We start from the raw sequence: 57,671 nt of genomic DNA on the forward strand, positions 1-57,671 counted from the left end.
GGCGGAAGCTGGGAACGGACGTCACCGAGTTCAAGGTGGCGGGCGGCAAGGCCTACTGGGCCCCGACGCTGGACTTCTGCACCAAGGAGATCGTGGCGAGCGACATATCGACCACGCCCGACATGGCCCAGCAGGTCAGGATGCTCGACGAGCTGCTGTCCAAGATCCCCGAGGGCGCCGCCCCGACCATGCACTCGGACCGGGGCTGGCAGTACCAGCACGCCTCGTACACATCCAGGCTCGAGGCCGCCGGCATCGTCCAGAGCATGTCCAGGAAGGCGAACTGCATCGACAACGCCGCCACCGAGCAGCTCTTCGGCCACGTCAAGGACGAGTTCTACCGGGGCCGCGAGTGGGAGACGTTCGAGGATTTCAAACGCGACCTGGAGGAATACATAGTCCACTGGAACACGAGCCGGAGGCAGGTAAGATTGAAGGGCCTGACCCCGGAGGAGTTCCGGAATCAGGCCCTCGCGGCCTAGTCGCTATTTAGGGCGTCCAAGATTTGGGACGCAGTTCACTTACGGTGGCGGGCCTTTTTGCTTCGGTCAAATGAAAATACTTTAGTTAGTTAAAGAAAAACGTTTTATCCGATGCGTGTGCGGAGTACAATCTCGTGCATGCGAATCGACGTGCCATCGGCTTTGATGCTGTCCGCGTGTCCCGTCCGGCTCTACGCTCCGGGCGTGCGATGTTGCGACGCGGTCGGCCCCGGTCCTTGCGTGCGGGTTCGCGAGTATGCAACTGTGTATGTAAGGAGCGACATATGACTGTCGAGAAGAAGGATATCGATTGGGGTAGCCTCGGCTTTGGCTACATGAAGACCGATTACAGCTACGAGGCTCATTGGAAGGATGGCGAGTGGGACGAGGGCGGCCTGACTACCGACCACACCCTGCATGTCTCCGAGTGCGGCGGCATCTTCCATTACTGCCAGGAGGTCTTTGAGGGCCTGAAGGCCTACACCGCCGAGGACGGTAGCATCGTCTGCTTCCGTCCCGACATGAACGCCGAGCGTATGTACAACTCTGCGCAGCGCCTCGAGATGCCCCCGTTCCCCAAGGACAAGTTCGTCGAGGCCGTCAAGCAGGTCGTTTCTGCCAACGCCGCCTGGGTTCCGCCCTTCGGTTCCGGCGCGACCCTGTACGTGCGTCCGTTTATGATCGGCTCCGGTGACGTGATCGGCGTGGCTCCCGCTCCTGAGTACACGTTCCGCATTCTCGTGACCCCGGTCGGTCCGTACTTTAAGGGTGGCCTTAAGCCCGTCAAGCTGCGCGTTTCCGAGTATGACCGTGCGGCACCGCACGGCACCGGCAACATCAAGGCCGGCCTCAACTACGCCATGTCCCTCAAGCCCACGATGGAGGCCCATCGCGAGGGCTATGCCGAGAACCTGTATCTCGACTCCGAGTCCCGCACCTATGTCGAGGAGACCGGTGGCGCTAACGTCCTGTTCGTGAAGGAGGACGGCACGCTCGTCGTTCCGCAGTCGCACACCGACTCCATCTTGCCCTCCATCACCCGTCGTTCGCTCGTTCAGGTTGCTCAGGACCTGGGCATAACCGTCGACCAGCGCCCCGTCGAGTGGGCCGAGGTCAAGGCCGGCACCTTTGTGGAGTGCGGCCTGTGCGGCACCGCTGCCGTCATTTCCCCGGTGGGCGAGATCGACAACAAGGTCTATGGTGCCGATGAGACCGTGACCTTCCCGGCTGGCTACACCGAGATTGGCCCCGTGATGAAGAAGCTCCGCGAGACCCTGACCGGCATCCAATCTGGTGCTGTCGAGGATAAGCACGACTGGGTTTACACCGTCGCGTAAGCTGCCATAGCTGTTCGGCCCGAGGGCAACCTTCCTTTCCGGCGCGTCCTCGGACATGCAAGAACCTCCGCAGCGCACTTCGTGCGGCGGAGGTTCTTTCGTCCTGCGGAGTGCGCCGGAAAGGAAGGTTGCCCTCGGGCCTGCGTTACCTCGGCGCTGCCGTTACGGGCAATATAGATCTGAATGAAAGATGGCGCGCGGCCTTTTAGGCCGCGCTTTTGTTTTGGTTCGCGCCATGTGGGGGTGATGGCGACGTGCATTTTTGCGAGTATTCTGCAATCGAAGGCCCCTGCATACCGACCTCGGGCAAAAAATCGGGATTTCTCGATGTTTTCTACGAATGATGGGCGGGGTTATGGGCTGACAGCGTTTGATTTGCAGGGATATTTGCGCTCTTTGGCATTTATCGCGGCGCCCGAAGCCCTTGGTTATGTTGAATACTCCTAAAAATGCACGGCGCTTAGAGGGGGAGCTTCGCGAAAAAGGAAACCGCCCCGTCGAAGTATGCATTCGACGGGGCGGTTTATGCATTTGGCCGATTAAGGATGCGCTGCCAAACTACTAGAACTTGACGGTCGGGGCCTGGCGGGCTGCTTCGGCGGCCTCGAAGCCCTGGCGCTCCTTAAACTGGAAGATGCCGGCAAAGATGACAGCCGGGAACGTCTGAATGGCGTTGTTGTAGCTGAGCACGCAGTCGTTGTAGCTCTGGCGTGCATAGCTAATCTTGTTCTCGGTATCCTCGAGCGACGCCTGCAGCTGCGTAAAGTTGGTGTTTGCCTTAAGGTCGGGATAGGCCTCGGCTACGGCGAAGAGCTGGCGTAGCGCACCGGTCAGCACGTTGTCGGCCTCCATCTTGGCCTCGGGCGTGGTGGCCTTGACGGCGGTGTTACGCGCGCTGATCACGGCGGAGAGCGTCTCTTGCTCGTGCTTGGCGTAGCCCTTGACGGTCTCGACCAGGTTGGGGATCAGGTCGTTGCGGCGCTGCAGCTGCGTATCGATGTTCTGCCAGGCGTTATCGATGCGGTTACGCTTGGTGACCATGTTGTTGTAAATGCCGGCGATGGCGCAGACAATCACAATGACAACAACGATGCCGATGATGACGGTAATCATGATGTCTCCGTTTCGAATGGCCGCGGCGGCATGCGCCAGCTGCCGTTGGTATAACGCTACTAGTATACCCGCAACGTTTTGCCGTGCCGAACTTTCCGGTAAGCGTTATGTTTTCGGCGGGGTCGGCACCGGGGTAAAACGCGCGAGGTACAGGTGTAAGATATGCGACAGATTGACGAGTACTGTCTTTGCCCTGAGGATGGCGATACGGATGGACCTTCGCATCAAGAAAACCTATCGTGCCCTGTTCGATGCTTTCACCGAGCTTCTCGAGGAGCATCGTTTTGAGGACCTGACGGTTGCCATGCTGTGCGACCGCGCCATGATTCGCCGCACGACGTTCTACAAGCACTTTCGCGACAAGAACGATTACTTTGCCTTTTATATCGATGAGCTCATGTCCGGCTTGCCGCAAAAACAGCCCGATGAGGCCGGCACAGTGACTGCCGAGGACGTGCGCGCGCTTCGGCACGCGATTTTGGACGATGCCATGGATTTGATTCTGGCGCACGAGCAGCTCATGGATAACATTTTGGCAAGCAGCATGTCGGGCATGTTGACCAACGTTATTTGCGACCGCATTGCCCGCTCTATCCGCGAGCGTGTGATGAACGTGCTTGCCGAGGATGCCCTGGCCCCCGTGTCGCTCGAGACGACGTCTGAGTTTGTCGCCGGCGGTATTATTCGACTTTTCACGATATGGTGGGAATCGGGCCACGATCTTGAGCGTCGACCCGAGATGGCCGACGTGGTCGATGCGCTGTTTGAGCGGACCATGACGCCGGTGCATCACTAGAAGTGGCGGAGAGAGGGGGATTCGAACCCCCGGAACGCTCTCGCGCTCAACGGTTTTCAAGACCGCCGCATTCAACCGCTCTGCCATCTCTCCATGAGTCGTAATGATAGCATCGTTTTGAATTTGCAACAGGGAAGGCGAACGATGACGATCACCGAAATCGACGAGAAGTTCATGCGCGAGGCGTTGGCGGAGGCGCGAGCCGCCGCGGCGGTGGGCGAGGTGCCCATCGGAGCCGTAGTGGTGCGCGACGGCGAGATCGTCGCGAGGGCGCACAATCGGCGCGAGCTCGACCAGAACCCTTCGGCGCATGCAGAGTTCGCGGCCCTGTGCGCCGCCGCCCAGGCGCTTGGCCGCTGGCGCCTTTCCGATTGCACGGTCTACGTGACGCTCGAGCCCTGCTGCATGTGCGCGGGGCTTATGGTCAATGCGCGCGTGGGGCGCTGCGTGTATGGCGCGAGCGACGCCAAGGCGGGCGCATTGGGATCCCTATACGATTTGAATGCCGACTCGCGCCTGAATCATCGGTTTAACGTGACGGCTGGCGTGCTGGCAGACGAGTGTCGTGAGGTGTTGAGCGGCTATTTTAGTGGGTTGCGTGGCACCGATGGTGCTGGCTGCGGTTGTGGGGCCGATCTCGAGGCGCATGCCGCTCATGCCGAGGCACTCGCGTGTGCCGAAGATATTGCCGTTGAGGCGGTCGATTTTGGTGTCGTGTGCCGCCGGCCCCGCCGTGTGCTGCTGGCGATTGACTCCTTTAAGGGCAGCGTTTCGAGTGCACAGGCGGAGGAGGCGGTTGCCGAAGGCGTGCGCCGTGTGTGGTCCGATGCCGAGGTGCGCGCATTGCCGCTGGCAGATGGTGGTGAGGGAACGCTCGACGCCGTTGCCGCCTGCGGTGGCGAGCTTGTGACCTGCGAGGTTGCGGGTCCCTTGGGCGACCGCGTGTCTGCCCGGATGCTGGTGGACGGCGAGCACGAGTCGGCTGTTATTGAGATGGCCGAGGCGGCGGGTATTGGGTATTCGCCTTGCACGGAGTCGTCGGCGCTGGCTGCTACAACCTATGGCGTGGGCGAGCTGATGCTCCGTGCGGTTCGTGCCGGGGCAAAGACTATCTATATTGGCTTGGGCGGCAGCGCCACCAACGATGGTGGCGCCGGTATGCTGCAGGCGCTGGGCGCGCGTGTGGTCGATGATCAGGGCTGCAATATCGCCCCCGGTCTCGCGGGTCTCGAACACGTGGTGAGTATCGATTTGGCGCCAGCGCTTCGGGCGCTGAGCGGCGCGCGTGTCGTGGTGCTTTCCGATGTCGAGAATCCGCTTGTGGGGCGCCGAGGCGCCCTAGCGGTGTTCGGTGGGCAGAAGGGCCTGCCGGCGGATGATGCCGAGGTGCTGCGCAGGTGTGACAGCTGGATGGTCGGCTACGGCCGCCTGCTCGATACGGCGATTGCTAGGGCGCGGGCTCAGGGGTTGCTGCGCACGCCCAAGGGCGCACGGACATTTGGCTCGGTGCTCGGCGTGCCCGGCGCGGGCGCCGCCGGTGGCTTGGGCGCGGCGTTGCTGGCGCTCGGCGCGGAGCTGCGTTCGGGCGTGGAGACGGTGCTCGATCTGATTGGGTTTGACGAGCGCGTGCGCGATGTCGACCTGGTCATAACGGGCGAGGGCAATATGGATGAGCAATCCGCTGCCGGCAAGGCGCCGGTGGGTGTGGCTCGTCGTGCGAAGCGATATGGCAAGCCGGTGGTCGCCGTCGTGGGCGGTCGCGCCGACAACCTGGATGCGGTGTACGAGCAGGGTATCGACTTGGTTTTGCCGATTTGCCGCAAGCCCATGGATCTGGAACAGGCACTCGATCCGCAAGAAGCCCCAACCAACCTCATCTGCGCCGGCGAGGCAGCTGCCCAAGCCTATGACCTCGCTCGCCTCTAAAACCCATCCCCCCAATAACTTGCGGTGAAATACGGAGTGTTTTTGCCTTTAAGGTGCCAATTCAGTCCGTATTCCACCGCAACTTCGTGAATTGCCATCCGAGGCTGGTCGACATGGGTCTCGAGTCGGACCGTTTGCCACGAAATGCGGCCATCTACTACGTTTGACCGAGCTACCTCGACCATCCCGGATTTTGTGAAATTAAAACCGCAGGTAGAGAGCTTGCCGATTTCCGAAAAAGTCGGCTATGGTCGACCCCTGCGGTCTAAACGTAGTAGATAGACCCTTTTCGTGGCGCAGCGTCAGACCAGTCTATTTGGGACGGCTATTCTGACTACATGCCGATCTGATTGCCCAAGTAGTCAAAAAAGCCCCGTCCCAAATTAGCTACCTTGTGGGGCTGTGGGGATAAAGATTGCCGACGGTTTTATCCCGCCGAACCCCTTTGATGGCGCGAATGGTTCGATTTGACGACCGAGTGGCAACCTGACGCGGAATAGTGGGTCGTTTAAATTGCTACAATTTTAAGTATATTGCGATGTCCTGCCTTGCGTTTCTGCGCGGGGGGGGGCGTATATTTGCATCGATGGGGACGACACACATATATAGCGAGCCGCTGCTTGCCGTCCTCATGGATTGGGGAGGCCTTCATGTATCGCGCGTGTGCGAGAGCTCGAGAAATGCTAAAGCCTTTTGGCAAGAAAACCAATACCGCCAAGCGTGCCCTGAGGGTTTTGGCCGTCCCGCTGGCGGCGTGTGCGCTCATGTTTGGTGCGACGAGTGCGTCGGCCGATCAAGCGGTTCCTTTTGGCAACCATACCGTGCAGACGGTGAATCCCACCGGCACTACGGTCAATTTGTTCGACTATTGGGTCGTCGATGGCGACAACGATAGCTCGGCAAACATCAATAACGACAACGGCAATAACAACACTGGCATCAATAAGGGTCATCAGCTCAAGTTCAATGGTGGTGCCGGCACGGGCATTAACAAGTGGACGGGAAAAGTGATATTGGCGGCTTTGGACGTCTTTCGTTTGTGAAGAACACGCTGGTAAATGGCTATCCGTCGATCAATGCCGGCACCTACACCTCCTATAACACGAGTGGTGCGTACACCGACGAGTCGCTGGCCTATCTCTTTAATAGCGACAGCCAGGCAAATGGCAAGCAGAATGGTAAGGCCGTCTACAACAACGTGAAGGGTCTCTTCCAGCTTAAGGGCGGCTATTACGTTTACGACTCGTATGGTTCTAACGGCAACTATGCCGTATATAACCACACGACCAACTCTTTTGACGTCTACGATAAGGCTGGCGTATATAAGGACAGCGTGTCAGATGCGAATCGGGGTCAGTTCTTCCCCTTTGACTCGGCCGGCAAGATTTTTAAAGAGAATGACGGTCAGCTCTCTCCTATAGGAATAACGGACGGAACGAACGATAAGCTCAACCACCACTTTGGCATGTCCATGACCACGGAGTTCGTCCAGCCTACGGGCGGCAAGACCACCGATAACAATGACATGGTCTTTAAGTTCTCGGGTGACGATGACGTCTGGGTCTATATCGACGGCGTGCTCGTGGGCGATCTGGGTGGTATCCACGAGAAGGCGACGCTTGATATTAACTTCGCTACTGGTGTGGTGCGCGTTGGACATATTGATGGCGCGAATGGTTCACCAAAGTATTTTCCGGATACTACCATCAAAGCAATGTTCAAAGCCGCCGGCGCAGATACCACCAACTTCCGCGACAACACCTTCCGCGACAGCACTAAGCACACGCTGAGCTTCTTTTATCTGGAGCGCGGCGCGGGCGCATCGAACATGTCGCTCAAGTTCAACCTCACCACCCTGCCGTCCTCTGAGCTCGAAAAGGTCGACCAGAACGGCGAGGCAGTTCAGGGTGCCACGTTTGCCCTGTATCGGTCAGATCCCAACTGGAACGCGCAGGGTGAGGCCATCGCCCGGGGCACGACGGACGCCAATGGCCAGCTGGTGCTTCTGAACTCAGATGGTTCGGTCCTTTCGTTCGACAACCAGCATTCCGAGGGACATGATTACTTTGTGCTCAAAGAGGTTGGCCTGCCCCCGGGATACCGCTCGAGCCTGACCTCGTCGACCACCGCAAAGCGAGGCGAGCTGCATCTGCAGTACAAGCCGGCTGCTGCAAGCGGTACGGGTGGCGTGGTGGTTGCGCCGCAAACAACGGTCACAACAGCCGATGACAACCAATGGACGGGCAGCCGCATGTGGCTGAACGGTGGCTATCTGGCCGCCAAGGAGACCATCTCCCTCCCTGAAGATACACAGGATAACAAGGGTAAAGCCATCCGCTCGGGCACGACCTTTGCCGTCGTGCTCAAGCGCACCGATAAAAGCATGGGTGACACGGACGAAAGCGCGTGGACGGCAGTTACGGGCAACCCGCTTAGCGGATATACCCTGTGCTCCACGCACGGCATCGCCGGCGCTGTCGAAGCTGCCAAATCAGCGGACACCAATGTCTTTGCCGTCAACACCAAGGGTGACTACGAGGTGTCGGTCAGCTCTCTGCCTGGCGATATCGAGACATACGCCGCCATGCTGCAAGACAAGAGTCAAGCCGACTATACCGTAGCGGTCTACCACACCACGGCATCGTCTCTGGCGGAGGCAACCATCGACAACACCTCTATGGTCCAATATCAAACGATAAACAGGCAGTTTTCTACGGTGATCCACCTCACCAACGTTCAGAACCGTCTGTTTGTGCAGAAGGTTGACGACCTGGGCAAGCCCGTGAACGGCGCGACGTTTGAGCTGTACCAGGCCAAGGACGTTACCGGCGATAGTCCCAGCGCGTATGCCATCAAGTCCGGTGCCACGCCGTATGACACCGTGCAGGCAAACGGCATGACCTATCCGTATGACATTGAGGGCGCTGCATGCTTCCCACTCGATTCGGCAAATAATGCACCCCTTGTCAAGGGTACGTACTACCTGCGTGAGTCTAAAAGCCCGGATGGCTATGAGATTAACAGCACGATTACCAAGGTGATTGTGGATGATTCGGGCGTGTATGTGGATGCCGGCGATGTGGACGACGGTGTGCGTAGTATGAGTGGCCCGGGTTCGCTGATTGCTTCCCTGGCGCAGTTTGGCTCTCCCGACTCCATCGACAACACGCTTACGCACATTAAGGGCAAATTACAGAGCGCGACCGATGACGCCAGCGGCAATCTGACGTGGGGTCAAGCGAGCACCGCCGAGGGCGTGACGCCCTCTCTGACAGACAACTTGATGCACATGCGCTACGACAAGACGACGCAGGGAACCAGGTCGGTCTTGCGCTATGTCGAGGACGGTGGCGCGCGCGACGGTCAGCTGGCGACCATCTTTGCCGACACGGGCATCAACCGCATGGCCCTGTACCAGGAAGATGACCCAGCATATATAGACGATGCCTCCAAGACCCGTACTGAACTGGGCACGCTTCAGCTCAACCATTTGTTTACCACGGGTACGGCCGTGCAGTATGCCGACCGTCGCGTGGCGCGCCTGCAGGTGACTAAGACCGTGACGGCAGATGACGGGCTTACTGCACCCACTAAGGATGCGGACGGCAAAGATCTGACGTTTACGTTTAAGTTCGCCCTGCCTGAGTCCCAGAAGGGCTATGAGGCGCATGTATTTGATGCGAACGGCAACGCTGTGGGCAAATCTTTTACGCTCAAGAACGGCGGCACCCATTCCATCAAGGCTGGCGAGACCATCTGCGTATACGACCTTCAGAAGGACGACAACTATAGCGTGAGCGAGCTCACCACTAAGGGCGAAGAGTCCAGCGGCAACGTGCTGGCGAGCATCGTTAACACTGTTACCGGCTCTGCTGACGAGTCGGTGCTTCCGGCCGGCTTTAGCCTCGTGAAACGTAAGGTCGGTGGCGAGGAGCAGTCGGGAACTGGCAACACCATCGAGGGCAAGATTGTCGCGCTTGCGGGCGGACAGATTCCCGCTGAAAACACGCTTGAGTTCACCAACAACTACAGCGCCAACCGCGTAACACTTGAGGCCAAAAACGGTCTGAGCGCCAAGAAGGTGCTCGAAGGTCGCGATTGGGCCGATGGCGATTCCTTTACCGCGCAGCTTACAGCCGACGACGGCGTTCCTATGCCCAGCGGTGCCAAGAGCAAGGTGGCGACGGTCGAGCTCACCAACGACCAGCCGGCGACGTTTGGCGATATTACCTATACCAAGCCAGGCACGTACACCTATACCATCAAGGAGGTTATCCCCGGCTCCGATGCCGGTGCGGACGGCATAAGCTATTCTGCTGCCGTCTATACCGCGACAGTCGTGGTGGAGGATAACCATGCCGGTGCTCTGGCCGTTGCGAGCGTGAAGGTGGTGCAGGAGTGCGACGACGCGGGTGCCGACACCAAGACGGATGTTGCCGGTAAGGTTGCAACCTTCACCAACCACTACGATACACACGAAGCGAAGATCACCATCCATGCTCAAAAGATCCTGACCGACAACGCCGGGAGTTTCCCGCTTTCCCAGAACGCCTTTAGCTTTACGCTCGAGGGCGTTGGCGGCTATGCGGACGTCAACGCTGTGTTCAGTCCCAATACGGTCGATGCGAGCGTGACGGCTCCCATGCCCGAGGGTGCCGAGGACAATACCGTAACCGTGGGCAACAACGCTGACGGTACGGTGGCATGGCCGGCGATCTCCTATACCGCCAAGGCGGATGCGGGACGCGCCTACGTGTACAAGTTCGCTGAGAATCTCGGTAGCATTACGGGCATGACCTACGACGGGTCGGTCTATTATGCCTTGGTGCGCAACGCCAAGAAGGGTGCCGGCATCCAGACTTCGATCGAGTACTACAAGGTTGCAGAGGACGGCTCGGTAAAGCAGCTGGACAAGGATGCCACACCTTCCTTTACCAATATATATAGCGTGGAGCCCACGAGCGTGACCCTGCAGGGCCAAAAGACTGTGAGCGGTCGCGACTGGAACCAGGGCGAACGCTATACCTTTAACCTCACCGCTGCTGCGGACGATGCCAACGCAACTGGTTTGAGCAAAACCACTGCACAGGCGGTGAAGGATGGGGTTGTTGCCGTTAACGCCAACCAGGCAGTCGCCAGCACGCCCGAGTCGGGACGCGTGGCCTCGTTCTCCTTTGTTGGCACCGAAGCTGCTCCGACCGTGACGTTCAATCGCGCGGGCACCTTTAGCTTCAACATCACCGAGAATGCTGCGCAGGATGGCCAGGCGGGCATGTCCATGGACAAGCACGCCGCACGCGCGACCGTCGTGGTGACCGATCTGGACGAGTCGGGCAACCACACGGGCAAGCTGCGCGTGTCGAGCGTGACCTACGCCAACACCGGCGCCTCCGATGCGGACAAGGCCGTAACCGACAAGGCCGCCTTTACCAACGCATACCATGCGTCGGGCACCTTTGATGGCGTGACGGTCAGCAAGACCCTTGAGGGTCGCGCTTCTGCCGCGGGCCAGTTTACCTTTGCCGTGACGGGCCTTTGGTACAACGGCGTTCAGACATCGGTCGACGGCGCCGAGGCTAGCCTATCCAATACGGCTGCGGGGGCCGGCGTGTCCGGTGCCGTGGTGGGCGCAAGCGGGCAAGAGAAGCTTTTTGCCCGTGAGCTCACGGAACAGGACCTGGGGCGTACGTTTGCCTATCGCATCCAAGAGAACCAGCCTGCGGCTGCCGGCTACGCCTATGACACCAGCTACACGGGTGATGCCATCGTGCTCGTTAAGGTCCTTGCGCGCAAGAACGACCCTGCCAAGCTCTACACCGTGACGACCGTGCTCAAGGGTGCGGGTGTGACGGAGCTGCTGGGCGCCGGCGCCGACGCGAGCGCGCTGACGGACGAAAAGATTGTCCAGCTCAAGCAAGATTCGCATACTTACGTGCAGCAGTACGATGCAAGTGAGGCCGGCGCCACGACGCCTACTGTCTCGTTTGTGAACCGTTACACGGCAAGTCTCGACTATGGCGCCGCTGGCGGCCTGTGGATCGAGAAGACGTTGACGTATCCCAAGGACGCGACCATTTTTGGCTCGCCTAAGAGCTCGTTCCGTTATATCGTCAAGCCTGCTGACGAGACATCTGCCAGCAAGGTTGGCATTTCCACGAATGGCAAGGTCTTTGAGACCGCAAATGTCGAGGCCGATGCTCTCAAGACCGTAAGTTTGGCACCTGCGGGTGGGCTGATCTTCAATCAGAATGATGCCGGCAAGACGTTCACCTATACGGTGAGCGAGATTGACGACAAGGCGACGGGCTATACGTACGACAAGACGGTCCATACGGTTAAGGCTGTCGTGGCGGATAACGGCGACGGTACGCTTAGAGTCACGACAGCGGTAAGCAAGCAGGTCGATGGCAAGGACGAGCTCGAGGGCCAGTGGATCTATCCGTCGGGTGCAACGTCCACCGGTGTCGCGACGGTCAAATTCAAGAACACCTATACGGTCACCGAGGCGGCAACCTACACCCCGTCCGTGACGAAGGTGGTTGCCGGTGCCGATGCTCCGGGCAAGTTCACCTTTGCTATGACCGCGGCTGACGATGCTACCAAGACTGCCATCGATGGCAAGCTCATCACCGGATCTTCGATGAGCGTGGACAACGGCTATGCTGAGGAGAAGCAAACGACGGCGGCCCTCAAGGACGGGGAGCACGAAAAGATTGACTTTTCGAAGCTCACCTTCAACAAGCCGGGCACGTATATGTTTGCTATTAACGAGCTGGCCCCGAATGGCGGCCTCGGCGAGTGGACGTATGACGCGCACACCTATAACCTGACCATCACTGTAACCGATGAGGGCGGCAAGCTTGTGGCCCGCGCCGATGGCGCGACCGGCTCGGAAGACTTCATCTTCACCAATAGTTACCAAACTTCAACGAGCTACGAGCTCCAGGGCGGTCTGGAGATCGTCAAGACGCTCAATGGGCACGACCTGCATGCCGGCATGTTTGGCTTTACGGTAACGGGCGAAGACAACGCCTCGACCGTTAAGCTCAACAAGCTGCTGCGCGCAGATGAGGGCAAGCTCACCGTGACAAACGATGAGCCGCAGGCCGATGGCACGTCCCATACCGACATTTTGGGCGGCCTGACCTTCGCGACGGAAGATGCAGACAAGACGTTCACCTACAAGGTTGTCGAGAATGGCGGCGGCAAGCACGGCTATCAGTACGACTCCACCTATTGGAAGGTAGAGATTACGGTTAAGAAGCGCGATAACGGTTCGCTCTATACCGTGACCACGGCCAAGCACTATGACGCCAAGAACGTCGAGCTTTCCGCTGATGCGAAGTTTAGCTCCGAGAGCGGTACCGCCAAGGCCCAGGTGTCCTTCACCAACAGCTACATCGCGACCGGAACCTTTGAGGGCCTTGCTGCCGAGAAGGTAATGGACTCCCGCGACAAGATCGAGGCGGGTCAGTATACGTTTGACCTGTATGCCGAGAAGGCCAACGGCTCGCTCGAAAAGATGGATGAGGGCACGACCCAGGCGGGCGAGAACGGTACCGCAACGGTCGACTTCGGCAAGGTTTACTTTAAGCTCGGCGATGCCACCAGCGGAACTGATGAGCAGACGATTGACCTTGCCGACGCCGTCAGCGATGGCGTTGCCACCAAGCGACACAATGCCGACCACACTACCACCTATAGCTTTAACCTAGTGGCAAAGGAGTGCTTGGCCAACCTGCCCGATGGTGTGCGTCCCGTGGATACGTCCGCGACGTGCCGCGTGCTGCTCGAGGTGACCGACAACAACGACGGCACGCTGACGTCCAAGGTGACCTATCGCGATGGTACCGAGAACGGCAAGATCGTTTTCCACAACACGCACGATAAGGTCAAGACGATCGGCACGGTCGCGGAGCCTAATGTGGACATCGACGGGCAGCTGCTCTCTGTGGGCGACTCCTACGTCTACACCATCAACTGGGCCAATACTGCGGTCGATGCCGACGGTAACCTGGTTCCGGCCAACGTGACCGTAACCGACGAGCTGCCCACTGGCGTCGTGTTCGAGGCCTTTGAGGGCAAGTATGCCGATAAGGGCGCCGCGAGCGGCCAGTCGCTTTCCTGGAACCTGGGCGAACAGCCTGCGGGCGGCTATGGCTTGGTGCGCGTGCGCGTAAAGATTACCGAGGACGCCGTGAAGGACGCCCAGGGTGCGGTCGGCGCCGTCAACAATGCTGCCACCATTAAGGTCGGCAACAAGAGTTATACCGGCACCACGACCAACTACGTGCCCAAGAAGTCCGAGAGCGATGCCCAGGATTCGAATGAGTCGGGCGTGGCGCTGGGCGACGAACTCACCTACACCATCGGCTACAAGAACACCGAGGGCGCGTCTGCCACGGTGACGATCACCGATGCCGTTCCCGCGGGAACCGAGTTCGTGGAGTTCGCCGGCGACCATAAGGATGTCGGCTCCAAGGACAATGACGGCAACCTCACCTGGACGCTGGCGGACGTTCCCGCCGGCAAGGAGGGCACGGTTCAGTTTAAGGTCCGCGTGACCGAGGACGCGTTTAAGAACGGTGGCGCTTCGGGCAATATTTCCAACCAGGCGTCGGTGGCGGTCGGCAACAACCCTGCCGTCAAGACCAACACCACTACCGATGAGGTCACTGACGGGCGCCTGACGTTGAGCAAGACGGTCACGGCCGCCGAAGGCATCACCGCGCCCAACAAGGCATTTACCTTTAAGGTGCTGCTCTACCAGGCCGATGGCACAACGCCTCTGGTCGGCACCTTTGCGTTCGCCGGTCGCCCCGGCGGCACCAATGGCACTTATATAAGCGGACAGATCAAGAGCGGTGACACCATCGCGCTCAAGGCTGGCGGCTCCGTCACGGTTACCTTGCCCACGGGTGCGCACTACGAGGTGCAGGAGCTCGACTCCAAGGGTGAGCTCATGACGAGCGAGGATGGCTTTGCGGTTGTCGATAAGGCGAACCCCCAGAAAGGTACCGTCGGACAGGCGACGCAGGTGGGCTTCACCAACGTCTACAGCGTGGAGTCCACAAAGGTGGAAAACGCCTTCAAGGTCCAAAAGAAGATTTCCGGACGCAACTGGATGACATCGGATGCCTTTACCATGACGCTGACTGCCCAGGGCGAGGCACCTATGCCCAAGGGCGTCAAAGACGGCGTGTCGACGATTGAGCTGCACAAGGATGCCCAGGTCGGCAACTTCGGTACCATCGAGTACACCAAGCCCGGTACCTATACCTATGTGATTACCGAGCAGTCGGGTGACGAGGCGACACTCACGTTCTCGAAGGCCACCTATCGTGCCACCGTCACGGTGACCGACGGCGGCGCCGGTAAGCTGTCTGCCAAGACCAAGATTGCACAGCTGACCGACGATGCGGGCGACGCTGCTGAGCGCACGGTCGAGGCGGCGGTCTTTACCAACATCGCCAAGACTGGCAGCCTCACCGTCAAGAAGACGGTCGTCGGCGGCGACAGCCAGCGCGAGTTCGGCTTTACGGTCGCGCTGACCGACGGGGACGGCGAGCCCGTCTCCGGCACCTTCGGAAAGGGCGAGCACGCCGTGACGTTCGCGGACGGCAAGGTGGCCTTCAAGCTTAAGGACGGCGAGGAGAAGACCGTCGCCGGCCTGCCTGTGGGCGCGCGCTACACCGTGGCCGAGGACGCCGCCGAGGGCTACACGACCGCGGTCAACGGGGCTGACGGCTCCAAGGCCGAGGGCGCCGTGACCGAGGACGGCGCGACCGTCGCGTTCACCAACACGTACGGAACGGCCGCCGAGGGCAGGGACGTCTCCACCGCGGGGCTCTTCACCAAGACGCTCAAGGGTCGCGACTGGGCGGAGGGCGACAGCTTCCAGTTCGCGCTCGCGGGCGAGGACGGCGCGCCCATGCCCGAGGGATCTGCCGACGGCTCCAAGACCGTCAGCGTGACGGCCGCCGGCACCAAGGCGGGCGATAGGGTCGCCTTCGACTTCGGCCCCATCCGCTACACGCTCGATGATATCAAAGATGCCGAGTTCGCCGAGGTCGGCGGCAAGCGCGTGCGCGCCAAGACCTTCACCTACACGGCGCGCGAGGTCAGGCCCGATGACGGCTCTGCCATCGCCGGCGTGGCCTACGACGGCCACGTCGCCACGATGACGGTGACCGTGACCGATGACGGCTCCGGCAACCTCGCGGCCACGACGCCCGCGATCGCGGAGGTGAGCGGCGGCGACTTCGTCAATACCTACACGACCGAGCTCGACTACTCGGCCCGCGCGGGCGTGCGCCTGTCCAAGACGCTCTCCGGCCGCGCCATGGAGGTGGGGCAGTTCGCCTTCACCGTGACCGCGGACGCCGAGACGGCCGCCAAGCTCGGCCTCAAGACCGGCAAGGACGCCTACGCCGTGGCCGCGGCTGATGACGGTGCGGCCGACCTGGTCGACCTCATCGGCGGGATCGCGGAGAGCGACGTGAAGTTCACCGACGCCGATGCGGGCAAGGTCTACCGCTTCACCGTCACCGAGACCAAGCTCGGCGGCGAGGGCTACGCCAACGACACCGCGCCGCGCACGGTGACCATCGCGCCCGCCTACGACGCCGCGATGGGCAGACTCACGGTCACGACCGCGGTTGCCAAGGACGGTGTCGAGGTCGCACGCAGCGAGGTCTCCACGGCAGATGACGCCACGTCGGCGCCCGCGCCCGTGACGGTCGCGTTCCAGAACTCCTACGAGGCCACCGGAACGCTTGGCGGCGAGGGCAACGTGGCAATTAACGCCACCAAGACGCTGACGGGCCGAGCCGCGGCGGCGGGCGAGTTCTCGTTCTCCGTCCGCGATGCCCAAGGTAACGTGGTCGCGACCGCGACCAACCAGGCCTCCGGCGACGGCGAGGCCGCGGGACTTGCGTTCTCGCCCATTGCCTACACTACCGACGCTCTCGAGCGGATGGTGGCGAACGGCATCGCCACCAGGGCCGCCGACGGCTCCTGGGTCATTCCCTATACCGTATCCGAGGACGGCACGGACCGGCTGTCCGCGGGCGTGACGGCGACCGCCTCGAGCTTCGATATCACGGTCAAGGTGACCGATAACGGCAAGGGCGGGCTGGATGTGGCCGTGGTCTACCCCGAGGGCTCCGACGGCACGCTGTCGTTTGTGAACGGCTACGGCACCAACGAGGCGACGGTCGACCTTGCGGGCACCAAGACGCTGGCGCTCGGCCAGGCCGGACTCGGCCTCACGCAGGCCGACATTGCGGGCAAGTACACCTTTAAGATCACGCCGTTGGACGGCGCGCCCGCGCCGGTCGGCGCCTCCGGTAAGACGGTGACCGAGGCGACCAACGACGCCGCCGGCAACGTCGAGCTGGGCCATGTCACGTTCAGGCAGCCGAGCGATCTCGATGACGTCGAGATCGACGGCGACGGCCTGCGTACCAAGACGTTTGCCTACCGGGTGAGCGAGTCCGGTTCGGTCGACGGTGTGGTCAACGACGCGACGGCAACCAGGACCTTCACGGTCAAGGTGGTCGAGGACACCAACGCGGGCACGCTCGCCGCGGAGGTCCTGCCCGCAGAGGGCACGCCCGAGGGTAAGGGCGCGTTCGAGTTCACCAATACCTACGGCGTGAACCCGACGCCGAGCTCCGTTACCGACCAGATCGAGGTGAACAAGAAGCTCAAGGGCCGTGACCTGGCCGAGGGCGAGTTCGAGTTCCAGTTGGTCGAGCTTGCCGCCGACGGCAGCGAGAGCGTCGCGGCGACGGGCAAGAACGCCGCCGACGGCACGGTCGCGCTCAGCCCCGTCACCTACACCGCGCCCGGCATGCACAGCTACGAGTTGCGCGAGGTCGCCGGCACGGCGGGCGGCGTGACATACGACAAGGCGACGTACCGCGTGCGCACGACGGTCACCGATGCCGGTAACGGCACGCTCGCCGTCAAGCACGAGCTGGCGGATGCCGAGGGCAATCCCACGGGCGACGACTCGGTGACCTTTACCAACGGCTACGAGGCCGCACCCGTCACCCTCAAGCTGGGCGCCGCCAAGGTGCTCAAGGGCGCCGAGCTCAAGGCGGGCCAGTTTAGCTTTGAGCTCAAGAGCCGGGACGGCAAGGTCATGTCGACCGCCAAGAATGCCGCCGATGGCAGCGTCACGTTCGATGCGCTGACCTTCAAGCAGGCCGGCACCTACACCTTCACGGTGAGCGAGGTCGACGACGGCCAGGCGCACGTGACCTACGACAAGGCGGTGCACAAGATCGTCGTCACGGTGAGCGACGAGGCGGCAGACGGCACCAGGACGGGCTATTTGTCGGCGAAGGTTTCCTACGAGGGCGACGCCAACCTGCCGCCGGTCTTCACCAACAGCTACGCCGAGGAGCCCGGCACCCCCGGCACCCCCGAGAACCCCGGCACGCCGGGCGGCGGCTCGGGCGGCGGTTCAGATAACGGCTCCGGCAGCGGCGCTAGCGGTGACGGCTCCAAGGGCGGTATGCCCGACACCGGCGACCGCAGCCTGCCGCTTGAGGCGCTCGGCGCCATGGCCGGCATCGGCGCGCTGACCGCAGCGGGCGGCGCGGTCCTGTACCGCAGGCGCCGCTAGCGATATGGACGAGTGGGGCGAATCCATCCGATGGGTTCGCCCCACTTGCCGTGGCGGGCGGGAGCAGGTAAGATATACCGAGCGCCTAGCGCGTTCGATGGGTTCGGATGACGATATGTTCCGAATCTGGTCAGGTCCGGAAGGAAGCAGCCATAAGGAGCCTCTGTCGGGCATCCGAATCCATCGAGTGCGCAGGCGTTTTTTGGTGCCGCGGCTACCCGCGAGTGCCGGCAGGGCGCTTGGTGTCTCGCTGGTCCTCGGCTTTGCCTGCGGGATCGCTCGACTACCAAGCGCCCTGCCGGCACTCGCGGGTAGCCGACCAAAACCGCCTGAAGGGTCACATTTATCTGAATAATTTAATCCCGTGCCTTTTGCTGCTCGCTGGCGTTGTCTGGGCATTGATGGCTACGTAGTTTAAGAGGCGGCGGTGCTGTTGTTTGATTTTTTGCAGTTAAAGAGGTCCGTTTCCCTAGGTGGGGAAACGGACCTCTTTTTGTCTCTGGGCTTGTGGATTGGCGAAGACAATAACCGCTGGCAGCTATTTTGAGTTCTTGATGCGGCGTGTGGCAGTGGCGGTTATTCCGAGGCCTGCGGCGGCGATTGCTGCGAGTGCGATTGCGCTCGGTGCTGTGTCGCCCGTGTTTGCGAGCTTGCCGGCGGTCGTATCTGCTTGCTTGCCGCTGCTTGTGTTCGCTTGCTTGGTGGAGCTTGGTAGGGCGTCTTTGCCGGTTGCAGGTGAGCCAACGGGCGGTGTCGCCTCGGCGGGTTGCGCTGAGCCGGAGGGAGGCACTGTCTCGGTCGGTTTCGCTATCTCGGGCGAGGTGGCCTTGTCTGCCGCGGCCTTTGCCTCTTCGTATGCTTTGCAGGCGTCGTCATAGGCCGCTTGCGCCTTTTCCAAATCGCCGAGGAGCGCATTTCGCTTGGCTATGTCCTCGTCGATGTGGGCTTTGGCTTCCTCTGCCTCACTTTCGAAATACTGAACCTGTCTTTCCTGGCTTTCGAGCCGGCGTTGGCAGTGGTGAAGATCATCTTCACAAGATTTTTCTCGCCTTTCTGCCGACATGATCTCACTTCGCAACTGCTTAATAGTTTCGTTAGAAGCTCCGTCGTCGATTGCCTTATTTAATTCTGCCTCAAGGCCGCTTGTCCGGTTGCGGGCCTCATCGTATTTGGCTTGGGCTGCATTGACGTTCGCTTGCATGGTAGGAAGGGATTCCTTATATGTGGCGGCTTGCGCCAAATAAGTGTCGTAGTGCTCTTGAAAAACGGCAATTTTACCATTGATTTCCGCAATTTTCTCGGGACTTGCGGCGTCTTTTGCGGCTTCGAGGTTTTTGAGCGCTTCCTGCATGGCTGCATACGCTTTTTCTTTTGCGGCGGCCGCATCTTCCGTCTGCAAGGCAACTGCACCGGTGGGGGAACTGGTTTCTGCCGCGATCGCCGTTGCGGGGGCGATTCCCGCGACAAGTGCCGCGGAAAGGGCGATGCCCACAGTTGCTCGTCTTGCTCTTCTTGCGAGAATGTCGTTCATCTCGGCACCTCATTTCAAGGGTCGGCGACTCACTTGGTAGCACTAATGTAAGTATATCAGGCGGTTTGCCCGCCATTGATCGGGCGTGCGCGTATACCCCTTGATTAACAGCCATTAAATCTATCCCTTAAGGAATGCGGCTTGCTAGTGTTGTCTGGGCATTGATGGCTACGTGGTTCAAGAGACGGCGGCGTTGGCATCTGTTTTTCAAGTAAAGAGGTCCGTTTCCCTGGGTTGGGGAAACGGACCTCTTTTTGTCTCTGGGTTTGTGGATTGGCGAAGGTAGTATGCTCTGGCGGCTATTTTGAGTTCCTGATGCGGCGTGTGGCCGTGGCGGTTATTCCGAGGCCTGCGGCGGCGATTGCTGCGAGTGCGATTGCGCTCGGCGCTGTGTCGCCCGTGTTCGCAAGCTTGCCGACGGTCGTATCTGCTTGCTTGCCGCTGCTCGAGTTCGCCTGCTTGGTGGAGCTTGGCGGGGTATTTTTGCCGGTCGCGGACGAGCCGGTGGGCTGTGTCGCCTCGGCCGGTTGCGCCGAGTTGGAGGGAGGCGTCGTCTCGGTCGGTTGCGTTATCTCGGGCGAGGTGGCCTTGTCTGCCGCGGCCTTTGCCTCTTCGTATGCCTTGCAGGCGTCGTCATAGGCCGTTTGCGCTTTTTTCAAATTGTCGAGGAGCGCATCTCGCCAGGCTATGAACTGGTCGGTATTGGCTTTATACTTCTCTGCAGCACGTTCACAGTCATTAACTTGTCTTTCCTGCCTTTTGAGGCCGTCGTGGCGCTCGCGGAGCCCTGTTTTGCAAGAGTCTTCTTGCGCTTTTGCCGTTACGATTTCACTGCGCAACTGCTTTATTTGCTGTTTAGTAGTTTCGACAAGCTCCTCGTCGCCGAGTGCTTCGAGTGCCTTAAGCGCCTCAAGTTTCTTGTCTAATTTTGCCTGGAGCTCGCTTACCCGGTTGATGGCCTCGTCGTATTTGGCTTGGGCTGCATCGACGTCCGCTTGCATGGCGGGAAGGGATTCCCTCAATTCGGCGGCTTGCGCCACCATCTTGTCGCGGAGCTCTTGAAAACGGGCAATGTCATCATTGAATCTCGCAATTTTCTCGGGACTTGCGGCGTCTTTTGCGGCCTCGAGGTTTTTGAGCGCTTCCTGCATGGCTGCATACGCTTTTTCTTTTGCGGCGGTCGCATCTTCCGTCTGCAAGGCAACTGCACCGGTGGGGGCGCTGGTTTCTGCCGCGATCGCCGTTGCGGGGGCGATTCCCGCGACAAGTGCCGCGGAAAGGGCGATGCCCACGGTTGCTCGTCTTGCTCTTCTTGCGAGAATGTCGTTCATCTCGGCACCTCATTTCAAGGGTTGGCGACTCAGCTGGTAGCACTACTGTAAGTATACCAATCGATTGGCGCGCCGCTGACCGGGCGTGCGCACCTCTCCGCTTCTCTGGAAACCGAATCCCATTAGAAATGACGAGTTGTTTACGCTTCTTTTGGGCTCACCGTACTATCATGATTCGAATTGAGTGTGAATGATGATAGGGAGCGCCCTTTTATGATTGAGCTGCTCAGGCGTTTTGGTGGCAAGTTTCGACGGTATATGGTGATTGGCCCTGCGTGCAAGCTGATCGAAGTGATCTTTGACCTGCTGACGCCGCTCGTGATTGCCCAGATGATCGATAAGGGCATTGGCTCGCACGACGTGAACGCCGTCGTCCACTACGGTATGGTACTTGCCGCCATGGCCGTGATCGGCATCTCGTTTACGCTCGTCTGCCAAAAGATGGCGGCGCTCACCTCGCAGGGCATGGGTACCGACATCCGCGGCGCGCTCTACGGGCACATCAATAAGCTGAGCTATGCTGAGCTCGATCGCTTTGGCACGCCGTCGCTCATCACGCGTATCACCAACGATGTCAACCAGGTGCAGCTAGCTGTGGCGCTGGGCGTGCGCATGCTCATCCGCTGGCCCTTCCTGGCGGTGGGCTCCATGGTCGCGGCCCTTGCCATCGACCTTAAGCTCGGCATCATCTTTTTGATTTGCACGCCCGCCATCGGCCTGGTGTTTTGGTTTGTCATGGCGCGCTGCATTCCGTACTACAAGCAGCTGCAGGCAAAGCTTGACCGCATCGCGCTCATTTGCCGCGAGGGGCTTTCGGGCGCCCGCGTGGTTCGCGCCTTTGTGCGCGAGGACCATGAGCGCGAGCGCTTTGCCCAAGCGGCCGATGACCAGGCACATACCGCCATCGCGGTGGGCAAGCTTTCGTCAATCCTTAATCCCGTCACGTTTTTGGTGATGAACCTGGGCGTGTGCGCCATCCTGTGGGTGGGCGGCATCCAGGTCAACGTGGGCGAGCTCACGCAGGGCCAGGTCATGGCGTTCGTCAACTACATGACGCAGACCCTGACCTCCATCGTGTATGTCGCCAACCTGGTCGTGGTCTTTACCAAGGCGAGCGCCAGTGCGTCGCGTATCAACGAGGTGCTCAATTGCGAGCCGAGCATCACCGACGAGGACAACCAGCCGGTTGCGCTGCCCGAGCCGAGCGACCTGGCGGGTGACGCTGTTCCGGTCTCCGCGCTGAGCTTTGACCATGCGAGTTTTTCGTTTGGCACGGGCGCCGCCAACGCCGTCAATGACGTGACCCTGGAGCTGCCGCTGGGCAAAACGCTCGGCATTATCGGCGGCACGGGCAGCGGCAAGTCCACGCTCGTTTCGCTTATCCCGCGCCTGTACGATGCGAGCGCTGGCAGCGTGAGCGTGATGGGCGCCGACGTGCGCACTTGGCCGCTCGACCAGCTGCGCCATGTGGTCGCGACCGTCCCGCAGCGCGCGTCGCTGGTGAGCGGCACCATCCGCAGCAACCTGACCTGGCGTGACGAGTCAGCGACCGACGATGAGCTCTGGGCGGCGCTCGATATGGCGCAGGCCAGCGAATTCGTGCGCAACAAGCCGCAGGGGCTCGATGCCCCGGTCGAGGCGGGCGGTAAGAACTTCAGCGGTGGCCAACGCCAGCGCCTGACCATCGCGCGCGCCTTAGTGGGCTCGCCGCAGGTCCTGATCATGGACGACTCCGCCTCGGCACTCGACTTTAAGACCGACGCGGCGCTTCGCCATGCCATCCGCGAGCGCAGCGTGCGCGGTGCCGCCGAGGGCGGGCTGCCGCTCACGACGGTCATCGTGAGCCAGCGCGTCTCGACCGTGCGCGATGCCGACATGATCTGCGTGCTCGACCACGGATCGGTTGCGGGCCTGGGCACGCATGACGAGCTGTATGCAAGCTGCCAGCTCTATCGCGAGATTTGCCAGTCGCAGCTGCGCCGCGAGGAGCTCGAGGGCCAGCAGGGGAGCACGGTGCCCGCGTCCGCCCCGACTGCCCCTGCGCCTACTTGCTCAAAGGAGGGTTGCTAGATGAACCCGTATACTTCTTCCGGTTCGGTCGCCACGATGACCGCTAATGTGTCCGGCAACGATAACCTCAACGACCTGGGCGACGGCCCGCGCCAACCCGGTGATCCCGAGCGCTATCCCGTGGGCGCGGTGACGCGCCGCCTGCTGGGCTATGTTCGCCCGCACCGTATTTCGTTTACGGCGTCGTTTGTGAGCGCCGCCATCTCGGTGATCTTGCAACTCTATACGCCCATCCTCATCGGCGAGGGCATCGACCTTATCGTTGCCGCCGGTCAGGTGGACTTCGACGCGCTGCTGCCGCTCGTTACCAAACTCGCGCTCGTCGTGGTGGGAGCAGCGGCCTTCCAGTGGCTGCAGGGCTACTGCGTCAACCGCCTGTCCTACGAAACGGTGCGCGACATGCGCGTGGAGGCGAGCGATAAGCTCAGCCGCATGCCGCTCAGTTTTATCGACGGCCATGCCCACGGCGACCTTATGAGTCGCGTGGTCAACGACGTCGACCAGGTCGGCGACGGTCTGCTGCAGGGCTTTACCCAGCTCTTTACCGGCGTTATCACCATCGTTGGCACGCTCGCGTTTATGCTCTCCATCAACCTGATCATGACGCTCGTGGTGGTGCTCGTCACGCCGCTTTCCATTTTTGCAGCCGGCGCCATCGCCAAGCTTTCCAACAAGAGCTTTACAGCACAGCAGCGCATCCAAGGGCAGCTCGGTGGTCATATCGAGGAGTATGTGGGCGAGCAGAAACTTGTCGACGCCTTTGCCTACGGTCCGCACGCTCAGCAGCGCTTCGATGCCCTCAACGCTGAGCTCTACACCGCGGGTGAGCGCGCGCAGTTTATGGGTTCGCTCTCCAACCCCGGCACGCGCTTTATCAACAACATCATCTATGCCGTGGTCGCTGTGATCGGCTGCGTGGGCGTGATCACGGGCGTGCCCGCGGCGCTCACGGTGGGCGGCGTGCAGATTTTCCTGTCCTATGCCAACCAGTACACCAAGCCGTTCAACGAGGTCACCAACGTCATTACGCAAATTCAGACCGCGTACGCCTCGGCGCGCCGCATGTTTGCGCTGCTCGATGCGCGCGAGCAGGAGCCCGACGCGTCGGACGCCGTAGAGCTCGCCGCCCCGAAGGGCGAGGTCGCCTTTGAGCATGTGGACTTTAGCTACGTGCCCGACCGCAAACTGCTGCAGGATATCTGCATCGATGCCAAGCCCGGCATGCGCTTTGCCCTGGTCGGTCCTACGGGCTGTGGCAAGACGACGCTCATCAACCTGCTGCTGCGTTTTTACGATATCGATGCTGGGCGCATTGTGGTGGACGGGCGCTCGTCGCGTGACTACACGCGCTCGAGCCTGCGCCGTGCCTTTGGCATGGTGCTGCAGGACACCTGGCTGTTCGAGGGCACGGTGGCGGAGAATATCGCTTACGGTTGCCCCGATGCCACGCGTGAGCAGATTATCGAGGCCGCCAAGCGCGCGCACGCGCACAAGTTTATCGTGCAGCTGCCAGGCGGCTACGATACGGTCATCGGCGAGGACGGCGGCACGTTTAGCCAAGGTCAAAAACAGCTGCTGTGCATCGCGCGCGTCATGCTCACCGATCCGGCGATTCTGCTGCTGGACGAGGCGACGTCGAGCATCGATACGCGTACCGAGCTGCAGGTACAGGCGGCATTCGACGAGCTCATGGCCGGTCGCACAAGCTTTGTCGTGGCGCACCGCCTGTCGACGATCCGCAACGCCGACTGCATTCTGGTCATGCGCGACGGCCAGATTATCGAGCGCGGCACGCACGACGAGCTGCTGGCGGCAGACGGCTTCTATGCCGAGCTCTACCGCAGCCAGTTTGCCCAGTAAGCACGGTCGTGGGGCAAATTAATCAATCGACAGAAGGTGGTTTACATCTGTCACGTTAGTACTAAGATATTCATCTAATAAATTGCATTAGTGGCTTTAGTTTTGGGGAAACGAGGCAACGTGACTATGACGTGCTCTTTGGTGGTCAACAGCAAGAGCGGTAATACCAGGATGGTTTCGGGCGCGATCAAGCGCGCTCTGCAGGCTGCGGGTGTTGAGTTTGTCCATGCCGCGGCATTGAGCGACGATGCGGATGCAGATCAGGTTGCGCTCGAGGCGCAGCGCGCCTGCGCGGCCGACACGGTGCTCGTCGGTTTTTGGTGCGACAAGGGCGCGTGCACGCCTTCGGTCGCGGCGTTGCTCTCCGCCTTGCACGGCAAGCGCGTGTTCCTATTTGGCACCTGCGGCTTTGGGGCCGACCAGAGCTATTATCAGCAGATTATCGACCGTGTATCGTCCAATTTGGCCGAGGATGCCGAGCTTGCGGGCTGGGCGATGTGCCAGGGCAAGATGGGCCCCGCGGTCAAGCAGCGCTACGAGGCCATGCTCGAGCAAGATCCCGACAACGCTCACTTCAAGATGCTGCTCGACAACTGGGTTGCCGCAAAGGACCACCCCACCAAGGAGGACCTGGACAACATGGCCGCAGCTGCCAAGAAGGCCGTGCTGGGCGAGTAGCTTCGCCGTTCGCGGTCCTTCGTGCAAAACAATACAAATGTGAAAGCCTCGAAATTCTCGAGGCTTTTTTCTTAACACGGGGGTGCGGAAGCTGTGCCCCGGAATTTGCCTTTGGAATGGGATGTGGTTTCCGGTTGAGAGGCTCTGTGGAAATTGCATCTCAGTATTCGGTCGAGAAACGGGATGCGGTTTCCCAACGGGGCCGCAAGCGGAAACCGCATTCCACTCCGGACGCGAATTCTGGGGCACGGCTTGCTGAGGGTTATGGGCTGCGAGCGATATGTGGCAGCATAAAACTCCAATAGGAGGGGTTAAAAATAAATGGTACATCCAGCAGTTAATTTTAATGTGGGGGGGGGTATGATTCTTTTGGTTGCGCATAATATCAAACCCTCTATTAATGAATTGCGTAGGGATTAGTCACAGATATTGGATAAAACAGACTAATTTGGGGATAAATGACCGCTTACGTCAAAATAAGTAGCATTTAGCGACAAAACATTGAAAAATATGTAGCACATCGCTATGTTTTTATTACGAAAAGCTTCCAAATTGGCTTATTTCGGACTCACTTTTCAATCGCCTTGCGGTTCCTGTTGAAACTTGCTGACCTTTGGATGGGTCGAATAAGGCCTCGATGGGGATGAATTAATCATTATGGCGGCGCGCGGACTCAAACGATTTATTGCACTTCTTAGCAGCATGGCGCTCGCGCTTGTCATAGCCCTTGCCGTTGTTTCTTTTGCTCCCCGCGCATTTGGATACACGCCTTTTGCAGTGCTTTCGGGCTCTATGGAGCCCGAGCTTCCCGTCGGCTCCATGGTGTTTGTTCGCCAGGTTGATCCAACGGATATTGCCGTGGGCGACAATGCAACTTTTTACCGATCCGACGGCGCCGTAGTGACGCACCAGGTGTACGAGGTCGACCCTGTGGCGCAGACGATCAGCACGCAGGGAATCGCAAACAAAAATGCAGATGGAACCATCATGCACGACGCCGAGCAGACTCCTTTTTCGCGCGTGATCGGTGTCGTTTCTTTTTGTGTCCCTTACCTGGGCTTCGTTAACGCATATTGCACGACGATGCCCGGTTTGCTTGTTGTGGTGGCCGTTCTGGCGCTGCTGGCCGCGGCGTCGATTGTGCTCGATCGGATGGTTCCCGACGAGCCTGCGGACAAGCATGCCCGCGCGCATGCGAGGGGGCGGCGTCCATAGCGGCAGGGGAGAGGTGTCGGCAACGGCAATGGCCGTTGCCGGGGAAAACGATTCTCGAAAGGAAGAGAACGATGGAGAACAAGAGGAAAAAGCGCTACGGCATAGTTGCCGCCTTGCTGTTGCTGGTACTGGCTGCCGGCGTGGGCACCTACGCCTGGCTGACGGCGCAGTCGAGCCTGACCAACAACTTCACCACTGCGGGCATCAACAAGCCCACTACCGATCCCGACCATCCGAATCAGCCGCTTCCGGATGATAACACTAAGGTCAACGGCAACCTGACCGAGACCAAATGGGTTAAGGGCTCTAAGCTCGCCCCTGGCGTGTCTGTACCCAAGAATCCTAATGTCGGTATCGGCAAGGGATCCGAGGATGCATATGTGTACGTTTTCGTGAACAACAAGACGGCGTCTGCCGGGACCGCTGATTTCAAGACGACTTACTTCACCATTAACTCTGGCTGGAAGGCCGTTGATGCGACCGCCGTTGAGGGCGAGCCGACTCATTATCTCGGTGGCCTTTTCGTTTATGTTGGCGAAGGAACCGAGGCTACCCCGCTTATTGCCAGCAAGACTGATGATAAGTGGACTGGCGAGCTGTTCAGCCAGGTGACTACTCCCAAGGACACCGAGCAAAAGGATTTCGCCAATCCTGCCACGATGGATGTCAACTGCTTCATTTACGCAGCAGACAATACCGCTGAGGGTTCGTCTGCGTCTGCCTTGACTGCTGCCACGGATTGGGCTAACGGCCTGAAGTAATCCCACCCCCTCCACCGAGATCCCGGCCCGCTCCCCATCCCCATTTTCGGGTCGGGATCTCGGTCTCCCTTTGATCGACGATTGGCGAACGTAATGCTCAACAATCTTTCCGACAATCAGAAACGCACCTTGGCGCTTGCCGCGATGGCGCTGTTGGCCCTGACGTGCCTGTGTGGCACGCTGGCTTTTACCGTTGATATGGTTCCGGCGAACAACGTCCTATCGTTTGGCAGCGTGAAGGTACGAGTCTGCGAATACACCCTAAACGAGCAGGGCGAGGAGATTCCGTTTGAGGCCGACGAGCGCGGCGACTATCCCGACACCGAGGCCGGGGGCTCTGACATCAGCCGCATTGTGCGCGTGGAGAACGCCGGCGCGCAGCCTGAGTACGTTCGCGCTCGTCTGCGCATGACGTCGGTGGCGCCCGACGGTTCGAGTGCGGACGCCTCGGGCAACGTCGCCTTTCACGTGAACGCGGGCGAGGGGTCCCCGTGGATCGATGGCGGCGATGGGTGGTACTACTACCGCGGATTGGCCGGATGCGGGGGCGTGCTCGATTCCGGTGCCATGACGGAGAGCCTCATGGACTCGCTGCGATTTGTGGGCGACTACCACGATGCCGCGCGCGGCGGCTCATACAGGCTCGATATCGACGTCCAGGCCGTGCAGGCCAAAAACCAGCAGGCAAACGATACCGTCCTCGACGTGCTCGACGTCGTGGGCTGGCCGGAGGCGAACTAGCCCATGGAGATTAAGAACAGAAACCGAGGCGTGCTCGGCAGGCTGATCGCTGTGGTGGCAATCGCCCTTTGCTGCGTTGTAGCGCTGCCGGCGGCAGCGCATGCCGAGGATCAGACCGAATTCCATATCACAAACAGGAACGACTTCCTGGCGTGTGTCGCGCTGTCGCGACAGCGCGACACGTCGCAGTGGATCGTCTATCTCGATAACGATATCGTTCTTAACGATGATGATATGAACGCCATTGTTGAGGATACGGTCAAGCACCTCTCCTTTGGCAACAAAGAACATCCCTTTAAGGGCGTCTTTGACGGTCAAAACCATACCGTGAAGGGCCTGAACTACGAGAATAAGGTCTTGGATCCCGAGCGCGATACGGGCTTTTTTGCCGAGACCGATGGCGCCACCATCAAGAACTTCCTGGTCAAGGATGCCAACATCTGGGCTGACTTCCGCGGCGGCATTATCGTGGGCAGGGCGATCAAAACCCACTTCGAAAACGTTATGGTCATGGAGAGCACCCTGCACGTTACGTGTGCCAACAACATGCTCAATGTGATTACCAATGCGGGTTTTGAGGGGGGCCTGATTGCCGGCGAGCTCGACGGTTGCACCCTCTACAACTGCGAGGTCCGTGGTGGCCGCGCCGTTAACAACACGACTTCGGGCGTACAGGCAATCGGTGGCGAGGGCCTGTATATGGCGGCGTTTGCCGGCTACGTTAAGAACTCGACCATCGAGTATTGCCGCGTGACGCCTACGCGCAAAGAGAATGGCTCGATTGCCGAGAAGGGCATGACCGACGTCACCAATAAATACGATGTGGCCATTGGCGCCCTGGGCGGCAACAACGTGTACGCCTCGGGTTTTGTGGGCTGCATGGCAGAAGGCGCTAAAGTCATTGACTGCTTTTCAACGGCGAAATGCTATAGCTATGCTGCTTCTTACGTGGGCGTTGTCTCCGTAACGCGCGCTTGGACGGGCGGTCTTGCAGGCCGCATCTTGTCTAAGAGCGGTAATGAAATCACTCGCAGCCATTTCGCCGGCGATTTGAGCTCGCGCCAGTACAACCCCATCGCCGTGATCCCCATTATTCAAAACGACGTGAACCTGGGCGGTATTGCTGCACGCGCTAATGCGGGTGATGCGACTATCACTGATTGCTACTTCAAGCCCAGTGTCAGCCTATCCGGGTTTAGTCAGGGTACGGCAGCCAAGAAGAAGATTTACGCCCTTGCGGGTGATGGCACGGTATCCGGTGCCGGATTCGGTCCTTGGGACGACGAACGCTACGTCACACGTGAGCTGTGGGAGCAGCATGATTACGACTTCTGTGCCGGCACCATGCGCTCGACTGCTAACGATGCGTATCTGAATGACTCACACCCCAATGAGTGGGCGATGGACTACAAACTGAATATTCCCGTGCATGGCCAGAGCGTTAAGGCGACGATTGATTTTCCCGGTGCAGGCATCGCGACCATCGAGGCAACCAAACTCGGTATTGATCAGGCGACCTCGGATCCGTATACCTTTGCCGTGAGTGCCGTGCTGGCGGGAACGGCCCAGGGCTTGGCCCAGGGCGATACGTCGGTAACGTTTAAGCAGGATACCTCCGCAAAGCCTGAGGGGCTGAGCGAGGAGAACGGCGGCTACCGTTTTATGGGCTGGTTCCGCGAGCCCGATGTGCAAGTGAATCGAATTGGACAAGACAACAGCTGGTTTGACGGCAAGACCGATGCCGATGCTGTGGCTGCTGGCAAGCAGGTCCAGAAGAGCGAGTTGCACGACGAAACGTCAACCTATACTGCCGATAACGCGAAAGGGGCCAAGGCTTTTGAGGGCAATGACCTGTTTATCGCTTCGTACGAGGCACAGGTGCTGTTCTATAACGTTAAGGGCGAGACGCTTGATTGGAAAACCGGTGCTGCGCACGGCAAGTCAACTGATTGGTACCGCTATGGCGTGGGTTTGACGCCCGCTGCCCCCGCGGATCGCGGCAACTTGAAGCCTACCGCGACATTTATCGGCTGGACCACGCAGCCTAGCAGCGAGGCGGGGATGAATGGTGGCTATGCCGCCATCACCTCGACTCAGTTAGCCGAGCTTAAAAATCAGGGAGCTTTTTATCCTGCGGGTAGCGAGATCACGGTTGTCCGTCCTACCGACTTCTACCCGGTGTACAGCGACTACGTGTCGAACATCATAACGGTGTTCGAGGGCAATGAGCAGGACACAACCGACGATAAGACTCTGCGCGACGGTGTGGGCAAAACCAATGTCGACGTCCAGACTACCGAGGACGGCACCAGCGTCTACACGGTACAGGTGTGCAACACGGAAGGTACGCCCCTGTCCAATGGCGGCAAGCTGCCCGATGGCTATCGCTTCTTGGGTTGGTATGAAAACAAGGGGACCGAGGATGCTCCGCTCGAGGTGCGCGTAAGCCGCGACCCCAGCTACACACTCCCTGCCGATGTCGATCTAACTGTGCCACATACCTACATCGCCCGCTTTGAGTACCGAGTGGATTATTACGTTCGGGCTTATACCAACCATGAGTTTACGGACAGCAAGCTACTTTGTTCCGTTTGGAATCGCTATCAAACGCCCTTTGAGGAAAACGTCGGTAGTACCTTCGTGCGTGAAAACGTCGTCCACTGGGGTCCGGAGCATGTTGACCACGGCATAAAGGATAGTTATGACGGAACGTGTGAGACGCGCTACACGACGAAAACCCTTGTCGTGAGTCCCCTTAACGCGTACTCGCACAACGTTAAAAACGATACGGGAGCCGATACTCTAAAAAACCTCTATGCCGATACTGATTTTCCAGGCGCTGCAACGCTAAGCGATACTTGGACTTCGGCTTCGCTGAACGTAACGGCCAAACTGGTGAATGATCGCTATCGCCTGAATTTCTGGACGCTTGAGCGCGATGGTGAATATTGGACATATGTGAAAAATCCCATCGAGAGCATAGTGCGTACAGATAAGAAGTACTACGTTCGCGCGATGATTACCACGGACGTTAATTTCTACAACAAGGGCGATAATGTCGTGAGGACTGCCACGCGGCGCTATGAGAGTAACTTGCTGCAGACCAAGGTGAACGGGGCGGATCCGACGTTCACGTATTACTACCCGCATGTTAATAAGTCGGTTAAAGTGGCCGAAAAACCAGAAGATGGTGAGAAGGGATCGTATGAGAGCCCCCTGACCCTCGAAGCTTCCCCGACCGATGCCGACATGGCCGTGCCGGGCTATAAGTTCCTGGGCTGGATTTCGACCGCCGAGGTCAAGAAGGATTCTGCCGTCTGGAAATATATCTATGATGTCGCCAACGACCCCTATGTGACGAGCGATCCGGAAAAGGCGGCGCCATACTTGGCGACGGATGACTCCAAGGTCACCCAGTGTCAGGATGCCTATCCCGTCTACGCAAAGTTCGACGTCAACTACACCACCAACCTGCACCGCGCCGGTTTTAATGGCACTTCCGAGGTGAATGTTCCTAGGTATGACATCGCCCCTAATCTCAATGCGGACACCGATCCTGCCACGGCAACGGTGATTCCTGATATCGAAACGACGGTATACAAGTCCGGCGGCGAGTTATACAAGCTGAATAAGGTCGAAATCGAACTCCCGAACGGTGAGGTTAAGGAGCTCGAATCTGACGGCAATAACTCGTATACCTATCCCGTGGAGCCCGGCAAGCCCTATACGTTTGTGGCCTACTACACGCCCATCGCGGTGGTGTATCACCTGAACGATACCGATATCGATGGCAAACTCGCGCAGGAGGACGATACGCTCGGCAGTCTTAAGGGCGGCATGCCACTGCCTACGTATAACGTCGGCGATATCGATGCTGCAACGGGTGCATACAATACCTTCGTGGGCTGGACGGAAGTTAAGCCGGTAACTGGCAGCGGTTATATCGTTTGGTCGGACGGCGTTTCCATGGTGAATAAAAACACGGTGGTCAACGCCCCCATGGAGCTGTACCCGGTCTACCGTGCGAGCGCGGTAAAGGTCCAATCGAATATCGATAACAATCTGGATAACCCCGATTCCGTGCGTTTTCTTTCGCGCACCGACTCGGGCGATCAAATATCGCTGGAAGTAAGAGCTACAGCTGAGGTTGTCGGCAAGGATGGCACCAAGTACGACTTTGTCGGCTGGTCGCGTGACTATACATCCGATGGCAACTACACCCTGATGACCGATGAGGAGAAGTATCCCCTTGAGGGTAATGAGCCCTTTAAGAACGTGACCTACACTGCGGTGTACAAGATTGCGCCGTATAAGGTGCACTATCACGGTATCGACGGGTCGGTCATCTTTACGGCGACCGTCGACTCGGGCGATGAGCGCGCACAAGACGGCAAGTCCGGTTTTATCCACACGGTCGATGTCCCTAAAATGGACGAGAGCGGCAACCCCGTGATGGAGCAAAAATCCGTGGCATATGACCCGGATGCCCACTCCAAGATCGTTGCGCTGCTCGATGAGCAGGCGGCCGCCAATGGCGATAAGCGTGAACTCTTCTTGGAATGGCGATATGTGGGTGCCGAAGGTGCTGCGGAGGCTTGGGATACGTTTAAGGACGAGCCGGTCAAGGGAGATATGGACCTGTATCCCGTGACGTATCGCGTGGTTGCCAACGATACGTCTGATGGAAAGCCCGAAAACATGACCGCGCAGCTTAAGTGGCTGCTCGATCCTTCCGCCGCCAACACCGTCGACGACGCCGCCGATAAGGCGCCGTTTAAGGTCTGCTTTGCCGAGCCGTTTATGGGGACGCAACTGACTGTTACGGTGAAGCAGGCAAGCTACGGCCCTGATACGGAGGGCGTTACTGCGGCGGAAGTGCCCGTAAACGACAAGTTTGTCTCGCTCTACAGTCTGGGTTCGGGTGGCGGTTCGTTCGATCTGGCCAACCGCTTGGAGTCCAAGAAGACGGGCGAGGGTGATCAGGGTGACGGCAATGCCGTGTTCAACTTTGCACAGACTCATGCGCTGACGATCGTTAAAAAGACTACCGACGCCAGCGCAATGGGGCAAACGTTCCGCTTTAAGGTAACGCGAAAGGCGTCGGAGGGTTCTCCTGTCGAGACGCGCATGGTCGAGGTAAAAGTTAGCGAGAAGCGCTCCGAAAACGGTGAGGTCTGGTATGTCGGCAGTGTGCAGTTTGCCGTGCCGGCTGGCATCTATACCGTCGAGGAGGACACGGCTTGGGCGTGGCGTTACGAGGACGAACTGAGTACGCCGGGAAAGGCGCCCGGTAAATCTGCCGAGTTGACCATCTCGTCTGCATCGAGCGTGGGCGACACGGTGGTGACGTGCGTCAACACACGTGCGAAAGACAAATGGGTCGATGGTGGCTCGCGTGCCAAGAATGTTTGGGAAAACGGCACACTGAGGAGGGAGGACTAGGATGACTAAGCGTAAGCGGATTGTCGCCCTCCTTGTCGGCGCTCTTCTTTTGGCTGGCGCCGCCGGCACCTTTGCGTGGCTTTCGGTTACGGGTGTGCTGGTCAACGAGTTTGGCTTTGGTACGGTGACGCCCACGGTAGACGAGAAGCTCAATAACAACGTGAAGAGCGACGTTGCGATTGCAAACACGGGCACGGCTCCGGCATATCTGCGGGTCGCGGTGGATATTTACTGGCAGGATCAGAATGGCGCCCGCCTGTGGGATGAGCCGGTTGCCGGCACCGACTACGACATTGTGTGGGGCAGCGTGCGCGATGCATCCGCTTCCAACAACGCCTCGTCTTGGGTCGTCGCGTCCGACGGGTACTACTACTGGACGTCTCCTGTTGCGCCGATGACCAAAACTGACGTGCTCATCAAAAGCGTGACTGAGCAGAAGCTGGATGGCAAGAACCTGGTCGTGGACATCTCGACCCAGGCGATTCAGTCCACGCCCGAAGACGCAGCTACAGAGGCATGGGGCTGTACGGTCAAGGATGGCGTGCTGGTGCCGCCGCATGGAGGTGCGTAAGTATGGCTTCTCCGATTCGTAAAGACGTTGTGTGTTCCCTGCGCTGCGTGATGGCGGCAATCGTCTGCCTTATCGCGCTCACCGTTCCTGCCCGTGCGTTTGCTGACATTCCCACGATTGCCTATGACGGAAATGCACGCCAGCTAACGGTATCGGGAGCGACGGACTCCTCGGGGGAGCCCGATCTGTTTCCAGCCTTTAAAGATTTAATGCCCGGCGATGTACGCGAGCAACAGATTGGGGTTCGTGCCACGGGTGTAAAGTCCCAGGTACGTGTGTTTGTGCGGGCTGTTGTCGATCACGAGACGGCACATCTGCTGTCGCCCATTACCCTAACGGCGTCGGCGGCCGATGCGTCTGCCGGTTGGCTCCAGACGGGAACGCCGGGCAGCGTGTTTGCCTATCCCACGCAGGTCGCAACGTTTACGAGCGATGGCAGCACGGTACTCAATTTGCAACTAAGTGTCCCGACGTCGGTGGGCAACGAGCTTGCCGACGCAAACAAGGCAATTCGCTGGGAAATCACCGCCGAAGACGATGGCGAGAAGATCCCCGTACAACCTGCTGGCAGCAAGAAGCCCGGCTTGCTTGGTCTGGCGGCAACGGGCGACAACACGCTCGCTTTGCTTTTGGTGTTGCTGGCGCTTGCCATCATCGCTTTTATAGCCGCGCTTCTTTTGTCCCGGAGGAACAAGCGCTAGGTCCATCTTCTAAACGCAACGCCCTCCTGGGCGGCGGGCACGAAGTTCCCTGCTCTACAGTCCTGCGCAAGACGAAGGCCACATTAAGTGGCCTTCTTTGCGTGCGGAACTCGCGATGAACTTCGTGCCCGCCGCCCGGGAGGGTGTCTCTTTATTGATAGAAGGCCTAATAAGCTGATGATTTCATGCCTGGATGTATACGGAGTGGGACGGGCTTTCCGGATGGGCGGGGTTTCGGAAAGTGTGTCCCAGAATCGGCGCTCAGAGTGGTCCCCACTTTCCGGGTGACGTCTTGTCCGGAGACTATGTCCCGGAATTAAGGCTTGGAATGGGATGCACTTTCCGGTTGAGAGCCTTAGCGGAAAGTGCGACCCGGAATTTACTCTTGAAGTGGGATGCGCTTTCCCAACAGACTCTCAAGCGGAAACTGCGTCCCATTCCGAAGGCAGATTCCGGGACACACTTTCCGAATACAAAGAAGGCCACTTAATGTGGCCTTCAACTTATATATGTTCAGCGGATACTCCTATGACAAGCTGCGCTCCAACAACAGGGCGTCTGTCCGGGCGGAGGCATATAAGGTTCATCGCGAGTTCCGCACGCAAAGGAGGCCACTTAATGTGGCCCCCGTCTTGCGCAGGACTGTTTGAGCAGCAGACCTTTCCCGCGCCTCCGTCTGCCGCCGATTCGGGTCCCCGACCCCGTTACTTGATCTTGGTTGTGCCCGGCGCCAGGTTGGGGTCGGTCTCGTTGGCCTCGGTCTGGAAGTGCTCCGTATAGACGTTCTTGCCGTCGCGGAACATCTCGTAGTACTGCATCTTGGCGTAATCCTCGCGCGCCTTGGTGGCGGCAGCGGCAGCGGCGTCGTCACCGGTGACGTTGGAGGAGAGCGCCCAACGCAGACTGGCGTCCTCGTAGCCCACGGAGTTGATAGCGGGCAGCGACTCGCGCAGCGTCATGTGCGCTTTCTGGTAGTCGGTCAGCGGGGCGCCAATCAGCTGCATAAGCTGCGTGGACAGGTAGTTGGTTGACAAGTCGTCGACCTCGCTCGTCTGGTCGCAACCGGCAACGTCGTAGTTAGCCCAGATGATGTAGTCGGTCTGCCACAAGCGTTCCTGGTGGGTGGCGTCGTCCTCGCCGGTAAACCACTTATCGTTGAACTTGGACGGGAAGAACGGCTGATGGTCGCCCCAGAACACCACGACCACCTTACGGTCGAGCTTGCTCAGGGCGTTGAGGAAGTAGCGCAGCGCCTGATCGGACTGCTCGATGCACGAGACATACTCGTCGACATCGGAGAGCGTGCCGTCCTCGACGGTCTTGGCGTCCAGGTCGGTCGTGTCGATGTTCAGGTGCATCTGCTTGTCGACCGGCAGCAGGCCCGTGTCGTAGCCCGAGTGGTTCTGCATGGTCACGTCGAAGATGAACTGCGGGTCGGCGTTCTGGTCGAGCAGCTCAAGAATCTTGTCGTAGGTTGCCTGGTCGGTCACCATGCCGCGCAGGGTATCGGCGCCCTGGAAATCGTTGATGGACAGGAACTGGTCAAAGCCAAAGTCCTTATAGACGTTCTCGCGGTTCCAGTTGGTCGCGTGGTTGGGGTGCATGGCCGTGGTGGAATAGCCGAGCGATTTGAACTGCTCTGCCAGGTTCCCGGTCGTTTCCATGTTGTAGATGGTGTAGGGGTACACGCCCGAGCCCAGGTTGGCCATGGAGTTGCCGGTCATAAACTCAAACTCGGTATTGGCCGTGCCGCCGCCGTAGGCGCTCACGTAGAGCTTTCCGCGGCTGAGGCAGTTGGACAGGTTCTTAAAGTACTGCGGACCTTCGTAGCCGGCGCGCATGTTCTGGTAGATCGACAGATCCGAGAACGTCTCGTTCATGATGGCGATGACCGTGGGCTTCTCGCTGTCGAACTGCTCCTTTGCGGCGGCGCGCTCGTCGCTCTTGGCCGCGTCGGACTTGTCGTAGGCCTTGGCGTACTTTTTGAGCGTGGCCTTGGCATCGTCGACGGAGTAGTCGGCGGGTTTGGGCGGCTTGATGGACTGTGCCGCACTAATAAAGGCAGGCAGGTAGCCCTCGCGCCAGTAGCTCTCGAGCGGGCGCCAGGTGTAGACAGTGATGCCGAGGGTGTTGTAGTAGTCGATGAGCGTGACATGCGCGGTCACGCCGCCCAGGCACAGCACCGCCACGAGCAGGTTGGTGAGCAGCATGCGCTTGGCGTTAGCGGCGCCCTTCTGACGGTGCGGCGCGACCAGGCCGGCGTACTCGCACAGCAGCATGGCGATGGCGGTAAAGCCCATGGACAGCACGCAGAACAGCGAGATCGAGAAGGTGTAGCCGTTGCCGGCGACCGCGGCGGCGGTGGAGATGGCCGAAAGGTCGCCCGGCTGGATGGGCATGGATTTAAACGTGATGACGAAGAACTCGGCAATGCCCAGGGCAAAGAGGGCAAAGGCCAGGACCGCGGGAGCTGCGCCGTGGCGCTGGAATAGGAAGAACAAGCCGACCATGAGCACGGTGATGATGGCCCATTCGAGCAGAATGCACAGGGGGTAGACCCAGGTAAAGTCGTGGTTGGACGAGACCTCCATGCCCAGCAGCGCAAAGACGCCGGCGAGCAGCAGGCACAAGACGGCGGCGACGAGCGGTTTGCCCACAAAGGCTCCGCGCAGGCGGGCGAGCTTGCCGGTGGGGACGGGGGCATCGGACCCGGCGAACGCAAAGACGCGCGGGGCGATGCGGTCGCGGGCAATGCTGGCCCAGGCGCATCCGGTAAGGATGGCGTTGGTCAGGATGAGCATCACAAAGGCGAGCGGCTCGTTTTGGGCGACGAGGCCAATGGCGCCCCAAATGGTCAAAAAGAGCTGGAACAGGCCGAAGGCGACACTCCAGGCGATGGCGCCTTTGGCGACGGTGCCCGACTGTGCGCGAATGGCCTTGGCCTCGCGCAAGACAAGGTAGACGGTCGCCGCAAGACCGACGAGCGAGATGGCGGCAGCGAACATGCTGAGACTCCTCACAAACTTAAAACCTACGAAAGCGGGGGTTTACCCGATTGTTACCAAGATATGCGCTGCAATTGGTGGCTGCGCACAACAACCAGCCATATTAACGCGCACGTGTGGCGGTGTGGCGCAATGTAGTGGCGACCTGCGCGATAATGGACGGGAATTACACGGAAACGTAAAGGCTTCTTAAAGAAATGGCAGGGATAGGGCTATGAGCGAGCAGATGAGCGAGCAGGTTTGTGCGACGGCTGTGGATGTGTGCGGCTATCCGGTCGAGACTACGGGCAACGCGGTGCTGGACATTTTGGAGCACCGTTCGTCTACGCGCGCCTTCGCGCGCGATGACAGTGACCGTCCCGTAGCGGTGACCGACGAGCAGCGGGCGGCGATTTTGCATGCGGCGAGTCGCGCGCCATCGGCGGGCGCCATGATGATGTATTCCATCGTGAGCATTCGCGAGCAGGCTACGCTGGACCGTCTGGCCGACCTGTGCGATCACCAGCCCATGATCGCTAAGGCGCCCTGGGCACTTATATTTGTGGTCGATTATGCCAAGTGGATCGATCTGTTTGAGCACGTGGGCTGCTTTGAGCCCGAGTTTGTCGAGCGCACGGGCAAGGCGCCCCGCCGCGCGCCGGGTTTGGGCGACTTTGCCATCGCGGCCCAGGACGCCGTGATCGCTGCACAAAACGCCGTGGTTGCCGCCGAGGCCCTGGGGCTGGGGAGCTGCTACATCGGTGATATCGTCGAGAATGCCGAGGAAGTTGCCGAGCTGCTCGATCTGCCGCCCTATACCATGCCGCTGTCGATGCTCATCATCGGCACGCCCCGTAAGGAGCGCCCGGCAATCGCGCACCCCGTGGTGAACCTGGTGCACGAGGAGCGCTACTGCCGCGCGGATGCCGCGACCATGGACGCGCAGGTGGCCGAGATGGACGCGATGTTTCGCCCGCATGCCCGCGAGGTGGGGGAGCGCGTGGTGGATATCTACACCCGCAAACACACCAGCCCCTTTATGGCCGAGATGAGTCGCTCCATGGAGTGGTGGTTCAAAAACTGGCTCGGAAAATGACGAATGTGGCAAAGGGACAGTCCCTTTGCCACATTCCATATCGCGCGATGGCATAAAGGCCGTATAAATGTTTATCTAGCTGGGAAAACAGTGCATTAAAACATGGGCCGATTGCCTATAATCCCTTCGAACATTAAAGTTGGGAGGAAACCGGCTTATGGAACAAAAGGCCAAGGAGGCAGCCTCGCACGCTGCGATTCCTGTGAGCATCTCGGCGATGCTCGTCACGCTGGGCGTGGTGTACGGCGACATCGGCACCAGCCCTATGTATGTAACCAAGGCGCTCGTTGCCGGCAACGGCGGCATCGGAAGCGTTACGCAGGAGTTCGTGCTCGGCGCGCTCTCTCTTGTCGTGTGGACGGTCACGCTGCTGACGACCGTCAAGTACGTGCTGATCTCGCTGCGCGCCGACAACCACGGCGAGGGCGGTATCTTTGCCCTGTACAGCCTGGTCAAGCGTTGCGGCAAGTGGCTTATCATCCCCGCCATGCTGGGTGGCGCCGCGCTGCTCGCCGACGGCATCCTGACGCCGGCTGTTACCGTTACCACGGCCATCGAGGGCCTGCGCACCATCCCTGCGGTTCACGCCGTGCTCGGGGATGACCAGGGCCGCGTTGTCGCCATCACGCTCGCCATCATCATCGCGCTCTTCTTGGTGCAGCGCATCGGCACGGCCAAGATCGGTCACGCCTTCGGCCCCATCATGACGCTGTGGTTTTTGTTCCTGGGCGGCACGGGCCTGTTCTTTGTCTGCCAGTATCCCGCGGTGCTGCTGTGCCTCAACCCGTTGCGTGGCATCGCTTTTCTGCTGAGCCCCAACAACCATGCGGGCATCATGATTCTGGGCAGCTGCTTCCTGGCCACCACCGGTGCCGAGGCGCTCTATTCCGACATGGGCCATGTGGGCCGCGGCAACATCTATGCCACCTGGCCGTTCGTTAAGTGCTGCCTGCTGCTGTCCTACATGGGCCAGGGCGCGTGGCTTATCAACAACGCCGGCAACCCGGAGCTCATGGGTATCGCCGACCTCAACCCCTTCTACCAGATGCTCGCCCCGGGTCTGCGCCCCTTTGCCGTCGGCCTTTCCACCGTCGCGGCCATCATCGCCTCGCAGGCGCTCATCACCGGCGCATTCTCGCTGGTGTCCGAGGCCAGCCGCCTTGATCTCATGCCGCATATGCAGGTCTTCTATCCTGCCGAGACCAAGGGTCAGCTCTACATCCCCATGGTCAACAACGTCATGCTCGTGGGCTGCGTCGTCGTGGTGCTGCTGTTCCAGAACTCGGCGCACATGGAGGCCGCGTACGGCCTGGCCATTACCCTGACCATGATGTGCACGACAATGCTGCTCTTCTTCTATCTGCACGTGGAGCGCAATCTCAAGGTTGCTCCGTGGATCTTCGCGGCCTTCTTCCTTTTGCTCGAAGGCTTCTTCTTTGTGAGCTCGCTCACCAAGTTCTTCCACGGCGGCTATTTCACCATCCTTATGGCCGCGCTCATCATGGGCATCATGGTGTGCTGGTACAACGGCACGGCGGTCGAGCAACGTCAGTTTACGCTGCTGCCGCTGCGCAGCTATCTGCCGCAGCTCAAACGCCTGCGCGACGACGATCGCTACGAGCTCGTGAGCGACAACATCGTGTACCTGACCAAGGACACCAACACCGACTATATCGACCGCGATATCGTCTACTCCATCTTGGATAAGCACCCCAAGCGCGCTCGCGCCTGGTGGTTCGTGAATGTCGAGACCATGGACGAGCCGCATACCTTTGCCTATTCGGTCGAGACGTTCGGCACCGACTACGTGTTCCGCGTGCATCTGTACCTGGGCTACAAGATTAACCAGCGCGTCAATGCCTACCTGCGTCAGGTCGTTCAGGACCTGGCTGCTACCGGCGAGCTGCCGGCGCAGACGCATGACTACTCGGTCTATAAGGATCCGGGCAACATTGGCACGTTCAAGTTCGTCATGATCCGCAAGCTGCTGGCGCCCGAAAGCGACGTGGAGCCGAGCGAGCGCACGGCCATCACGCTCAAGTACATCATCCGCCGCGCCGCCGGCACGCCCGCGCGCTGGTACGGCCTGGAGAACTCCAACGTGAGCTTTGAGTACGTGCCGCTGTTCACCAAGTTCAAGGCCGTGAACAAGATGCAACGCCTGGCTCCCAACGAGCGCCCGTAGGCGCCGACAGGTTGCACGGAGTTGGTTTTCGATGGACAAGATTGGGGCCGGGGAGGCAAACATGGATGCAAAGATGCTTGATGGCCGCGAGGTGGTTGCCGAAGTGGTGCGCGAGGCACGCGCCGATGCCGCCGAAGATCGGTTCTTTACGAATCGGGCCAACATGGACATGGCCGATCGCGTGATTTCGGTCGTGGCGCTGGTGTTTGTCGCGGCGTGCGTGTGCGCACTGCTCGCGCACGCGCTGTTTGTCTAACGACCGCAGGCTGCAAAGGCTATACACTTGGAACCACCACAAGGGGAAACCACCACAAAGGTGCCTGTCCCCTTTGTGGTGGTTTTTGCTTTTGAGAGAGGGGCGGGGCGCTGATGGACGTCCATGCGGACGGCGATATTGCCGAGAACTTTTGGTGGCGGCGCACGACGCTGACGCGTCGCAGCCCTCTGTATGACGCCTGCGTATCGGCGGGGCTGCTGGTCGCGGCGACGATTGTGGGCGCGCTGCTCGACCATCCGGGTCTCGCGCCGAGCATCATGATCGTCTATGTGTTCGCCGTGCAGCTGTGCGCGTTCTTTACCTGGAGCCGCCTGTATTGCTTGCTGAGTTCGGCTGCCGCCGTGGCGCTCTACAACTTCCTGTTTGTCGACCCGCGCTACTCGCTGTCGTTTATCGACCGCGTCTATCCTGGCATGTTCTTCATCATGTTTTCGGTCTCGCTCGTGTCGAGCTCGATTTCGCTTGCCCTGCGTCGTGCCTTGGCGCAGGCCGCCGCCAGCGACCGGCGCACGCAGATGGTGCTCGAGACCAACCGCATGCTGCAGCGGTGCGGCGATCAGCAACAGATTGTGCATGCTATGGCAACGCAACTGGCGCGTCTTTCGGACTGTCCGGTCGTGTGGTATAGCGCCGATGCCGACGACGATGACCTGCTGCCGCGCACGATGTACACGGCCGTGGGCGATGCCGCGCCGGTGCACGAGCTGGCGCCGCAGATGCCGCCACGGCTCTCAGCATCCGCCTATGTGGGAACGCCGCTCGATGCCACCTATGGCGGCTCGGCGTTCTTTGGCATATACCTGACCGTGCACTCGGGCGACACCATGGTGCGCGCGGGTGATCCCGACTCGGTGGTGGGGGTGCTCGCCATTGTCGCCGAGCCCGATGCGCTGACGTCCGAGGAGCGGACGCTTGCCGATGCCATCGTGAGCGAAGGCGAGCTGGCGCTCGATCGCGCCCGCGCCATGGAGGCCCGCGAGGAAGCGGCGGTGCTCGCTAAAAACGAGCAGCTGCGCGCCAACTTGTTGCGCTCCATCTCGCACGATTTGCGCACGCCGCTTACCAGCATTTCGGGTAATGCCGACGTGCTGCTCGACCAGGGCTCGACCGGCACGGCCGTGCTCGACGACCAGACGCGCCGCGGCATGCTCCTATCCATTCGCTCGGATGCGCAATGGCTCAACGCCACCGTCGAGAATCTGCTCGCCATCACCAAGCTCGAGGGCGGCGGTATGCATCTGTCGACCACGCTCGAGCTTATGGACGATATCGTCGAGGAGGCGCTGCGCCACGTGAACCCGGCCGTGCACGAGCACGACCTCAAGGTGGTGGCGTGCGACGAGCCGGCGCTCGTCAACGTCGACGCGCGCCTGATGGTGCAGCTGGTGGTAAACCTGGTGAACAACGCCATCACCTATACGCCCTCGGATTCGCATATCGTGATCTCGATTGGCGTCGACGACGGATGCGTGGCGTGCTCGGTGGCCGATGACGGCCCGGGCATTGCGCCCGAGGACCGCGAGCGCATCTTTGAGTCGTTCTACACCGCCAACCATGGTCTGGCCGATAGCCAGCGCAGCGTGGGTCTGGGGCTTTCGCTTTGCCGCTCCATTGCGCTGGCACATGGCGGTAGCATAGGGGTTGCCGCGGCGGCCCCGCACGGCTCGGTCTTTACGATTGAGCTTCCCGCCGCCGACGTTTCGTTTGATAAGGAGTAGCGCCGTGCCGAACTCTGCCGCAAAACCGCTCATCTTGGTCGTTGAGGACGATCCCGCCGTCCGCAACCTCATCGTTGCCGCGCTCGAGGCGCACGGCTTGCGCCATATGGCGGTGGAGACCGCCCATGCCGCCATCGCCGCCGCCTCGTCGCAGGCGCCGAGCATTGTGCTGCTCGATCTGGGCCTGCCCGATATGGACGGCGTCAAGGTAGTGGAGTCGGTGCGCGCGTGGTCGGGCATGCCGATCATCGTGGTCTCGGCGCGCAGTGAGGACGCGGACAAGATCCGCGCGCTCGACGCCGGTGCCGACGACTACCTGACCAAGCCGTTTTCGGTCGAGGAGCTGCTCGCGCGCATTCGCACGACGCTCAGGCGCCTTTCGTATGCGCAAACGGGCGGCGTTGCCTCCGAGGGCTCGTTCGATACCGGTGAGCTGCATATCGATTTTGATGCCGGCATCGCCACGATGGATGGCGAGGAGCTGCATCTGACGCCGATCGAGTACAAGCTTTTGTGCCTGCTAGCGCATAACGCCGACAAGGTGCTGACGCACCAGTTTATCCTGCACGAGATTTGGGGCACGGCAACCAAGAGCGACCTGGCGAGCCTGCGTGTCTTTATGGGCACGTTGCGCAAGAAGATCGAGTCCGACCCCGCGCACCCGCGCTATATCCAAACGCACGTAGGCATTGGCTACCGCCTAGTCATCCAAGGCTAGATCGCCAACCACCATCCCAATATGAGTTGCGGTGAAATACGGTCTAAATTTGCCTAATTCCAGGCAAAACAGTCCGTATTCCACCGCAACTTTGTTATTTGCCCTTGGGCTTGCTGGCGTAGAACTTCTTCTTTTTGGGCTTGCCGGCGGGGGAGGGTTTGCCGGCAAAGTTGGACTTGCCGTTGCCGGCCTGCGCGTGCGCTGGCGCTGCCGCACGAGGCTTGCGGGCCTCGGGGTTGCGCAGTTCCTCGACGCGCTCGGCAATTTCCTCGGCGCTAAAGCCGACCTCGGCCATGGCGTCCTCGATGGGCAGGCGGCGCACGATATAGCAATGGTGCACCTTCTGGTTGCGTGCGAAGTCCTCGGGGATGGTCTGTGCCGTAATGTCCTCTAGCACGACGCCCGCGCGGGCGAGCTTGCGTGTCTCGGGGCGGAAGCCGCGCAGGTTGCAGCTAAAGATGGCATGTCCGCCCTGTGCGAGCAGGCGAGATACGCCGGCCAAAAGCTCAACATGGTCGCGCTGGACATCCCAGGTACGGCGGCCCATCTTGGACGAGTTCGAGAACGTGGGCGGGTCGACAAAGATCAGGTCCCAGCGGTTGCGCGTCTGGCGCTGGTCGCGAATCCAGGCAAGCACGTCGTCGCGCACAAAATGATGCTGCGGACCAACAAAGCCGTTCTGGCGCATATTGCGCTCGGCCCAGTCCAGGTAGGTGTTGGAAAGGTCGACTGTCACGGTTTCCTCGACGCCGCCGTCGGCCGCATAGCAGGTGGCGGTGCCGGTGTAGGCGAACAGGTTGAGGAAGCGGCGTGCCTGTTTGGCGTGCTCGCGCACCAGGTTGCGGGTGACGCGGTGGTCCAAGAAGATGCCGACGTCCAGGTAGTCGTCAAAGTTGACGGCAAAGGTGAGGCCGCCCTCTTCGATGAGCGGCAGGCGACGGCGCGCGATGTTGGCGCGTTCGCCCGATCCGCCCTTGCCGGCGCCCTGCTTGCCGTACTGCGAGCCGCCGCGCGAACGCATGCGGGCCTTGGCGTGCACATGCTCGGCGGGAACATCTAGGATGCGCGGCGCGATGGCCAAGATATCGAGCATGCGGGCCTGGGCCAGCGCCGGGTCGATGGTCTTGGGTGCGGCGTATTCGGCGATGACGAGCCAACGGCCCGGTGTCTGCGGGCAGCCCTCGTACAGGTCGATGGCGGCGGAGTAATCGGGCAGGTCGGCATCGTAGACGCGGTAGCAGCTCACGCCCTCGCGCTTGGCCCACTTGCGGCGCAGGCGTGCGTTCTTGCGCAGGCGGTTGGCGAACTGCTCGGACTCGGGGATGAGCACGGGCAGCGGCTTGCCGTCGCCCAGGTCGAGCGTGGCGGCAGGTTCGGACATGGCGGAAGCGGCAGCTTTGTCGTTGACTTCGTTGGCATCCGCAACCTCGGCCTCGGTATCCGCACTGGTCGCAGCCTCAAACGCTGCGGCGGCGTGGTCGAGCGAAGGCCAGACTTCGACGGTCGCCTCTTCGTTGTTGGGCATGACGGCGATGGAGCGCGCGGGCTCGGCGTGGAGCGCGCGGGCCAGCAAGCCGTCGCGGGTGAGTGCGGCGACCGGCGCCGCGGCAAACTCGGGCGCGCGGCGCAGCTCGCCGACCAGCGTCATGGCGTCATGCATGAGCGAAAGCGGCGTCTCGGTCGTATCCGCGACCACGGCAGCACCGGCGACGGCGCCCGCGTGGTCCAGTACGGTGGCGGACTTGGCGGCGCAAAAATCGACAAAACGCTTGTAGCCGGCGCACTTGACCATGCGCTCTGCGGTCTTGCGGGCGGCGGGGTCGATGTCTACGGCCACGATGCGCGCCTGTCGCTCGCGTGCTGCCGTCTCGCGCTCGCGCGCCTCGGCAAGCAGTTGCTTCCACAGGGCGGCGTCGTGCAGCTGCCAGCCCTCAAAGCCCCAGTGCTCGCGTGCGGTACCCGGGGCGCGGTCGGTCAGAATGTTCACGGCCTCCAACAGCAGACCGCCGCCGGCGCATGAGGCGTCGATCAGCGTGGGTAGGGCTTCGTTTTCGTAATCGTCGGCCGTCAGATCGCGCTTGCACAGTGCGGTCCAGCCGACCTGCGCCAGCACCAGGGCGGCGTAGTCGGGGCGCAGCACGTGCGCGCCCTCGCCGGCGCGGGCCGCTGCGGGCGGCAGGCGTTTGAACAGTGGGTCGCCCGAAAGGTCCAGGCTTATGCTCGCGCGGCGCTGGCGCAGTGAAAGCAACAGGTGAACGTCGGGGTCGGCGGCGTCGACATCGGCGCGACGGCCCGTGGTCTCGGCCAGACGGTCGCACAGCGCGTCCTTGGCGCGCAGGGCCGAGAAGCGCGTGTTGCGCAGCTGCTCGGTCACGCCGCGGGCGGTGATGGCGATGGTGGCGCCGGGGCGGATGATGGTCTCCCAGGCGATGTCGTAAACGCTGTCGTACAACTCATCGGCATCCTGTGCCCCAAAGCGCCCGAGCACCACAAACACGCGGCTGGCCAGGCGCGACCACAGGCAGGCGCGGTAGCCTTCTTCGAGCTCGCCCTCAAATGTAGCGCGGCCCTTCAGGCGGCGGACATGCGAAAGCCCGAGGCGTTTAAGCTCATCGGCGAGTGCGGACTCAAAGCCCTCGGGGCAGCTTGCGTAAAATTCCATGGGTGACCTCTCTGGTTGCGTCGCTCCATTATATGATGGATGCTTCGTTTGCCCTTATCCTCGAAAGGAACCCATATGATTGATGCGTGTCCCGAACCCGCTGTGCTCTTTTTTGACGTGGACGGCACGCTGACGTCGTTCGATCCCGACGATATGACCGATAAGGACTTTTCGGCGGTTCGTCCCTCGCAGACGGTGGTTGAGGCGTTCCGTGCACTGCGCGATGCGGGGCACAAGGCATTTATCTGCACGGGCCGCCCCCTGTGGCTTATCGCCGATAGCCTGCGCGCGCTCGACCCGGCGGGTATCGTTGCCATGGCGGGCGCCACACTCGAGGTCGAGGGCCGCGTGGTGCATGAGGAGTGCTTTGACGAGGGCATTGTCGAGGAGCTTGCGCGCCGCATTGCCGCGGCAGGGTTCGAGGCCTTTTTCGAGGCCAACGAGGCGACCTTTGCGCTGGAGCCTGCGGGCGTTGAGCAGTCGTCTTTGATCGGCACCGCTGTGGTGCACAGTGCCGAGGAAATGCGCATCGACGGTCATCTGCGCGTGGGCAAGGTGTGCCTTAACGCAGCCGACTTGGCTCGCGTGGCCAACGACGACGGCTTTATCGATCGCAACTTTGAGCTGTGCAATACCGGCGGTTCGAACCGCGAGCTGAGTCCCAAGGGTATTGACAAGGGCGTGGGCGTGGCGCGGGCGCTGGAGTATCTGGGTCGCGTGGGCAACGAGCGCACCTTTGGCTTTGGCGATTCGGGCAACGATCTGGGCATGCTTGCCGCCGTCGAGACGGCTGTGGCCATGGGCAATGCCATGCCCGAGGTCAAGGCGGTCGCCGACTACGTGACCGACGATGTCGCACACGATGGCACCGTCACAGCGATGCAACATTTCGGCCTCATCTAATGAATCTCGCCTTCTGACGTTTGCTCAAACTGCGACTCTTTGCTTTTGCATGCTCAATCGATTTATCAATCCAAATACTGAGGTGTTTATACCGTTCGCCGAGAAGATGAAAACCCGCAGCTCACGCCTTGATAAACGTAGGTAAAGTGTTTAGCAGTTTATCGCCCATGTGCAAGCGAAAGGAATCAGGCAGATGGCAATCAAGGTGTTCGCTGACGGTGCAAATCTCGAGGGCATGCTCGACATGTACGAGAACGGCAACGTTCAGGGTTTCACGACCAACCCGTCCCTTATGAAGAAGGGCGGCGTGACGGATTACCGCGCGTTTGCCAAAGAGGTCTTGACCCACATCACCGATGTATCCGTGTCGTTTGAGGTCTTTGCCGACGACGTCGAGACCATGGAGGGCGAGGCGCGCGAGATCGCTACCTGGGCCGAGAACGTCTATGTCAAGATTCCGTGCGTGACTACCAAGGGCGAGTCCACCGCCGAGCTGGTCCGCAAGCTTTCGGCCGACGGCATCAAGGTCAACGTCACCACCATCTTTACGCCTGCGCAGGTCGACGAGATGGTCGAGGCCGTTGACGCCGAGACGCCGTCAATCATCTCGCTCTTTGCCGGCCGCATCGCCGACACCGGCGTCGACCCCATTCCGTTTATGACGGAGTCGGTCAAGAAGGCCGCCGCCAAGCCCAACTGCGAGGTCCTGTGGGCATCCACGCGTGAGCTTATCAATATTTACCAGGCGGAAGGATGCGGTTGCCAGATCATCACGGTGCCCAACAGCATCCTGGCCAAGCGTAAGAACATCGGCCGTGACCCGTACGAGGTCTCGCTCGATACCGTGCGCGGTTTTGCCAAGGATATCGCCTCGCTCGGTTTCCATATCCTGCCGTAACGCGAACGCTGGCTACATCGCGGGTTGTTCGCCCCGGCCTTTCCTTTCCCTATCGCTCACGCGCTTCGCGAGGGTCGCGCTAGGCAAAGGAAAGGCCGGGGCTGCCGACACGAACTTGCCGGTAGGTTGGTGATAGGCTTCCATATCCTGCCGTGGACAAAGGTACCCCCGCCTGCGCCGTGCAAAATTGAGAGTATTCAGCAAGGTAAAGGCTTTTACCAGCTGGGTGAAGCATGGAACAGCCCCCGTTTTGGCTCTGATGACGCTAAAACGGGGGCTGTTTCTTGCTTTTTCGTCTCTGAGGGGCATCCGGAACGGTGGAATTTGCAGAATACTCGCGATTTTGCACGTCGCGAGAGGGGGGACCCTTGCTTTGGCGGTTTACTTCCCCTGCACCATGGTGAGGGAGATCTTCTTGCGGTCGCGATCGACCTTTTCAACCCACACCTTGACCGTGTCACCGACGCGCACCACGTCGCTGGGGTGCTTGACGAAGCGGTTGGCCAGCTTGGAGATGTGCACGAGGCCGTCCTGGTGCACGCCCACGTCGACGAAGGCGCCAAAGTCCACAACGTTGCGCACCGTGCCCTTGAGTTCCATGCCGGGCTCCAGGTCGTCGATCGAAAGCGCCGAGCGGCTAAAGACCACCTCGGGCGCGTCGTCGCGCGGGTCGCGGCCGGGCTTCTTGAGCTCGTTGACGATGTCGATGAGCGTTAAGGTGCCGCAGTCCAGGTCGCTTGCCAGCGCCGAGATGCTGCCCAGGCGGCGCTCGATATCGGGCACGCCGCCGCGGCTGAGCTCGCTTGCCGCAACGCCGGCGCGCTCCAGGACGGCCGTGGCCACCTCGTAGCTTTCGGGGTGGACGCTTGTCGCGTCGAGCGGGTTCTTGCCGCCGCTGATGCGCAGGAAACCTGCGGCGTTGAGGTACGCCTTGGGTCCCAGCTTGGGGACCTTCTTGAGCTGGCGGCGATCGGTAAAGGCGCCGTTTTCCTCGCGGTAGGCCACGATGTTTTTGGCTACGCTCGGCGTAATGCCCGACACGTAGCCCAGCAGGCTTGCGCTCGCGGTGTTGACGTCGACGCCCACACGGTTGACGACGTCTTCCACCACGTGGCCCAAGGTGCGCGAAAGCTCGGCCTGGTCAAGGTCGTGTTGGTACTGGCCCACGCCGATGGACTGGGGCGGAATCTTGACGAGCTCTGCCAGCGGGTCTTGCAGACGGCGGCCCAGGCTCATGGCGCCACGTACGGTGACATCCAGATCGGGATACTCCTGGCTCGCGAGCTCGGAGGCGGAGTACACCGACGCGCCCGCCTCGTTGACGATGGTGTAGCGAAGGCTGGGCGCCTGCTCGGCAATAAACTCCGAGACGACTTCCTCGGTCTCGCGGCTGGCGGTGCCGTTGCCGATGACGATGGTGTTGACGCTGTCCTTCTTGACGAGGCGGGCGAGCTCGCGCTTGGTGCCGGCGACGTCGTGGCGCGGCTTGGTGGGGTAGACCACGCCGTTGTCGAGCAGCTTGCCGGTCTCGTCCATGACGGCGACCTTGCAGCCGGTGCGGTAGCCCGGATCGAGCGCGAGCACGCGGGCGCCGCGCACGGGGCGTGCCGAGAGCAGGCCTTCGAGATTCTTGGCAAAGACGTTGATGGCCTCGGTCTGGGCGCGGACGGTGAGTTTGGCGCGTGCCTCGCGCTCCAGCGAGGGGGCCATGAGGCGCTTGTAACCGTCAGCGATAGCGGCGTCAAAGACGGGCGCAAAGACGCCCTGGCGACGGGGCCAGCGGCTGCCGAGGCGCGCCGTGGCGGCGGCACCGTCGACGTTCACGCGTACGCGGAGCTTGCCCTCGCGCTCGCCGCGGTCGATAGCCAGCACGCGGTGGTTGGGGATGCGGCGCAGCGGTTCGTCATAGCTGTAGTACGGCTCGTAGGGGGTCTTCTCGGCGGGGTCGGTGGCCTCAACGACGATGTCGGCGGTGTTTTGCGTAAAGGCGCGCAGATCGGCGACGTTCTCGGGGTCCTCGGCCACCGTCTCGGCCACGATGTCGGCGGCGCCGGCGAGCGCCTTTTCGGGCGTGTCGAAGCCGGCCTCCTCGTTGACGTATGCCGCGGCGGCGTCGAGCGCGCTGCCCTTGGCCGAGGCCTGCATGATGATCATATTGGCGAGCGGCTCGAGTCCCGCCTCGCGGGCCTTCTGTGCTCGGGTCATGCGCTTTTTGCGGTAGGGTTTGTAGAGGTCCTCGACGCGCTGGAGCTGCGTGGCCTCGCGAATCTGCTGCTCAAGCTCGGGCGTGAGCTTGCCCTGCGCGTCGATGAGCAGGATGACGTCCTCTTTGCGCTGCTCAAGATTGCGCAGGTAGGACAGGCGCTCGTCGAGCGCGCGCAGGGCGACGTCATCCATGCCGCCGGTGGCCTCTTTACGGTAGCGCGAGATAAAGGGGATGGTGTTGCCCTCGTCGATGAGCTTGACGGCTGCCTCGACGTTGGCGGCCTTAAGGTTGAGCTCGCGCGCGAGCTGGGCGATAAGATCCATGGGACTCCTTGCGTTTAAGGTGCGTTTGCAGCACAGAGCTACCAAGGATACCACCCGTCCCAAAAGACTGTTTTGGGGCCGCGCCATGAAAGCGGCCTATCTACTACGTTTGAACCGTGTGGGTCGACCATCCCCCGGTTTTCCGAAAAGTGGCAAGCCGTTTACCTGCGGTTTTTATTCCGCGAAATTTGGCATGGTTGAGGGCGATCGGTTAAACGTAGTAGATAGGCCGCTTTCGTGGCGAACGAATCAAGCTGAGGTGCAAAAAGGCCCCCATCTCAGAAAAATCGTCAGCGAAGTAGCAAAAAGCCCCGCGGGCAGGAGGCTGCTCGCGGGGCAAAGAAGAGGGGCTTATTTGTGGCGGACCGAGGGACTCGGCATGGGGTTTCTGCCGCGGCCGCTCTTAAGGCATTACAGCTCGACGAGCTGGCCGGTCTCGGCGGCCTCCTTGATGGCGTTAAGCAGCGTGAGCGTCTTAACGTTGTCGGCGGGGGTCACGACGGGCTCGACCTCGCGGCGGACGACCTTCACAAAGTGCTTGAGCTGCATCTTGTGCGGCAGCGCCGGGTCCACGGCCGGGATCTCCATCTGCAGCGGCTTGTGCCAGTTGGAGGCACCGTTGTAGGAGAACTGGTGCAGGCGGGGCAGCGAAAGGGCGCCCAAGGTTCCGCCGATAAAGTAGGCGTCAGCGTCGAAGGGGCGGTACTGCGGATCCTCGCGAGCGGTTGCCTCCCAGTTCCAGGGGCTGGCGGTGGCGTCGGAGATGGTCATGCTCGCAAGCGCGCCATCGGCAAAACGGACGTTGACCACGGCGGAGTCCTCGGTCTCAAAACCGCGGGCGGCACTGGACTGCATACCCTGGACGGCAACGGGCTCACCCAGCAGATAGCGGAGCAGGTCGACGTCGTGCACCAGGTTGACCAGGATCGGGCCGGCACCCTTTTTGCGGCGCCACTCGACATCAAAGTACTCGTCATTCTTATAGATCATGTAGTGGAAGCTCGACACGGTGAGCTTGCCCAGCTCACCGGACTCGATGATCTCCTTGGCCTTGTTGACGAAGGGGTTGTGGCGACGGTGCTGGCCCACGAGCACGGGCACGCCGGCGGTCTCGGCCTCGGCGGCGAAAGCCTGGGCATCCTCGAGGTCGTTGGAGATCGGCTTTTCGACCAGCGGCACGATGTTGCGCTTGATGGCCTCGCGGGCAACGCCCAGGTGCAGGTCGTTGGGGGTGGCGATGATGACGGCCTCGGGCTTGACCTCGTCCATCATCTGGGCGGGATCGGTAAAGAACGGCACGCTGGCAGCCTCGGCCGTGGCGCGGGCGCCCTCAAAGGCGTCGGCGATGGCGACGAGCTCGGCCTCGGGCTCCTCGGTGACAAAGCGGATGTGGTTGCGGCCCATGGCGCCGGCGCCGATGACGGCAATGCGGACGGGGTTGAGCTCAGACATTTCGACTCCTTAATGCTGGTGGCTGGTGGAATGTGACAAAGGGACAGTCCCTTTGTCACATCGGTAAAACTAGGCGGACTTCTTCTTGCTGTCGGAGACCATCATGTAGAGGGTGAGCACGACGGCGATGGCGGCGATCACGATGGCGCCGTAGAAGGACTGCTGGTAGGCGGCGCTGCCGGCCTCGGCGTGATACAGCACGGCAGTGATGGGCTGGCTGATCCAGGTAGAGGCGGCGTAGCCCAAAAACATGATGCCGTAGTTGACGCCGATGTTGCTGGTGCCAAAGGCGCCACCGGTGAGCGGCGGGTAGATGACGAGCAGGGCGCCAAAGCTAAAGCCGAGCAGGGCGAGCGCCACAAAGAACATGCTCTGCGTAAAGCTCATCGACATGATGACGAGGGCGACGATGGTCACGACAAGGCTGATGAGCAGCGACTTGTAGGCACCGATCTTGTCGATGATCTGGCCAAAGGACAGACGGCCGACCAGGTTGGCGCAGGTGTTGACGGAGACGACCACGCCGCCGAGGGCGACGGCCGCGGCGCTCGTGGGGTCGGCGAAGAGCTGGACAGCGGCGATGGAGGCAACCTTGCCCACGAGCAGGGTGCCCGCGGTGGCGGCGAAGGCGAAGGTGGCGATGAGGACCCAGAAGCGCGGGGTTTTGACCATCTCGCCCGGGGTGAGGTCGCCGAAGGTGCCGGCGTGCGCGCCGCCCTTGGGGGCCTCGAAGCCCTCGGGCAGCCAACCGGCCTCGGGGGCCTTCAGGAACAGGGCGGAGGCGGCGATCGTCACAAAGAAGATGACGCCGAGTGCCTTAAGGGCGCCAAAGATGCCAAGGCTCGGGATGAGCAGCGAGGCGAGCACCGGGGACAGCACGGCGGGGCCGGCGGTCGAAGCGGCCAGGGTGATGCCGGAGGCGAGGCCCTTTTTGTCGATGAACCACTTTTGGCCGGTGGTGAGCGCGGGGTTGTAGCCCAGGCCGTTGCCGATGGCGGCGACGAGCGAGAACCACAGGTAGAACTGCCACGGCTCGGTGACGGTGCCGGACATGAACCAGCCCACGCCGTAGCACACGGCGGCGGCGATCACGACGTTGCGCGGGCCGATCTTATCGGAGATGCGGCCGGCGAAGATGCCCGTCACGGCCATGATGGTCTGGAAGACCGGGAAAGCCCAGGTAAGAGCGCTGGACCACTCGGGATAGACGGCGAGCAGGTTCTTGCTCACAACGGAATACAGCGCGATGGAGCTGATGAAGAACATGGTGACGCACGCGGCGGAAAGCACGACGGCGCGACCCTTGTTGGAGTTGGTGGAAGCCATTGGACTCTTTCTAATCGATGCGGGGAGGAGCGGGCGTCACCGCGAGCCTCCCTGTCAGGCTGGTTTACTGGTCAGTCGGCTTTGCGACGCCGGACTCATCGGACCAAAGCTCGACACCCTTGTTCTTGAGGTAGTTGTCGGCAAAGGCGCGACGGCCGCCGGGCTTGGCGGTGAGGTCGCCCATCATGTTGGAGAAGCCGCCATCGACCTTGATAGCGTCGCCGGTGGTAAAGTCCGAGCGCTTGGACGCCAGGAACATGACGGCGTTGGCGATATCGCTGACCTCACCGATGCGGCGCGTGGCGATCAGGCGGCTGCGGCTCTTCTCGACCTCGGGGTCGGCGTAAAAGCTCGCCGACATCGGGGTCTTGACAAAGCAGGGCTCGACGCAGTTGGAGCGCACGCCGTAGGGGCCCCACTCGGCAGCCAGCATCTTGGACATCATGTTGACGCCCGCCTTGGTGGAGCTGTACACGCCCGAGAACGTCTCGGGGGAGTGGCTGGCAACGGTCGAGATGTGGACCAGGCGACCCTGGCCGGCCTTGATCATCTCGCGACCAAAGCGCTGCGAGGTGATGAAATAGCCGGTGAGGTTGACGTTGATGACCTCGTTCCAGTCACTCAGCGGCAGGTCCTCCATGGCGGCGAAGCGCAGGATGCCGGCGGTGTTGACGAGAACGTCGACGCGGCCGAACTCGGCGATGGTGGCGTCGACGGCGGCCTGAACCTCGGCCTCGTCGCAGGCATTCATCTTGTAGCCCTCGGCGTGGATGCCAAACTCGGCGGCGAGGTCGGCGGCTGCGGCCTTGACCTTCTCCTCGTCCAGGTCGAGCAGGACGACATTGGCGCCGTTGCGGGCGAACTCGCGGCAAATCTCGACGCCCATACCGCCGAGCGCGCCAGTCACGGCGCAGACATCGCCCTCGAGCTTAAGCCAATTGCTCATAGGAACTTCCCTTCTTGTGCCTCCCTGTGGGCCGCTCTCATTAATCGACCCACGTGGTTTTCGCTGGTTATCGTATGCTTTGCATTTACGCAGGTGAATTGCATATTTGTTAGAATGGTGTTAACCGTAGGTTTACACCGTGCGATGCAGTTTATTCTCAATTGAGCGCATGACCTGCGAAAACAACCTCCTGTGGCACCATGTGGCCACGGGCGCGAAAACGGGAGATTGACGTGTACGATCGACGACTTGAGGCCATATCGGCCGCCGCGGAGCTGGGAAGCTTCTCGCGTGCGGCGGCACAATTGCGCGTGTCGACTCCGGCGCTCGTCAAGCAGGTGTCGGGCTTCGAGGCCGAGTTCGGCATCACGCTGTTCGAACGCTCGCACTCGGGCGTCAAAGTGACGCCGGCCGGCGCACTACTGGTGGACGACGCGCGCTCGATCATGCGGCAGTCCGAGGACGCGCTGCGCCGTGCCCGACGCGCGGCGGGCGATGGCGGTGCCGTGCGCCTGGGCGTGTCGATGATGTGCCCGGGGCGCCAAACGCTGTCGATGTGGTCGGGCATCCACGATCTGGAACCGTCGCTGCGATTTGAAATCGTGCCGGTAAGCGATCTCTACGACGAGCGCGAGACCGTCATGCGTAGCTTGGGCCGCGAGGTCGATGTGGTGCAATCGAGTTTTTCTACCCCACGCTGGGGTGATGCCTGCCAAAAGCTCCGCATTGTCAACGTGCCGTTTTATATCGATCTGCCGCGCACGAGCCCGCTGGCGCGCAAGAATCGCATTACGGTTGCCGACTTGGAGGGTATGCGTCTGCGCGTACTGCGCCACGGCAACGACGCCATGGACAGCCTGCGCATCGATCTTTTGGCCGACGGCGGCGTGGACGTGATCGACGTGGACAGTTTTGACTTTGCGCTCTTTAACGAGGCGGAGGAAAAGGGCGACGCGGTGCTCACCTGCGGCGCATGGTCGGGCGTGCACCCGGCTTTTGTAGGCGTGCCGTTCCTATGTGGCCGCGAGGTGCCGGTCTTCTTGCACTACCCGCTCGAGCCCACCCTCCAAGTACAAAAATTCGTCAACGCCATGGCCCAACTCCTCAACTAGCTCATTTGGCGCGGGTAGTCTTTTTGGGACGGGGCTTTTTTAGCTACTTTTGCCGCCCTGCCTGCGCACCCTCAAAGTAGTCAAAAAGCCCCGTCCCAAAAAGACTAACAAAACGAGGCCCTGGCCAAACGGCCAGGGCCTCACTAACCTTTATTCCGTTTTAAACAACGGGCTGATTGCGCGCAGGAGGGTGCCCCGGAGCGGCGGGGTATTTCCTCCGCGCGCAGTTTCGCAGCGAAGCGAGAATGTTTGAGCACGGAGGAATTACCTCGACGCCCCGGGGCACCCTCCGTCAGTAACCGTTCCTACTCCAGCTCAAATGCACCCGTGTACAGCTGGTAGTAATACCCGCGCTTGGCGATCAGCTCGTCGTGGTTGCCGCGCTCGATGATGCGGCCGTGATCCAGACAGATGATCGCGTCGGAGTTGCGCACGGTGGACAGGCGGTGCGCGATGACAAACGTCGTGCGGCCCTCCATGAGCTTATCCATGCCCTCCTGCACGATGGCCTCGGTGCGGGTGTCGATACTCGACGTAGCCTCGTCCAGAATCATCGCCGGCGGATCGGCGACGGCGGCGCGGGCGATCGAGATCAGCTGGCGCTGGCCTTGCGACAGCTGTGCGCCGTTGCCGGTGAGCATGGTGTCGTAGCCGTCGGGCAGGCGGGTGATAAAGTCGTCTGCGCCCGCGAGCTTGGCCGCTGCGATGCACTCCTCGTCGGTGGCGTCCAGGTTGCCGTAGCGGATGTTGTCCATCACGGTGCCGGTGAACAGGTTCACGTCCTGCAGCACGACGCCCAGGCTTCGGCGCAGGTCGGCCTTGCGGATCTTGTTGACGTTGATGCCGTCGTAGCGGATCTTGCCGTCGGCAATGTCGTAGAAGCGGTTGATGAGGTTGGTGATGGTCGTCTTACCGGCACCGGTGGCGCCGACAAACGCGACCTTCTGGCCCGGCTTGGCAAACACGGACACGCCGTGCAGCACCTCGTGGTCGGGCGTGTAACCAAAGTCGACGTTATCCATGACCAGGTCGCCGCGCAGCGGTACGTACTCGATCTCGCCGGTTGCGCGGTGCGGATGCTTCCATGCCCACATGCCGGTGTGGTGGTCGGCCTCCTCGAGCTCCCAGGTTTCGGGGTTCACCTGCGCGTTGACGAGTGTCACGTAGCCCTCGTCGGCCTCGGGCTCCTCGTCGATGAGCTCAAAGATGCGGTCGGCGCCGGCGAGGCCCATGACCACGGCGTTGATCTGCTGTGAGATCTGGCCGATCTGTCCGCAGAACTGCTTGGTCATGTTGAGGAACGGCACCACGACGGCGATGGACAGCGCCATGCCCGAGATGCTCAGGTTGGGCACGCCCAGCGCCAGGAAAATGCCGCCCGCCAGTGCGACCAGCACGTAGAGCAGGTTGCCCAGGTTCATAAGGATGGGCATGAGGATGTTGGCGTACATGTTGGCCTTCTGGGAGACCTCGAAGAGCTTTTCGTTGCGCTCGTCAAAATCGGCCTCGGCGGCAGACTCGTGGCAGAACGCCTTGACGACCTTCTGGCCGTTCATGACTTCCTCGATATGGCCCTCGACCACGCCGAGCTCGGTCTGCTGCGCAATGAAGAAGCGCGCGGAGTTGGAGCCGAGCAGCTTGGTCATAAAGGTCATAAAGGCGACGCCGGCGATGAT

The 57,671-nt window shown here is 60.8% G+C and carries 33 protein-coding genes, 1 tRNA gene and 1 other RNA gene (1 of these 35 running past the window's edge); 24 read left to right on the forward strand and 11 right to left on the reverse strand.

Annotated features, from left to right (window positions below):
• A partial coding sequence (locus tag AAAT03_RS07025; RefSeq protein ID WP_349102958.1) for an IS3 family transposase occupies positions 1–482 on the forward strand: 482 nt, incomplete at its 5' end.
• A 284-nt stretch (positions 483–766) separates the two neighbouring features.
• On the forward strand, positions 767–1,819 hold the full coding sequence (locus tag AAAT03_RS07030; protein ID WP_117774105.1) for a branched-chain amino acid aminotransferase: 1,053 nt from the start codon (positions 767–769) through the stop codon (positions 1,817–1,819).
• Positions 1,820–2,380: 561 nt separating this feature from the next.
• Here the strand turns inward: AAAT03_RS07030 and AAAT03_RS07035 are convergent.
• Positions 2,381–2,932, reverse strand: a complete 552-nt coding sequence (locus tag AAAT03_RS07035; RefSeq protein ID WP_082421874.1) for a LemA family protein — start codon at positions 2,930–2,932, stop codon at positions 2,381–2,383.
• 211 nt (positions 2,933–3,143) lie between these two features.
• Between AAAT03_RS07035 and AAAT03_RS07040 the strand changes: the two genes are divergently transcribed.
• Entirely contained in the window at positions 3,144–3,728 is a 585-nt protein-coding gene (locus tag AAAT03_RS07040; protein WP_349102960.1) for a TetR/AcrR family transcriptional regulator, read from the forward strand.
• Positions 3,729–3,731: 3 nt separating this feature from the next.
• On the opposite strand, the gene AAAT03_RS07045 is transcribed toward AAAT03_RS07040, so the two are convergent.
• Positions 3,732–3,821, reverse strand: a tRNA-Ser gene (locus AAAT03_RS07045).
• 51 nt (positions 3,822–3,872) lie between these two features.
• On the opposite strand from AAAT03_RS07045, the gene tadA reads away from it, so the two are divergent.
• The 4 genes from tadA to ffs all read left to right on the forward strand — a co-directional run bounded on the left by tadA (position 3,873) and on the right by ffs (position 18,478).
• Positions 3,873–5,654: a tRNA adenosine(34) deaminase TadA gene (tadA, locus tag AAAT03_RS07050; RefSeq protein ID WP_124786622.1), complete on the forward strand. Its 1,782-nt coding sequence runs from the start codon at positions 3,873–3,875 to the stop codon at positions 5,652–5,654.
• Positions 5,655–6,304: 650 nt separating this feature from the next.
• Positions 6,305–6,697 (forward strand): hypothetical protein, encoded by a 393-nt coding sequence (locus AAAT03_RS07055; protein ID WP_349102962.1) that lies wholly within the window; start codon positions 6,305–6,307, stop codon positions 6,695–6,697.
• Positions 6,694–18,288, forward strand: a complete 11,595-nt coding sequence (locus AAAT03_RS07060; protein ID WP_349102963.1) for an FctA domain-containing protein — start codon at positions 6,694–6,696, stop codon at positions 18,286–18,288. Before AAAT03_RS07055 ends, AAAT03_RS07060 begins: the two co-directional genes overlap by 4 nt.
• A gap of 94 nt (positions 18,289–18,382) precedes the next feature.
• Positions 18,383–18,478: signal recognition particle sRNA small type (gene ffs / locus AAAT03_RS07065), an RNA gene on the forward strand.
• A 348-nt stretch (positions 18,479–18,826) separates the two neighbouring features.
• Here ffs and AAAT03_RS07070 read toward each other — a convergent pair.
• Together AAAT03_RS07070 and AAAT03_RS07075 are read right to left on the reverse strand one after the other, a co-directional pair.
• Positions 18,827–19,819 carry a hypothetical protein gene (locus AAAT03_RS07070; protein ID WP_349102964.1) on the reverse strand — a complete coding sequence of 331 codons (993 nt, stop codon included), beginning with the start codon at positions 19,817–19,819 and terminating at the stop codon, positions 18,827–18,829.
• 299 nt (positions 19,820–20,118) lie between these two features.
• Positions 20,119–21,150, reverse strand: coding sequence for a hypothetical protein (locus AAAT03_RS07075; protein ID WP_349102965.1), 1,032 nt, complete (start codon positions 21,148–21,150; stop codon positions 20,119–20,121).
• A 213-nt stretch (positions 21,151–21,363) separates the two neighbouring features.
• Here AAAT03_RS07075 and AAAT03_RS07080 point away from each other — a divergent pair, with 213 nt between their 5' ends.
• The 9 genes from AAAT03_RS07080 to AAAT03_RS07120 all read left to right on the forward strand — a co-directional run bounded on the left by AAAT03_RS07080 (position 21,364) and on the right by AAAT03_RS07120 (position 35,189).
• Positions 21,364–23,220 carry an ABC transporter ATP-binding protein gene (locus AAAT03_RS07080; protein WP_124786618.1) on the forward strand — a complete coding sequence of 619 codons (1,857 nt, stop codon included), beginning with the start codon at positions 21,364–21,366 and terminating at the stop codon, positions 23,218–23,220.
• Positions 23,221–25,080, forward strand: a complete 1,860-nt coding sequence (locus AAAT03_RS07085; protein ID WP_117779380.1) for an ABC transporter ATP-binding protein — start codon at positions 23,221–23,223, stop codon at positions 25,078–25,080.
• Positions 25,081–25,206: 126 nt separating this feature from the next.
• The gene (gene bilS / locus AAAT03_RS07090; RefSeq protein ID WP_349103008.1) at positions 25,207–25,758 is read left to right on the forward strand and encodes a flavodoxin family protein BilS; all 552 of its coding nucleotides are present in this window, start codon (positions 25,207–25,209) and stop codon (positions 25,756–25,758) included.
• 657 nt (positions 25,759–26,415) lie between these two features.
• Positions 26,416–26,973, forward strand: coding sequence for a signal peptidase I (locus tag AAAT03_RS07095; RefSeq protein WP_055251909.1), 558 nt, complete (start codon positions 26,416–26,418; stop codon positions 26,971–26,973).
• Positions 26,974–27,044: 71 nt separating this feature from the next.
• Complete coding sequence (locus tag AAAT03_RS07100; protein ID WP_349102966.1) at positions 27,045–27,734, forward strand: hypothetical protein; 690 nt, start codon at positions 27,045–27,047, stop codon at positions 27,732–27,734.
• A 93-nt stretch (positions 27,735–27,827) separates the two neighbouring features.
• Complete coding sequence (locus tag AAAT03_RS07105) at positions 27,828–28,475, forward strand: hypothetical protein (RefSeq protein ID WP_349102967.1); 648 nt, start codon at positions 27,828–27,830, stop codon at positions 28,473–28,475.
• 3 nt (positions 28,476–28,478) lie between these two features.
• Positions 28,479–33,917, forward strand: coding sequence for a hypothetical protein (locus tag AAAT03_RS07110; protein WP_349102968.1), 5,439 nt, complete (start codon positions 28,479–28,481; stop codon positions 33,915–33,917).
• Position 33,918: 1 nt separating this feature from the next.
• Positions 33,919–34,488, forward strand: a complete 570-nt coding sequence (locus AAAT03_RS07115; protein WP_349102969.1) for a hypothetical protein — start codon at positions 33,919–33,921, stop codon at positions 34,486–34,488.
• Positions 34,489–34,490: 2 nt separating this feature from the next.
• A complete protein-coding gene (locus tag AAAT03_RS07120; RefSeq protein ID WP_349102970.1) occupies positions 34,491–35,189 on the forward strand; it encodes a hypothetical protein in 699 nt (232 codons plus the stop codon).
• Positions 35,190–35,893: 704 nt separating this feature from the next.
• Here the strand turns inward: AAAT03_RS07120 and AAAT03_RS07125 are convergent.
• Positions 35,894–38,194, reverse strand: coding sequence for a sulfatase-like hydrolase/transferase (locus tag AAAT03_RS07125; protein ID WP_349102971.1), 2,301 nt, complete (start codon positions 38,192–38,194; stop codon positions 35,894–35,896).
• 214 nt (positions 38,195–38,408) lie between these two features.
• Between AAAT03_RS07125 and AAAT03_RS07130 the strand changes: the two genes are divergently transcribed.
• The 5 genes from AAAT03_RS07130 to AAAT03_RS07150 all read left to right on the forward strand — a co-directional run bounded on the left by AAAT03_RS07130 (position 38,409) and on the right by AAAT03_RS07150 (position 44,167).
• Positions 38,409–39,269, forward strand: coding sequence for a nitroreductase family protein (locus AAAT03_RS07130; RefSeq protein ID WP_349102972.1), 861 nt, complete (start codon positions 38,409–38,411; stop codon positions 39,267–39,269).
• Between the two features lie 157 nt (positions 39,270–39,426).
• A complete protein-coding gene (locus AAAT03_RS07135; protein ID WP_349102973.1) occupies positions 39,427–41,454 on the forward strand; it encodes a KUP/HAK/KT family potassium transporter in 2,028 nt (675 codons plus the stop codon).
• 61 nt (positions 41,455–41,515) lie between these two features.
• On the forward strand, positions 41,516–41,710 hold the full coding sequence (locus tag AAAT03_RS07140) for a hypothetical protein (protein WP_195404556.1): 195 nt from the start codon (positions 41,516–41,518) through the stop codon (positions 41,708–41,710).
• Between the two features lie 113 nt (positions 41,711–41,823).
• Complete coding sequence (locus tag AAAT03_RS07145; protein WP_349102974.1) at positions 41,824–43,449, forward strand: ATP-binding protein; 1,626 nt, start codon at positions 41,824–41,826, stop codon at positions 43,447–43,449.
• A gap of 4 nt (positions 43,450–43,453) precedes the next feature.
• Entirely contained in the window at positions 43,454–44,167 is a 714-nt protein-coding gene (locus AAAT03_RS07150) for a response regulator transcription factor (protein WP_349102975.1), read from the forward strand.
• 94 nt (positions 44,168–44,261) lie between these two features.
• Here the strand turns inward: AAAT03_RS07150 and rlmKL are convergent, their stop codons facing one another.
• The gene (gene rlmKL / locus AAAT03_RS07155) at positions 44,262–46,829 is read right to left on the reverse strand and encodes a bifunctional 23S rRNA (guanine(2069)-N(7))-methyltransferase RlmK/23S rRNA (guanine(2445)-N(2))-methyltransferase RlmL (RefSeq protein WP_349102976.1); all 2,568 of its coding nucleotides are present in this window, start codon (positions 46,827–46,829) and stop codon (positions 44,262–44,264) included.
• Positions 46,830–46,904: 75 nt separating this feature from the next.
• Here rlmKL and AAAT03_RS07160 point away from each other — a divergent pair, with 75 nt between their 5' ends.
• Together AAAT03_RS07160 and AAAT03_RS07165 are read left to right on the forward strand one after the other, a co-directional pair.
• Positions 46,905–47,732: an HAD-IIB family hydrolase gene (locus AAAT03_RS07160; RefSeq protein WP_349102977.1), complete on the forward strand. Its 828-nt coding sequence runs from the start codon at positions 46,905–46,907 to the stop codon at positions 47,730–47,732.
• A 193-nt stretch (positions 47,733–47,925) separates the two neighbouring features.
• Positions 47,926–48,630: a transaldolase gene (locus tag AAAT03_RS07165; RefSeq protein WP_349102978.1), complete on the forward strand. Its 705-nt coding sequence runs from the start codon at positions 47,926–47,928 to the stop codon at positions 48,628–48,630.
• 381 nt (positions 48,631–49,011) lie between these two features.
• Here AAAT03_RS07165 and AAAT03_RS07170 read toward each other — a convergent pair whose 3' ends face one another.
• From AAAT03_RS07170 to AAAT03_RS07185, 4 genes are all read right to left on the reverse strand, one after another.
• Positions 49,012–51,159 (reverse strand): Tex family protein, encoded by a 2,148-nt coding sequence (locus AAAT03_RS07170; protein WP_349102979.1) that lies wholly within the window; start codon positions 51,157–51,159, stop codon positions 49,012–49,014.
• 411 nt (positions 51,160–51,570) lie between these two features.
• Positions 51,571–52,611 (reverse strand): Gfo/Idh/MocA family oxidoreductase, encoded by a 1,041-nt coding sequence (locus AAAT03_RS07175; protein WP_349102980.1) that lies wholly within the window; start codon positions 52,609–52,611, stop codon positions 51,571–51,573.
• A gap of 69 nt (positions 52,612–52,680) precedes the next feature.
• Positions 52,681–53,937, reverse strand: a complete 1,257-nt coding sequence (locus AAAT03_RS07180) for an MFS transporter (protein WP_117736617.1) — start codon at positions 53,935–53,937, stop codon at positions 52,681–52,683.
• Positions 53,938–54,001: 64 nt separating this feature from the next.
• Positions 54,002–54,883 (reverse strand): SDR family oxidoreductase, encoded by an 882-nt coding sequence (locus AAAT03_RS07185; RefSeq protein WP_349102982.1) that lies wholly within the window; start codon positions 54,881–54,883, stop codon positions 54,002–54,004.
• A gap of 233 nt (positions 54,884–55,116) precedes the next feature.
• On the opposite strand from AAAT03_RS07185, the gene AAAT03_RS07190 reads away from it, so the two are divergent.
• Positions 55,117–55,995 carry a LysR family transcriptional regulator gene (locus AAAT03_RS07190; protein ID WP_253057144.1) on the forward strand — a complete coding sequence of 293 codons (879 nt, stop codon included), beginning with the start codon at positions 55,117–55,119 and terminating at the stop codon, positions 55,993–55,995.
• A 305-nt stretch (positions 55,996–56,300) separates the two neighbouring features.
• Here AAAT03_RS07190 and AAAT03_RS07195 read toward each other — a convergent pair whose 3' ends face one another.
• Positions 56,301–57,671: the 3' portion of an ABC transporter ATP-binding protein gene (locus AAAT03_RS07195; RefSeq protein WP_117582975.1), read on the reverse strand. 549 nt of this gene lie beyond the right edge of the window; the window shows 1,371 of its 1,920 coding nt (coding positions 550–1,920); its start codon lies off the right edge, out of view; the stop codon is at positions 56,301–56,303.

It is taken from the genome of Collinsella sp. CLA-AA-H167, from assembly GCF_040095305.1.
In the GTDB taxonomy this organism is placed as follows: Bacteria; Actinomycetota; Coriobacteriia; order Coriobacteriales; family Coriobacteriaceae; genus Collinsella.

Excerpts from the sequence above, each read along its gene's own strand:
- AAAT03_RS07095 (WP_055251909.1), top strand. The coding sequence starts at position 26,416 with ATGGCGGCGCGCGGACTCAAACGATTTATTGCACTTCTTAGCAGCATG.
- AAAT03_RS07120 (WP_349102970.1), top strand. The coding sequence starts at position 34,491 with ATGGCTTCTCCGATTCGTAAAGACGTTGTGTGTTCCCTGCGCTGCGTG.
- AAAT03_RS07110 (WP_349102968.1), top strand. The coding sequence starts at position 28,479 with ATGGAGATTAAGAACAGAAACCGAGGCGTGCTCGGCAGGCTGATCGCT.
- AAAT03_RS07115 (WP_349102969.1), top strand. The coding sequence starts at position 33,919 with ATGACTAAGCGTAAGCGGATTGTCGCCCTCCTTGTCGGCGCTCTTCTT.
- AAAT03_RS07140 (WP_195404556.1), top strand. The coding sequence starts at position 41,516 with ATGGATGCAAAGATGCTTGATGGCCGCGAGGTGGTTGCCGAAGTGGTG.
- AAAT03_RS07055 (WP_349102962.1), top strand. The coding sequence starts at position 6,305 with ATGTATCGCGCGTGTGCGAGAGCTCGAGAAATGCTAAAGCCTTTTGGC.
- AAAT03_RS07160 (WP_349102977.1), top strand. The coding sequence starts at position 46,905 with ATGATTGATGCGTGTCCCGAACCCGCTGTGCTCTTTTTTGACGTGGAC.
- AAAT03_RS07165 (WP_349102978.1), top strand. The coding sequence starts at position 47,926 with ATGGCAATCAAGGTGTTCGCTGACGGTGCAAATCTCGAGGGCATGCTC.
- AAAT03_RS07030 (WP_117774105.1), top strand. The coding sequence starts at position 767 with ATGACTGTCGAGAAGAAGGATATCGATTGGGGTAGCCTCGGCTTTGGC.
- AAAT03_RS07080 (WP_124786618.1), top strand. The coding sequence starts at position 21,364 with ATGATTGAGCTGCTCAGGCGTTTTGGTGGCAAGTTTCGACGGTATATG.
- AAAT03_RS07075 (WP_349102965.1), bottom strand. The coding sequence starts at position 21,150 with ATGAACGACATTCTCGCAAGAAGAGCAAGACGAGCAACCGTGGGCATC.
- AAAT03_RS07175 (WP_349102980.1), bottom strand. The coding sequence starts at position 52,611 with ATGTCTGAGCTCAACCCCGTCCGCATTGCCGTCATCGGCGCCGGCGCC.
- AAAT03_RS07105 (WP_349102967.1), top strand. The coding sequence starts at position 27,828 with ATGCTCAACAATCTTTCCGACAATCAGAAACGCACCTTGGCGCTTGCC.
- AAAT03_RS07135 (WP_349102973.1), top strand. The coding sequence starts at position 39,427 with ATGGAACAAAAGGCCAAGGAGGCAGCCTCGCACGCTGCGATTCCTGTG.
- bilS (WP_349103008.1), top strand. The coding sequence starts at position 25,207 with ATGACGTGCTCTTTGGTGGTCAACAGCAAGAGCGGTAATACCAGGATG.
- AAAT03_RS07130 (WP_349102972.1), top strand. The coding sequence starts at position 38,409 with ATGAGCGAGCAGATGAGCGAGCAGGTTTGTGCGACGGCTGTGGATGTG.
- AAAT03_RS07100 (WP_349102966.1), top strand. The coding sequence starts at position 27,045 with ATGGAGAACAAGAGGAAAAAGCGCTACGGCATAGTTGCCGCCTTGCTG.
- AAAT03_RS07185 (WP_349102982.1), bottom strand. The coding sequence starts at position 54,883 with ATGAGCAATTGGCTTAAGCTCGAGGGCGATGTCTGCGCCGTGACTGGC.
- AAAT03_RS07070 (WP_349102964.1), bottom strand. The coding sequence starts at position 19,819 with ATGAACGACATTCTCGCAAGAAGAGCAAGACGAGCAACTGTGGGCATC.
- AAAT03_RS07145 (WP_349102974.1), top strand. The coding sequence starts at position 41,824 with ATGGACGTCCATGCGGACGGCGATATTGCCGAGAACTTTTGGTGGCGG.
- AAAT03_RS07170 (WP_349102979.1), bottom strand. The coding sequence starts at position 51,159 with ATGGATCTTATCGCCCAGCTCGCGCGCGAGCTCAACCTTAAGGCCGCC.
- rlmKL (WP_349102976.1), bottom strand. The coding sequence starts at position 46,829 with ATGGAATTTTACGCAAGCTGCCCCGAGGGCTTTGAGTCCGCACTCGCC.
- AAAT03_RS07180 (WP_117736617.1), bottom strand. The coding sequence starts at position 53,937 with ATGGCTTCCACCAACTCCAACAAGGGTCGCGCCGTCGTGCTTTCCGCC.
- AAAT03_RS07035 (WP_082421874.1), bottom strand. The coding sequence starts at position 2,932 with ATGATTACCGTCATCATCGGCATCGTTGTTGTCATTGTGATTGTCTGC.
- AAAT03_RS07125 (WP_349102971.1), bottom strand. The coding sequence starts at position 38,194 with ATGTTCGCTGCCGCCATCTCGCTCGTCGGTCTTGCGGCGACCGTCTAC.
- AAAT03_RS07085 (WP_117779380.1), top strand. The coding sequence starts at position 23,221 with ATGAACCCGTATACTTCTTCCGGTTCGGTCGCCACGATGACCGCTAAT.
- tadA (WP_124786622.1), top strand. The coding sequence starts at position 3,873 with ATGACGATCACCGAAATCGACGAGAAGTTCATGCGCGAGGCGTTGGCG.
- AAAT03_RS07040 (WP_349102960.1), top strand. The coding sequence starts at position 3,144 with ATGGACCTTCGCATCAAGAAAACCTATCGTGCCCTGTTCGATGCTTTC.